This window comes from Bifidobacterium sp. LH_230 (assembly GCF_056357555.1).
Map to the genome: position 1 here is coordinate 1 of NZ_JBKEWJ010000024.1, position 46598 is coordinate 46598.

Annotated in this window: 31 protein-coding genes and 1 tRNA gene; 24 read left to right on the forward strand and 8 right to left on the reverse strand. The window is 63.6% G+C overall.

Annotation, left to right across the window (positions count from 1 at the left end):
* The first annotated feature begins 168 nt into the window (after positions 1-168).
* From AC1A0G_RS10325 to tsaD, 6 genes are all read left to right on the forward strand, one after another.
* Positions 169-2076 carry an ATP-binding cassette domain-containing protein gene (locus AC1A0G_RS10325; RefSeq protein ID WP_476529503.1) on the forward strand — a complete coding sequence of 636 codons (1908 nt, stop codon included), beginning with the start codon at positions 169-171 and terminating at the stop codon, positions 2074-2076.
* 426 nt (positions 2077-2502) lie between these two features.
* A complete protein-coding gene (holA, locus tag AC1A0G_RS10330) occupies positions 2503-3483 on the forward strand; it encodes a DNA polymerase III subunit delta (RefSeq protein ID WP_476529505.1) in 981 nt (326 codons plus the stop codon).
* Entirely contained in the window at positions 3480-4070 is a 591-nt protein-coding gene (tsaE, locus tag AC1A0G_RS10335; RefSeq protein ID WP_476529507.1) for a tRNA (adenosine(37)-N6)-threonylcarbamoyltransferase complex ATPase subunit type 1 TsaE, read from the forward strand. Before holA ends, tsaE begins: the two co-directional genes overlap by 4 nt.
* A gap of 95 nt (positions 4071-4165) precedes the next feature.
* Positions 4166-5059, forward strand: a complete 894-nt coding sequence (gene tsaB / locus AC1A0G_RS10340) for a tRNA (adenosine(37)-N6)-threonylcarbamoyltransferase complex dimerization subunit type 1 TsaB (RefSeq protein ID WP_476529508.1) — start codon at positions 4166-4168, stop codon at positions 5057-5059.
* The gene (gene rimI, locus AC1A0G_RS10345) at positions 5059-5628 is read left to right on the forward strand and encodes a ribosomal protein S18-alanine N-acetyltransferase (protein ID WP_476529509.1); all 570 of its coding nucleotides are present in this window, start codon (positions 5059-5061) and stop codon (positions 5626-5628) included. The genes tsaB and rimI overlap by 1 nt, the downstream gene beginning before the upstream one ends.
* Positions 5625-6668 carry a tRNA (adenosine(37)-N6)-threonylcarbamoyltransferase complex transferase subunit TsaD gene (gene tsaD, locus AC1A0G_RS10350; protein WP_476529511.1) on the forward strand — a complete coding sequence of 348 codons (1044 nt, stop codon included), beginning with the start codon at positions 5625-5627 and terminating at the stop codon, positions 6666-6668. Before rimI ends, tsaD begins: the two co-directional genes overlap by 4 nt.
* Before the next feature lie 260 nt (positions 6669-6928).
* Here tsaD and AC1A0G_RS10355 read toward each other — a convergent pair.
* A tRNA-Asn gene (locus AC1A0G_RS10355) sits at positions 6929-7004 on the reverse strand.
* 341 nt (positions 7005-7345) lie between these two features.
* Between AC1A0G_RS10355 and AC1A0G_RS10360 the strand changes: the two genes are divergently transcribed.
* The 5 genes from AC1A0G_RS10360 to AC1A0G_RS10380 all read left to right on the forward strand — a co-directional run bounded on the left by AC1A0G_RS10360 (position 7346) and on the right by AC1A0G_RS10380 (position 13617).
* Positions 7346-8968 carry an isopeptide-forming domain-containing fimbrial protein gene (locus AC1A0G_RS10360; RefSeq protein WP_476529513.1) on the forward strand — a complete coding sequence of 541 codons (1623 nt, stop codon included), beginning with the start codon at positions 7346-7348 and terminating at the stop codon, positions 8966-8968.
* A 1-nt stretch (position 8969) separates the two neighbouring features.
* On the forward strand, positions 8970-10076 hold the full coding sequence (locus AC1A0G_RS10365) for a hypothetical protein (protein WP_476529515.1): 1107 nt from the start codon (positions 8970-8972) through the stop codon (positions 10074-10076).
* Positions 10066-11082: a class C sortase gene (locus tag AC1A0G_RS10370; protein WP_476529517.1), complete on the forward strand. Its 1017-nt coding sequence runs from the start codon at positions 10066-10068 to the stop codon at positions 11080-11082. Before AC1A0G_RS10365 ends, AC1A0G_RS10370 begins: the two co-directional genes overlap by 11 nt.
* Entirely contained in the window at positions 11075-11689 is a 615-nt protein-coding gene (locus tag AC1A0G_RS10375; protein ID WP_476529519.1) for a peptidoglycan DD-metalloendopeptidase family protein, read from the forward strand. The genes AC1A0G_RS10370 and AC1A0G_RS10375 overlap by 8 nt, the downstream gene beginning before the upstream one ends.
* A 116-nt stretch (positions 11690-11805) precedes the next feature.
* Complete coding sequence (locus AC1A0G_RS10380) at positions 11806-13617, forward strand: AMP-dependent synthetase/ligase (protein ID WP_476529521.1); 1812 nt, start codon at positions 11806-11808, stop codon at positions 13615-13617.
* 91 nt (positions 13618-13708) lie between these two features.
* On the opposite strand, the gene AC1A0G_RS10385 is transcribed toward AC1A0G_RS10380, so the two are convergent.
* Positions 13709-14587, reverse strand: a complete 879-nt coding sequence (locus AC1A0G_RS10385; RefSeq protein WP_476529522.1) for a PfkB family carbohydrate kinase — start codon at positions 14585-14587, stop codon at positions 13709-13711.
* 364 nt (positions 14588-14951) lie between these two features.
* Here AC1A0G_RS10385 and AC1A0G_RS10390 point away from each other — a divergent pair, with 364 nt between their 5' ends.
* From AC1A0G_RS10390 to AC1A0G_RS10405, 4 genes are all read left to right on the forward strand, one after another.
* Positions 14952-16268, forward strand: coding sequence for an O-acetylhomoserine aminocarboxypropyltransferase/cysteine synthase family protein (locus AC1A0G_RS10390; RefSeq protein ID WP_476529524.1), 1317 nt, complete (start codon positions 14952-14954; stop codon positions 16266-16268).
* Positions 16269-16420: 152 nt separating this feature from the next.
* Entirely contained in the window at positions 16421-16960 is a 540-nt protein-coding gene (locus AC1A0G_RS10395) for an ECF transporter S component (protein ID WP_214373115.1), read from the forward strand.
* Positions 16961-17112: 152 nt separating this feature from the next.
* Positions 17113-18663 carry an ABC transporter ATP-binding protein gene (locus AC1A0G_RS10400; protein WP_476529525.1) on the forward strand — a complete coding sequence of 517 codons (1551 nt, stop codon included), beginning with the start codon at positions 17113-17115 and terminating at the stop codon, positions 18661-18663.
* Positions 18653-19462, forward strand: a complete 810-nt coding sequence (locus AC1A0G_RS10405) for an energy-coupling factor transporter transmembrane component T family protein (protein WP_476529527.1) — start codon at positions 18653-18655, stop codon at positions 19460-19462. Before AC1A0G_RS10400 ends, AC1A0G_RS10405 begins: the two co-directional genes overlap by 11 nt.
* Here the strand turns inward: AC1A0G_RS10405 and AC1A0G_RS10410 are convergent.
* Positions 19459-21210, reverse strand: a complete 1752-nt coding sequence (locus AC1A0G_RS10410) for an acetolactate synthase large subunit (RefSeq protein WP_476529554.1) — start codon at positions 21208-21210, stop codon at positions 19459-19461. The two genes, AC1A0G_RS10405 and AC1A0G_RS10410, sit on opposite strands and share 4 nt — an antisense overlap.
* Positions 21211-21681: 471 nt before the next feature.
* Between AC1A0G_RS10410 and AC1A0G_RS10415 the strand changes: the two genes are divergently transcribed.
* Positions 21682-22458: an ABC transporter ATP-binding protein gene (locus AC1A0G_RS10415; protein ID WP_476529529.1), complete on the forward strand. Its 777-nt coding sequence runs from the start codon at positions 21682-21684 to the stop codon at positions 22456-22458.
* A 153-nt stretch (positions 22459-22611) separates the two neighbouring features.
* Positions 22612-25380, forward strand: a complete 2769-nt coding sequence (locus tag AC1A0G_RS10420) for an ABC transporter permease (RefSeq protein ID WP_476529531.1) — start codon at positions 22612-22614, stop codon at positions 25378-25380.
* A 419-nt stretch (positions 25381-25799) separates the two neighbouring features.
* Here the strand turns inward: AC1A0G_RS10420 and AC1A0G_RS10425 are convergent, their stop codons facing one another.
* Together AC1A0G_RS10425 and AC1A0G_RS10430 are read right to left on the reverse strand one after the other, a co-directional pair.
* The gene (locus AC1A0G_RS10425; RefSeq protein ID WP_476529532.1) at positions 25800-26534 is read right to left on the reverse strand and encodes a response regulator; all 735 of its coding nucleotides are present in this window, start codon (positions 26532-26534) and stop codon (positions 25800-25802) included.
* A 263-nt stretch (positions 26535-26797) separates the two neighbouring features.
* Positions 26798-29536, reverse strand: a complete 2739-nt coding sequence (locus tag AC1A0G_RS10430; protein WP_476529534.1) for a sensor histidine kinase — start codon at positions 29534-29536, stop codon at positions 26798-26800.
* A 122-nt stretch (positions 29537-29658) separates the two neighbouring features.
* On the opposite strand from AC1A0G_RS10430, the gene AC1A0G_RS10435 reads away from it, so the two are divergent.
* A complete protein-coding gene (locus tag AC1A0G_RS10435) occupies positions 29659-31005 on the forward strand; it encodes an alpha/beta fold hydrolase (RefSeq protein WP_476529536.1) in 1347 nt (448 codons plus the stop codon).
* 43 nt (positions 31006-31048) lie between these two features.
* The gene (gene proC / locus AC1A0G_RS10440) at positions 31049-31852 is read left to right on the forward strand and encodes a pyrroline-5-carboxylate reductase (RefSeq protein WP_476529538.1); all 804 of its coding nucleotides are present in this window, start codon (positions 31049-31051) and stop codon (positions 31850-31852) included.
* A gap of 115 nt (positions 31853-31967) precedes the next feature.
* Here the strand turns inward: proC and AC1A0G_RS10445 are convergent, their stop codons facing one another.
* Entirely contained in the window at positions 31968-34319 is a 2352-nt protein-coding gene (locus AC1A0G_RS10445) for a beta-L-arabinofuranosidase domain-containing protein (RefSeq protein ID WP_476529540.1), read from the reverse strand.
* Positions 34320-34624: 305 nt separating this feature from the next.
* Here AC1A0G_RS10445 and AC1A0G_RS10450 point away from each other — a divergent pair, with 305 nt between their 5' ends.
* The 5 genes from AC1A0G_RS10450 to ychF all read left to right on the forward strand — a co-directional run bounded on the left by AC1A0G_RS10450 (position 34625) and on the right by ychF (position 43363).
* Complete coding sequence (locus tag AC1A0G_RS10450) at positions 34625-36268, forward strand: peptide ABC transporter substrate-binding protein (RefSeq protein WP_476529542.1); 1644 nt, start codon at positions 34625-34627, stop codon at positions 36266-36268.
* Between the two features lie 330 nt (positions 36269-36598).
* A complete protein-coding gene (locus AC1A0G_RS10455) occupies positions 36599-38248 on the forward strand; it encodes a peptide ABC transporter substrate-binding protein (protein ID WP_476529544.1) in 1650 nt (549 codons plus the stop codon).
* Positions 38249-38408: 160 nt separating this feature from the next.
* On the forward strand, positions 38409-40028 hold the full coding sequence (locus AC1A0G_RS10460) for an aminopeptidase P family protein (protein WP_476529546.1): 1620 nt from the start codon (positions 38409-38411) through the stop codon (positions 40026-40028).
* Positions 40029-40319: 291 nt separating this feature from the next.
* Positions 40320-42116, forward strand: a complete 1797-nt coding sequence (locus AC1A0G_RS10465; protein ID WP_476529548.1) for a CocE/NonD family hydrolase — start codon at positions 40320-40322, stop codon at positions 42114-42116.
* Positions 42117-42262: 146 nt separating this feature from the next.
* Complete coding sequence (gene ychF / locus AC1A0G_RS10470) at positions 42263-43363, forward strand: redox-regulated ATPase YchF (RefSeq protein ID WP_476529550.1); 1101 nt, start codon at positions 42263-42265, stop codon at positions 43361-43363.
* A 151-nt stretch (positions 43364-43514) separates the two neighbouring features.
* Here ychF and AC1A0G_RS10475 read toward each other — a convergent pair whose 3' ends face one another.
* Both AC1A0G_RS10475 and AC1A0G_RS10480 read right to left on the reverse strand, forming a co-directional pair.
* Entirely contained in the window at positions 43515-45068 is a 1554-nt protein-coding gene (locus tag AC1A0G_RS10475) for a 3'-5' exonuclease (RefSeq protein WP_476529552.1), read from the reverse strand.
* A 261-nt stretch (positions 45069-45329) separates the two neighbouring features.
* Positions 45330-46181, reverse strand: a complete 852-nt coding sequence (locus tag AC1A0G_RS10480) for an Abi family protein (protein WP_476529553.1) — start codon at positions 46179-46181, stop codon at positions 45330-45332.
* Positions 46182-46598 lie beyond the last annotated feature (417 nt).

Genomic DNA, 46598 nt, shown 5'->3' on the forward strand with positions numbered 1-46598 from the left:
AGGTCACCATCCGCATGGCCTACGGCTTCCACCACGTCACCAACCTCATCAGCCTCGTCATGCTCCGATGCGGCGGACTCAACATCCAACTACCAACACCAACAAACTAACCCACGAAAACAGCAGAAGCCTCTTTTTTTTAACATTGACTTTCTATGCTGGCCGATTGTGTCTGAGAACAATGGTGAGAAGAAGGATGACGGTTCGCGGTTGCGGCCGTTTGCTGATGCGGTGGTGACGTCGTGGCGTACGAGTGTGTATGCGTTGCGTCGGCGTCCGGCGCGTGTGGTGGCGATGTGGCTGTCGATGCTGGTGATGATGGCGATGCCGTCGTTGCAGGTGTGGCTGATCGGTTGGGCGTGTGGGCCGGACGGGCTTGGTTCCGACAGCGGGCTTGGCGCGGGCCGGTTCGCGTTGATCCTGGTGGTGCTGACGGTGGGCGCGGTGCTGATGTCGGTATCGTCGTCGTTGGCGCAGAACATGCGTGATCTGTTGCAGGAGCCGCTGATGGCCGAGTACCAGTCCGATCTGACCGATGCGCTGGCCAATTTGACGCCCGGGCAGACGTTGGACGACGAGGTGACGACGCAGGTGCGTGCGGCGCGTGACGCGATCCCGTATAACGTGGCCTCGCAGGCCGCGGACGCGACCTCGGTGGTCGGCGCGTTGGTGTCGATGATCATGCTGGCGGGTTCCCTGTGGCATATGCATCCGTTGGCCGCGGTCATGATCGCGTTGGCGATGATCCCGGAGCTGTTGGCGCAGTTCGGCGTGGAGAGGCTGACGAACGAGTTGTGGCCCAAGCGCGGCAGGGAGTCGCGTCGCGCGAACTATTTCGAACGACTGTTGGATTATCCGCCGTCGAGCACGGAGATCGCGGCCACGGCCGGCTCGTTCGGCATTCCCGAACAGGCGCGTGTCCGGTATTTCAACATGGCGGGCATGTGGGAGCGGATCTCGTGGCGCACGGTGCAGTTGACCGGCGTCAGCTCGCTCGTGTTCGCGGTGCTGACGGGCGGCGCGTTCTGGCTGATCCTAACGGGCGGCCATGCGTCCGTGGCGAGTATCCCGGCCGCGCTGGTGGGCATCATGACGGGGTTGTCGGTGACGCGTACCACGGGCGAGGCGTTCGGCAACCTCATGGCGTCCACGCCGATGATCCTCGCCTACGAGAGGCTCATGGACCTGCTGCACGCGAACCCCGCGATCCCCGCGATTCCCGCGTCGGCCGGCCCGGTCGGCGTGCACGTTGAACACCTGACCTACGCGTATCCGATTGCAGCGAAGGACGACGACGAGTCGGATGGTAACGGCAAGGATGGTGACGGCGATGCCGCGGAGGATGGCGGCAAGCCGGTGCCGGCCGTCCAGTCTCCGGCGTTGGACGACGTGTCGCTGGACATCATACCGGGGTCGATCGTCGCGCTGGTGGGCGAGAACGGATCGGGCAAGACCACGCTCGTCAAGCTTGTCGCCGGCATCCTCGACACGCCGGACGGTGCTGTGAGCCTGACCTTGGGCGGGGAATCGTCCGATGACGGTCGCCGTTCCCTGGATTCGTGGGCTGAACGGTTGGGCGCGTCGAGCATGGTGTTCCAGGACTTCACGCACATCGAGGTGACCGTGCGCGAGTTCATCGACCCCGCATCCCGTCACACGGACGACGAACTGCGCGACGGACTGCAACGCGCCCGTGCGCTCGACATCGTGGACGGCCTGCCGGGTGGCCTTGACGCGCAGCTTGGCCAGGAATGGGGCGGTGTCGGCCTGTCGGGAGGCCAGTGGCAGCGGCTCGCGCTGGCGCGCACGTTCCTGTCCGGCAAACCGTTGTGGATGCTCGACGAGCCGACCGCCGCGGTGGACGCGACCGCCGAGGCCGCGATCTACCACGACCTGATCGCCAACCGGCCGTCCGGCGTCACCGTGATCGTCATCAGCCATCGGCCACGCGTCCTGACCAACATGGACCGGATCATCGTCCTCGACCACGGCCGCATCGGCGAAACCGGCACCTACCAGCAGCTGATCGACCGCAACGGCACCTTCGCTCGACTCGCACAAGACAGCCTCGAATAGTCTTCGGACCGGATATCGTCGTCCAATAGGATGGTCGTGTTCCCTCTATGTCCGACTTTGCCTACTTTCCGTGTGTTGGTGGGCGGATGCGGACGCGGAAATTCACAAGTGGGTGTTTGCCTACCACGAAAAACGGTAAATCACGGTTTTCGTGGTAGGCAAACACCCACTTATCGATTCCCGTGTCCGGTTTCACCCACTTTCGATCGTCCCGAAAACCGGCATATGGTAGGCAAACGCCCACTTGCGGAATCCGCGTCCGTAAACACACACTTTTGATAGCTCATTCTGGTCGCGCGTATGCCCGCTGACATCGCCGACCGGGGCATCGACGCCAACAACGGCGCGTATTTGGGCTATCCCGCGCTAGTGACCTGTTGCCTCTGTATCCCGGCGTTGTCCAACGTTGCGGCGAGATTGGGGAGCATGGCAAACAAGGCAGGCAAGAACGCGCCGTTCACCATCGTGTTCGGCGGCGACCCGTATCTCAACGGGCAGACGGTTCGCGATCTGCGGCAGCGCGCTCAGCAGCGCCGTCCCGATGCGGAACTGGTCGAACTCGACGCGGGCGACACCGATCGCTACGAGTTCGACGAGGCGGTCGGCCCGTCGCTGCTCTCGGACACGTCGATCGTCACCGTGACCAACCTGCAGAACGCCGACGACAAGCTCGCCGACGCGATGATCGCCTACTGCAAGGAGGCGTGCGCCGACCCGAAGAACGCCAGCATCGTCATCTGCCAGCATGAGGGCGGCATGAAAGGCAAGCGCGTCGTCGACCAGTTCGAGAAGGCCGGCGCCCGCAAGGAGGCCGTGGCCGATCTCAAGAAGGCGGACGCGAAGCTCAACTTCACGATCGGCCGGTTCGAACGCAACCATCGCCGCGTCGACCCGGCCGCGGCCCAGCAGCTCGTCGCCGTGCTCGGCGAGAAGACCGGCGAACTGGCCGCCATGTGCGACCAATTGTGCTTCGACTTCGACGACGACCCGATCGGCCTGAACCGCGTGAACCAGTATCTGACCGCCAACCCGCAGGTCACCGGCTTCGCGGTCGCCGACACGGCCGTCGCCGGACGCACCGCCGAGGCGATCGTCCAGATGCGGTCCGCGGTCGAACAAGGCACCGACCCGATCGCGCTCATCGGCGCGCTCGCGATGAAACTGCGGTCGATGGCCAAGGCCTCGGCCGTGCGTTCGGGCGTGATCTCGCAGGCCGAGGCAAAGATGAACCCGTGGGTGCTCAAGAACGCGCAACGACAGCTGTCCGGATGGACGTCGGACGGCATGAGCCGGTGCATCCAGCTGCTCGCATGGGCGGACGAGCAGAGCAAGACGAACGGCGGCGACCCTGTGTACGCGATCGAACGCTGCCTGACCGCGATCGGCAGGAAGGGAAGGGAATCATGAACGACGTGAGTCGAAGCATCACCATCGACGTGCCGACCGACGACGACATGCGCGCTCTGGGGGAGCGGGTCGCGCGGCAGGTTCGCGGCGGCGACGTGCTGCTGCTGTCCGGGCCGCTCGGCGCCGGCAAGACCACGTTCGCGCAAGGATTCGGCCGGGGCTTGGGCATCGGAGAGCCGATCGTCTCCCCGACGTTCACCATCGCCCGCGAACTGGACGGTCGGTTCGCCGACGGGAGCCCCGCGCATCTCGTGCATGTCGACGCATACCGGCTCGGCGGCAACGCGTATGCGCCCGGGCAGGACGCGGTCGGCCGACTGCTCGACGAACTCGAATCGCTTGGATTGGATGAGGAACTCGAGGACCCGAGCGCGAACACGGTGATTCTCATGGAGTGGGGCGAGCAGATGGCCGCCGCGCTCGCGCCGCAACGGTTGGAAGTCCACATCGACCGGCCGTTGCGGTCGTCCGACGGCGATCCGGCTGGAAACGGCGATGCGAACGACGGCGAGCTGACCAGCGACGGCACGCGTGTGGTCACGCTGGTGCCGGTCGGCGCACGATGGGATTCGTGGACGATCGACTGACAGGATAAGGGGGATGTGGGACTCCTTGTTGTAGACTCGCTACAGGTTTTTCGGACGCATCGTTCGGGATCAGTCACGATCAAGGAGAGACACGCATGGGTTGCACGCTGGTGATCGACACGTCGTACGGTTCGACCGTAGGCATCGTGGGACGCGAGCCGATCGTCGAAACCGACTCGCGCACCCACGTCGAACGGCTGCAAGTCAACATCGCGCGTGCGGTGTCCGAGGCCGGACTCGCACCGTCCGACATCGATACGATCGTCGTCGGACTCGGTCCCGCGCCGTTCACTGGACTGCGCGCCGGCATCGTCACAGCCAAGGCCCTCGCGTTCGCGACCGGAGCGAAACTCGTCGGACAGAACGTGCTCGAGCCGCAACATGAGATGCTGGCGGCTGTCATGGACGGTGGCGACATGTTCGCCGGCGTCGACTTTCTGTCCGAACTGCCACGACTCGTGCCGGCCGACGCATCAAAGAATTGCGACGATGCGGCCGTACGGGAAGGACATGCCGAGCTTGACCGTCACGTCACCCTGTGCGTGAACGACGCACGACGCAAGCAGCTGTATTTCACGCTCATCCACGGCACCATCAACATGCCTGATGACGAGGCCGACGGCAACCGCTGGATCGGCATGGACATCGACTATCCCGAACGGATCGTCGAACGCGTGCGCGACGTGATCGACGAACGTTCCGCACACGACGGCGTGCGTTATGTCGTGGATGTGGCCGGTCACGGCGCCGCCAAGTATGCGGGCGCGTGGACGGTATTCGGCGACGCGCTTGGCCACGTGATCGACGGTTCCGTACTGGACGCAGGTGCGGAAGGCGTCGCGTTGTTCGCGGCGACCGCGTTGTCGCGCGGATTGCGGGGCGATCGGGAAATGCCAGTCGAACCGCTGTACCTGCGCCGGCCGGACGCGGAGATTCCCGCGCCGCTCAAGCACGTGCTCAACCACGCCGGCGCGGAAAGGACCGCCTGATGCTCGTACCATTGGACGGACTCGACCGCGAAACGGCCGTCGCCGCCGTGCGCGCGTTGGAAGTCGAACTGTTCGGCAACCACGCGTGGAGCGAGGCGTCGATACGACAGGAACTCGACGCGCCGGCACGCACGTACGTGTTCGATGTCGCGGACGAACGAGACGATGACGCGATCCGGCCGGCCGACGTGCGCGGATTCGCCGGCTACTGGTACGACGGCGACGACGCGGAAATCATGGACGTCGGAGTCGGCAAGACATACCAGCGGCAGGGCATCGCGGCCGCTATGATGACCTGGCTGGTCGATCGCGCGCGCGAACAGGGCGCACGACGCATCCTGCTGGAAGTCAGCGTCGTCAACGAGCCGGCCATCGCGCTGTACCGCCGGTTCGGCTTCGAAAACATCGGACTGCGCAAACGGTACTACCAGCCCGAAGGCATCGACGCGCACGTCATGGCGCTGGATTTGGAGCCACACATCGTCGGCTTCCAAAACGCAAACGATGCGAACGCAAGCCATCCTGATACGGAGCATACGGAACGCAGCAACCACGAGGAGACGAAATGAGCGAACCGATCGTACTGGGCATCGAATCGACCTGCGACGAAACCGCCGCGGCCATCGTACAGGGCCGCACCCTGCGCTCCAACGTCGTCGCCTCATCCATGAACGAACACGCGCGATACGGCGGCGTCATCCCCGAAATCGCGTCCCGCGCCCATGCCGAGGCGTTCGTGCCATGCGTCTCGAAGGCGCTCGCCGACGCCGGACTGGAACTCGCGGACGTGGACGCGATCGCGGTATCCGCCGGGCCTGGCCTTGCCGGATGCCTTGCGGTTGGCGTGTCGGGCGCGAAGGCGCTCGCATGGGCGGCCGGCAAGCCGATCTACGGCATCAACCATGTGATCGGGCATATCGCGGTCACCCAGCTGCAGTTCGGCGCGTTCCCGCCGGACACGCTCGCGCTCATCGTCTCGGGCGGCCACACGTCGCTGCTGCACGTCGAGGATGTGGCTCGGCACATCGACGTGGTCGGCACCACGTTGGACGACGCGGCGGGGGAGTGCTTCGACAAGGTGGCGCGACTGCTCGGCTTCCCGTACCCGGGCGGCCCGCACATCGACCGGCATGCGCAAAAGGGCGATCCGAAGGCCATTCGCGTGCCGCAGGGACTCACGCAAGGCAAGGCTGGCGCGGCGCATCCGTACGATTTCAGCTTCTCGGGCGTCAAGACCGCCGTGGCCCGTTGGATCGAGGAACAGCAGGCGGCCGGGCGCGAGATTCCGGTGGATGACGTATGCGCGTCGCTCGCCGATTCGGTGGCGACCGTGCTGGCGAAGAAGGCCATGCGCGGATGCGAGCAGTACGGGTCGAAGTCGCTGATCGTGGGCGGCGGGTTCTCCGCGAACTCGCAGCTGCGCGCCAAGCTGCTCGAATACGGCGAACGGTGCGGCGTCGAGGTGCGCATCCCGCAGATCAAGCTGTGCACCGACAACGGCGCGATGGTCGCCATGCTCGGCGTGAACCTGGTCGAGGCCGGCGTGACCCTGTCCGCGCCCGATTTCGCGATCGACTCGGCCATGCCGCTGACCAAGATCAGCATGTGATCTGCGCCGGGGCGTGATGGTTTTCCTTCAACCGATTCGATTCGTTCTGATATCAGGCGGCTCAGCGCAACTTTTCTCGGAAATCATCCCACTGTTCCGGAATTTGTTGCGCTCAGCCGACGTCAGTGCAACTATTTTCGGGACGATGGAGTGATTCCCGAGAATAGTTGCGCTGAGTAAAGGAGTGGAGGATCGCGGTCTCTGGGACTAGTGGACGATAACGAGAAGGGCCTCGAAACATTAGTTTCGAAGCCCTTTGATGGCTCCTGCGGCTGGGCTTGAACCAGCGACCGTCCGATTAACAGTCGGATGCTCTGCCAACTGAGCTACGCAGGAATACGTGCTGCGACGTAGCGCCGTGCACAAGATGTAAATAATATTCAAGAATTGCGATGATGCAACTTCGGCGGTGTCTTCGGCGTGTCGCGCTGTGGATGGCGGTCTCGGACAGGAACTGTCCGCGACACGGATGAAATGTGGATTGATGTGGATCGGCGAAAAATTATCCACAAAAAATGTGGAACGACACGCCGAGTGTGGATAAGTCCGACCTTTCGACCACATACCCCTGTTTGGCTGGACATCGACTTCGCGATCCGGCATCGTGTAGATCACCTCGTCGGCAACAGCGCCGGCGAGCGCAATCCATAGTCGGATTTTCCAAGGAAGGAACGATGATGACAGCGCACAATACCCAGACGAAGGACGTCGGAGGCACATTCTTCAGGATCGCCGTTGCCGTGATCTGCTTCGTGACGATGATGCTCAGCGGCGCCGTGCACTCCGTACGCGCACAGGCCGCGAACGGGACGCTGACGATCAAGGCGGGCAGCGGCAGCTCCCTGGCCGGGCACACGTTCAATGCGTATCTTCTCGCCACGTATACGGACGTGGTGATGAAGGATGCGACGACCGTGCAATCGGTAAGCGCCAAACCGTCCAGCGACGCGACATCCAAGTGGATCACCACCGCATTGAAGGCCGCCGGCATCACCGTCGATACGGCCAAAGGCCAGAATCCCGCGGAACGCATGCTCAAGCAGACCACAGGATCGAAGGCGACGCGCGTGATCGCGGCCACACTGGCGGCCAACATCTCCGGCCATACCGCGGCGAAGGCGAACCAGACCTCCACGGCGTCGTCGTTGGCGCTGACGCTGACGGAAGGCTACTATCTCATCACCGATTCCGCAGGTCTGCCAATCATCGCGTCGACCACCATCCGGGGAGCGGTGAAAACCGCGACGAATTCGACTCTGGGTTCCGTATACATGAAGGACAAGGTCGCCACTCCGAAAAAGGAGATCAAACGGGCGGACGGCACCTGGCATGACAGCGCCGGCGTGACGAACGGCGAAACCAGGCAGTTCCGCGTCCGGGTCACGCTGCCGAACAAGCTGGCCGCCACGACGATCACCCTCACCGATGCCATGACCGGCATGCAGTATGTCAGCGGAACGTTCAAGGCAAAGATCTCGGCGGGCGCCAACGTCGGCAAGGACGTGACGTCGGCGTTCGGCACGGTGGGCAAACTCTCCTCGGGAGAGGGCTTCACGGTGACGTCCAAGGAGACGCTCATCGCCAGCTACGCCACCGAACAGGTGGAGATCACCTACTCGTCGAAGATCACCGACGTCGCCAAGGCCAAAAAGGGTTCGAACACGGTCAAGGTGTCGATCGGCTGGCAGCCCGGCATCGATCCGCCGGGAGAGAACCCTCCGGGAGACACGGTGGACGTGCTCACCTTCGACGTCAACCTGAAGAAGATCAGCGCCGCCAGCACCGGCCAGAGCGTGATTCCGGTCGCCGGGGCGAAGTTCATCATCAAGAGCGAGACGCTCAAGAAGTGGATGAACTGGGACGACAAGACCAAGCAGTGGACGTATGTGGATTCCGCCGACAAGGCGCAGCGCAGGTCCACCGATTCCAGTGGTCTGATCGGCTATGCGAGGCTTGGCGCTGGCAGCTATCTCATTTCGGAAGTCGAAGTGCCGCAAGGGTATTTCAGTCTGGTGAAACCGAGCTTCCGCGTGACGATCACGGACGATGGCGTGATCTCGATCGTGGGCGTCGACCAGGCGGGCCTGACCACATCGGTCAGCAAGGCTGATGGCAAGACCTCGACACCTGTCGCCACCGTCAAGAACGTCAACAACATGAGCCAACTGCCGATGACGGGTGGTACCACCATCGGCGCGATGAGCGCGTGTGGACTGTTCGTGCTGGGGGTCGCTCTGTTTGGTGGCCTGCAGGCCGGCAAGACGCGTCGAGACGGTATGGATACGGTATGGAGGTCATGACATGGCTATCAGATGTCGGGCGAGCGCCCTCGCGCCCATGCTCTCGGCGCTCGCATGCACGGTGCTTGTCTGCCTGTCGACGGCGGTCGCGCCCGTCGCCGTCGCACAGGATGAGGGAGGAGACCTCGAACTTCAGCGCGAACAGGTCGCGACCACCGGCCTGATCGAGCAGACCGACGACGACGGAATACTGCTTCAAGACGATCCTGACCTGGATTTCAGGGGTATGGACGACCGGATATCGCTGTTCTCCCTGCCGCTCCTGTCCGATTCGGCTCCGACCCATGGGTGGATGAAGTTCTTCGACAACGAGGATACCGAGTATCCGGGGAAACGAATCGACGTCAACAGTCAGCCGTCATATGTCATGCCGTCCATGAGCGGGCTGCCGAGCGTGGAATACCATCCGAACCAAGGGCTGAGCGGCAACGCCGACTGGTCGCCTGTCGTGTGGGAATCACAGTGGTTCGACGTGGGCGGGCGATGCGACGACAAGTGGGGCGCCGACGTGTGCACGATCACCGGCAACGGCGGATTCGAGCCGCCCTTCATTAACGGGAAGAAGCGGTTCCGCCTGTTCAGACCCGGCGATCGCATCACCGCCCCGACCGCTACGGGTTCGTCGACATGGTGGGCGATCTACCATCGCAGCTGGGCCGTATACATGGGGCTGATCAGATACGCTCCGAACGGCGGCACGGGAACGATGCAATCGACGTCCGCCAACATATCCGCATACGATCTCAACACCGAGACCTACTACACTCGGGTCCCGGCCACGCTGGCCGCCAACCAGTTCACACGCGCGGGGTATCGATTCACCGGTTGGAAGTCCCGCGGGTCGGGCGGCATCAGCCAACCTGGCGATACCCAGTGGGTGACGCTGAGCGAGTATCCGTCGTCGGAGTACAGCGAATACCTGATCTTCGACGCCCAATGGGAAAAACTGCCGGAAACCACGGCCATGCCTTCCACCGGCGGCAAAGGACTGGGAACGGCGTATGCCGCAGGGGCCGGGCTGTGCGGTGTCGGATTCGGCGGGGTCGTCGGCCTCACCCGCAGACGGGATACGGGCGAGCCGCCCACCGGAGCCGACGATGAACGCTGACGGATTCGTGCCGTTACGGTGGCGCGAGGCATTGCACGGCACCCCCGTGGTGATGTCCCGCGCCACCCGCACCGCGTTGCGCCGTCGCATCGGCGCGGCGCGGCTCAGATTCCGTCTGCTGATCGCCATGACGGTCGTCGCGTCGTTGCTCGGCATCGCCCTGTTCACATGGATAGGCGTTGCTCGGGCAATGGCCCAAGCCGATGCCGAGCGTGCGATGTCGCAGGCCAGCCGGGATGCCACGCAGGTGGATGACGGCACGAGGGCGATGCTCGACGCGGCCCGCGCCTACAACACACGGCTGGCGGCAACGCCACAGGTCATCGGCGAGGCAGTGCTGGCCGATGGCATGATCGTCGGGGATTTCACGTTCGACGGAGACGAGGAATATCAACGCACACTTGATATGGGAGATGCCATCATGGCGGCGTTGCGCATTCCGAAGATCGGATTGAGACTGCCGATTCGTCATGGCGCAGGGGAGTACGCGCTGGCCAACGGTCTGGGACATCTGCACGGCACCAGTCTGCCGGTGGGCGGCACCTCCACGCATGCGGTCATTACCGGGCATCGTGGCCTGGCGGACAAGGAACTGTTCACCAGACTCGATGAGCTGGAGGCCGGCGACCCGTTCTACATCGAACTCGGCGATGGGGCAACGCTGAGCTATCAGGTCGAGCGCATCCTCGAAACCGATCCCGACCAGACCGACCGGCTGCGCATCGAGCGAGGACGGGATTTGGTCACCTTGGTGACCTGCACGCCGATCATGCTCAACACGCGGCGTCTGCTGGTCACCGGGGTTCGCGCCCGTATGCCGGATATCGTGCCGCCTCCCGAATCCGCGCCTGGCGACGGCCATCCCAAAGAGGTAAGCGCCGCCGCGACGCTCGCCTGTCTGATGACGGGATGGTCGGCTACCGGAATGATGGGCCGCCGCGCACGATGGCGGGAGATGATGCGGCCCCGACATGCGGCCGTGGCGGAAAGGAGACGTGATGAATGACGAGAGATACCGGCGTCGCCGTCGTCGCCTGGCTATGTGCGACCGTTCGCTGCGTGAACGGAATCGGGCGCATGGGAGGCGGGCGGCCGCGGCCTGCGCGTTATGCGCGACATTGACGGTTGCGATGGTATTGCTGCCGGTGACATACGGGCGCGAGCGTCGCATCGCCTTAGCGGATGACGATGCGCTGGTGGGATGCGCCGTCGACATGCTTTGGCCGGTACGCGAGCCGACCGTGTTGCAGACATTCGACGGTCCGGCGCAACCGTGGCTGCCCGGGCACCGTGGCGTGGATCTCGCCGCGGAACCTGGAGACGATCTACGGTCGCCGGTGTCGGGCGTCATCGCCTTCGCCGGCATGGTGGCCGGCAAATCGGTGGTGAGCATCGCCTATGGCGATCTGACGTTGACCTTCGAACCGGCGGTCACCGATCTCGCCGTCGGTGCGACCGTCCGACAGGGACTGCCGTTCGCGACAGTGGAAGGAGCGTCGGACCATTGCGGCGAATCCTGCGTGCACTGGGGCATACGGGCGGGCGACAGGCGGTACCTCGATCCCGCCTCACAGGCTGGGAAGCGAAGAATCACGCTCAAGCCGACGGTGTAGACGGCATGACGGGTCGAACAGAGGATGGAGGAGACGGACAATATACGCGAATATGCCGGTTTTGTTACCAAAGCGCACTACACTGAAGGCGACGCAGACACTACGGTAGGAGAGCCATGCATAAGGAATACACGCGACCGCTGGAACGGCCGATCGACGACGACAAGAACCTGTTCGAAGTGCTCGCCGAACGTGCCGAACGCACCCCGGACGACGCGCTGGTCGAATACAAGGACGGTGACGGAGTCTGGCGTTCGTTCAGCGCATCGGAATTCCGCGACAAGGTCATCGCCATCGCCAAGGGTCTGATCGCCCGCGGCATCATGCCCGGCGACAGCGTGTCGGTGATCGCGCACACCTGCTGGCAGTGGACTGCCCTCGACATGGCGATCATGTCGATCGGCGCGCTCACCGTGCCGGTCTACGAGACGAACTCTCCGGCACAGGTGAGCATGATCTTCAACGACTCCCGCGTGCGTATGGCGTTCGCCGAGGATGACGCGCAGCGAGACAAGGTCGAATCCGTGCGTGACGACTGCCCGGAGCTGCGCGACGTGTACGTCATCGGCATGGGCGCCATCGACACCATGATCGAATACGGCCACGCCGTCTCCGACGCCGAGTTCTGGGAGCGCGAGCGCGCCGTGCGCGGCGACGACCTCGCGACGATCGTCTACACGTCCGGCTCCACCGGCACGCCGAAAGGCATCGAGCTGAGCCATCGCAACTTCGTGTTCATCACCTATTCGGGCGTGCAGTCCATGCCCGACATCGCGATGAAACCGAACCGCCGCCTGCTCCTGTTCCTGCCGCTCGCCCATGTGTTCGCACGCTACATGCAGTTCTTCTGCTTCGCCGGCAACGTCACGCTCGGCCTATCCAGCAACCTGAAGACCATCCTCGCGGACTTCAGCGCGTTCAAGCCGACGTTCATCCTCGCCGTGCCGCGCATCTTCGAGAAGATCTACAACGCGGCCTCCCAAAAGGCCGGCTCCGGTCTTAAGGGTCGCATTTTCGCGGGGGCGACGCAGGCCGCCCGCGACTGGTCGAAGGCGCAGCAGTCCGGCGAGCCGATCCCGTTCATGCTCAACGTCAGGCATGCGCTGTACGACAAGCTGGTTTACCGTTCGATCATGGCCGTCTTCGGCGGACACGTCGAATACGCCGTGTCCGGCGGCGCGCCGCTCGACCCGTCCATCGCGCACTTCTTCAACGGCGTGGGTCTGCCGCTGCTCGAAGGCTACGGCATGACCGAAACCTGCGCCCCGTCCAGCGTCAACCCGACCGCCGGCTACAAGATCGGCACCATCGGTCTGCCGATGCAGGGCGTCACGATGGGCGTGGACGAGGATGGCGAACTGTGCATCAAATCGCCGGCCGTCTGCGTCGGCTACCACAACCATCCCGAGATCACCCGCCAGCAGATCGTCGACGGATGGCTGCACACCGGCGATCTCGGCGCGATCGACGACGACGGGTTCGTCTCGATCACCGGCCGCAAGAAGGACCTCATCATCACCGCCGGCGGCAAGAACGTCTCGCCCGGCATCCTCGAAGCGTCCGTGATGACCTCGCCGGTGGTCGACCAGTGCGTCGTCGTCGGCGACCGCAAGCCGTTCGTCGCCGCGATCATCTCGCTCGACCTCGCGGAAACGAACACATGGCTGCGATCGCAGGGCGCGGAACCGGTGTCCGACCTGGCCGAGGCGGCGAAGAACCCGATCGTCTACGCGGAGGTCGAACGCGCGGTCAACAAGGCCGACGACCTCGTCTCCCGCGCCGAATCGATCCGCAAGTTCGAGATCGTGCCCGACACGTTCACCGAGGCCAACGGCATGCTCACGCCGAGCCTGAAGGCCAAACGGCAGGTCATCACCGACCATTACCGCGATCTGATCGACAACGTCATCTACGCCGGCAAACGCTGACGTATCGTATCCGCGACGCAGGCCAGACAAGCATCATACGGCTCGCTGACTGTCGGACCCGTCATGTCCGACAGCCAACGAGCCGTTCTCGTCAACGCCGCACGAGATGCGTCAGCTCGCCGAGATTGAGCTCGACGCTGACGCCGCGCTCCGCGTAATGCGGCTGGTCGAGCGTCGACACCATCGCGTGCCGGACGAACTCGCCCGCGATATGCGCCGATTCGGCCAATCCGCGGCCGGCCAGCACCGCGCCGCACAATGCCGAGGCGAACGCGTCGCCCGTACCGTGCGTCATATACGGCAGCTTCTCGTGAACCAGCTCGTGCTTGGCCGTGACGCCGGCCGCTGCGCTCGCCACATAGTTGCGGATCGTGCCGTCGTTGCGGTCGATGCCCTTGAGCACGACGTTGCGCACCCCCATGTCGAGCAGGGCGCTAAGCAGATCATTCACGGCCGCATCGTCAAGATCAAGCCCCGCATACGTGCGTCCGGTCAGAATCGACGCCTCCGTCAGATTCGGCATCAGCACGTCGGCCCCATTGGCGAGCGCGCCCATCGCCTCGCACAGTTCGGGCGTGTATGTCGGGTACAGTTCGCCGCCGTCGCCCATCACCGGGTCGACCAGCCGCAGCGCATGCGGGTATTCGCGGTAGAGCCGCTGGATGATCGCCACCTGGTCGGGGGAGCCGAGGAATCCGGAATATACGCCGTCCAGATCGACGTTCTCCTTGCGCCACGCATCCAGATAGCCGTCCAGGATATCGGTCGTGTCGTGGAACGTGAACACCGGGTAGCGCGTGTGCGCGGAGAACAGCGCGGTCGGCACAGGGCATACGTTGCAGCCGGCGGCTGACAGGATCGGGATCGCGGCGGTCAGCGAGCACGTGCCGTAGCCGCACATGTCGTGCACCGCGGCGACGCGGGGGATGTAATGGGGATCGCGTTCGTAGAGGATAACGTCGTCGGTCATGGCCGTCCTTTCCTTCTTGCCTGTGCATGACTCTAGCCGTCGGCATGACTTATGGATGATGGTTGTCGGTTTAAGCTGTGCGATACGACCGGCGCCGACGTTCGGCGCGACGATCCGGGCGCGGCGTGTCGCGGAGAAAACGGATGATTTTCAGCCGGGTCGGACAAGACGATATCCCAATGATTCCAAGGGTTGATAAAGGGGTATAGGCAACCGTGATAGCGTCCGGCTTGCATCGGCCGGCCTCCTGCTCGTAAGGTCTAAACCAACACCTCGCCACGACAGCCGGACACCAACCGGAAACGGCCGGCAGGGTGGCGACACAAGACAACAGCCAATGGATACCCCACCGAAGGAGCACATCATGACCGACCCGAACAAGAAGTACCATTTCGAAACCCTGCAGCTGCACGTTGGCCAGGAGGAGGCCGATCCGGCTACCGACGCCCGCGCCGTCCCGATCTACGCGACCACCTCCTATGTCTTCCACAACTTCGACCACGCCGAGGCCCGCTTCGGTCTGGCGGACCCGGGCAACATCTACGGCCGTCTGACCAACTCCACCCAGGGCGTGTTCGAGAACCGCATCGCGGCCCTCGAAGGCGGCACCGCGGGCCTGGCGGTCGCGTCCGGCGCTGCGGCCGTCGAATACGCGGTGCGCAACATCACCCAGTCCGGCGACCACATCGTCTCCTCCAAGAACATCTACGGCGGCACCTTCAACCTGCTCAAGCACACGCTGCCGCGCGATGGCATCACCACCACCTTCGTCGACCCGGAGGTTCCGCAGAACTTCGAGGACGCCATCCAGGAGAACACCAAGCTCGTCTATTTCGAGACCTTCGGCAACCCGAACGCCGACCTGCCGGACTTCGAGGCCATCTCCGAGATCGCCCACAAGCACCACCTGCCGGTGATCGTCGACAACACGTTCGCCACCCCGTACCTGTTCCGCCCGCTCGAGCACGGCGCCGACGTTGTGGTCGAATCCGCGACCAAGTTCATCGGCGGCCACGGCACCACCCTCGGCGGCGTGATCGTCGAAGGCGGCAAGTTCAACTGGGCCGAGGTGCCGGGCAAGTTCCCGACCCTGACGGAAGCCGACCCGTCCTACCACGGCCTGAACTTCTACGAGGCCCTCGGCGGCACCGCGTTCGTGACCCGCATCCGCGCCATCCTGCTGCGCGACACCGGCGCCACCCTGTCCCCGTTCGCCGCGTTCCTGCTGCTGCAGGGCACCGAGACCCTGTCGCTGCGCGTCGAACGCCACGTCGAGAACGCGCTCAAGGTCGTCGAATACCTGCAGACCGTGCCCGAGGTCGAGTCCGTCTCCCACCCGTCCATCGAGGGTCGCCGCGACCACGAGCTGTACAAGAAGTACTTCCCGAACGGCGCCGGCTCCATCTTCACCTTCGACATCAAGGGCGGCAAGGACGCGGCGCGCGTCTTCATCGACAACCTGCACCTGTTCAGCCTGCTCGCCAACGTGGCCGACGTGAAGTCCCTCGTCATCCACCCGGCCTCCACCACGCACTCGCAGGAGACCCCGGAGGAGCTCGAGGACCAGGGCATCCACCCGGGCACCATCCGCCTGTCCATCGGCACCGAGAACATCGAGGACATCCTCGACGACCTGAAGGGCGGCTTCGAGGCGGTCCGTGCCTCCGGCCTCGCCAAGTAAGCGTCGGACAAACCGGTCGACCGGTTTGCGGACCGTGTGATCCGCGAGCCGCGGACACGTAACATGCGACCGGGAAAGAACCGAGTATCCTAAGCCATGACCTCGCCCGAACCGGCGGGTCATGGCTTAGTTTTCGTGAAGAGAGGAACCATATGACTGCACGCACGAAGCAGACGTTCAACGCCGCCACCATCCCGCTTATCGCCGTCATGACGGCCGTCACCACCGTCGTGACCATGTTCGTCCAGATCCCCACGCCCACACGCGGCTACCTGAACCTGTCCGACACGATGATCTTCTTCTCGGCCTACGCGTTCGGCCCGTGGATCGGCGGCATCATCGGCGGCCTCGGCCCGGCCCTGTCCGACCTGATCAACGGCTACCCGCAGTGGGCGATCTTCACGTTCGTCATCGACGGCGTGCAGGCCCTAATCGTCGGCCTGCTGCTCAAGGAGTTCAAGCCGCTCAACGTGATCGGCGTCTCCGTGCTGGCCGGCGTGTGGAAGGTGTTCGGCTACTTCATCGCCGGCGGCATCCTCTCCGGCTGGGGTCCGGCCCTCGGCGAGGTGCTCGGCAACAGCTTCCAGATGGGCGTCGGCCTGATCGTCGGCCTCGCCCTGTTCTCCGCCGTGCGCAAGGCGTACCCGCCGCTGGTGCGCCTTGGCAACCTCGGCGTCAAGGCCGCGGCCTGATCGTGCCGCGTTCGCAAAAGACACGCATCGGCTCCCCCTCGGTTGTGCGAGGGGGAGCCGATTTCGTTATGCCGGGCATGATGACCGATCACGGCGGCACCCGTCGCAGATGGTCGCAACCGTCCGCCACGACACGCGATAGGATAGATCGAATGAGCTTGGACACCCTGATCGAGACGCATGATCTCGGCTGGCGATACGCGCCGATCGTCGACGGAGGCCATCCCATAACGGGCCTCGAATCCGTCACCGTCGCCATTCGCCCCGGCGAATTCGTCGGCGTCGTCGGCCCGACCGGCGCAGGAAAATCGACGCTGTGCATGGCCCTGGCCGGCATCATCCCGAACCTTGCGGACGGTCAGATGACCGGCACCGTCACCGTGGCCGGCATGAACGTGCGCGAGACCACCGTCGCCGAACTGTCCACCCGCGTCGGCTACGTGCAGCAGGACCCCGAATCCCAGTTGTTCTGCGCATCCGTCGAGGACGAGATCGCGTTCCCGCTCGAAAACCGCGGCATGGGCCCCTCGCTCATGGACGACCGCATCGACGAGGTGCTGCGGCTGGTCGGCATGGAGGACTACCGCACCCGCATCCCCACCAGCCTGTCCGGCGGACAGATGCAGCGCGTCGCGATCGCGGCTGCGCTCGCCGCCGAACCCGACATCCTGATCCTCGACGAGCCGACCGCCGCGCTCGACCCGGACGGCCGGCGCGAAGTGTTCGCTGCGCTCGATGCGATCCGTTCGCAACGCGACCTGACCGTCGTCATGGCCGAACAGGACACGTCGCATTTTCCCGGCCATGCCGACCGCATCCTCGTCCTCAACCGCGGCCGTCTGATCGAACAGGGCGACGTCGGCCTGTTCTCCGCACAGCCGGAACTGTTCGAACGACTGGGCGTCGCGCTGCCCGACGGCCACGAACCGGTCCTGCGCATCATCGACGGCGACATGAGCGCGCCGTCCGCATCCGGCGACGATCCGATCATCGTATTGGACCACGTCACCTACCGGTACGCGTCCGGCGGCCGTGCCGACGCCGCGAGCCGTCCGCCGGCACTGGACGACGTGACCTGCACGATTCCGCGCGGCGCATTCGTCGGCCTGATCGGCCACAACGGCTCCGGCAAAACCACGCTCGCCCGGCACCTCAACGCGCTCCTGACCCCCGGCGGCGGACGGGTGATCGTCGACGGACTCGACACCCGTACACACAGCGTCGGCCAGATGGCCGCGCATGTCGGCTTCGTCTTCCAGAACCCCGACCACCAGATCTTCTGCGCCACGACCTGCGAGGAGATCGGCTTCGGTCCGAAGGCGCTCGGCAGGACACCGCAACAGGTCAAGGACGCGGTCGACAAGGCGATGCGCCTGTTCGGTCTCGAACGGTTCGCCGACGTCTCGCCCGCCACGCTCGGCTACGGCGACCGGCGAGCCGTGGCCCTCGCCTCGGTATTGGCGATGGGCACGCCGATCCTCGTGCTCGACGAGCCGACCGCAGGACTCGATCGCAATCTGTCCGCCCGGTTCCTCGACGCGGTCGCCGCACTGAACCGGAATGGCACGACCGTCATCATGATCAGTCACGACATGGCCGCCGTCGCACGGTACTGCACGCACGTCATGCGCATGGACGACGGCCGGCTCGCCGCATACGGCAGACTGGAAAGCAGATCGGAAAGGAGCGACGATGGACGCTGACCTGTATGTGCCCGGCGACGGCTGGTTGCACCGCGCCGACCCCCGCGTCAAATTCGCGTTGTCCCTCGCGCTGCTCGTCATGTGCCTCATCTGGCGCAACTGGGCGTTCATGCTCGCGATGCTCATACTCGAGCATGTGATGCTCGCCGCCGACCATGTGCCGGCCGAACGCGTCGCATGGGTCTGGCACACCCTCGCCCTGCTCATCGTGCTCATCGTCGTGCTCTGGCCGATCTTCGACCCGAGCGGCACGCATGAGATCTGGCGGTGGGGCGTCCTGCGGTTCACGCGTGAAAACCTCGTCATGGCGGCCGTAATGGGACTGCGCATCCCCGCGCTCGGCTTCGCATGCTTCCTCACCCTGTTCACCACCAGCCAGCCGCGCCTCATTCGCGGGCTGGTCGCCCTCGGCATGCCGTACCGCGCCGGACTCACGCTCGCCACGTCGCTGCGCTACATTCCGGTGTTCTTTCAGATCTTCCAATCCGTTTCGGCCGCGCAACGAGCACGCGGCCTCGACCTGAACGGCGGTGCCGCCGGCAGGGGAGCAGGCAACCCGATCGCCGTGCTGGTCGCCCGCTTCAAGTCGTATCTGCCGATCATCGTGGCCGTGCTCATCCGCGCCTACCGCATGAGCCAGGGCGTCGGCTGGGCGATGGAATCGCGAGGACTTGGCATGCCCGGCGTCACCCGCACCTACCGGGTGAACCTGCGCATGCGTCCGGCCGACTGGCTGCTGCTCGCCGTGACCGCCGCCGGCACCGTGACCGCGGTCACGACGATGATCATGATCGGTTAGCTGTTGAGCTCCAGCTCGCCCAATTTGTCGGTGAGCTTGATGTTCTCGCTGTAGTCGACCGGACAGGCGATCACATGCACGCCGCCGTCGGCCATCATCGCCGCCTCGATCGAGGGCTTCAAATCATCGGCGGACGAGACGAGATGGCCGTGCGCGCCGAAGCTTTCGGCCAGCTTCACGAAATCGGGATTGCCGAAATCCACGTCGTCGTGATGCCCGTTGTGCAGGTCCATCTTCCATTTGATCAGGCCGTACGCCTTGTCCACCCACACGAGGATCACGATATGGCAGCCGAGGCGCACCGCCGTCTCGATCTCCTGCATGTTCATCATGAAGCTGCCGTCGCCCATCACCGCGAGCACCGGCCGTCCATGCCGCGCCAGCGACGCGCCGACCGCGCCCGGCAGCGTCCATCCCATCGTCGACAGGCTGTTGTCGATGATGCACGTGTTCGGCAGATACGTCGGATACAGGCGTGCCATCCACATTTTGAGCGCGCCCGTGTCCACGAGCGCCACGTCGCTGTCGTTGAGCGCCTTGCGCGTGTCGTAGACGACGCGCTGCGGCTTCATCGGGAACGATTCGTCGTCCTTGCAGGATTCGAACTCGTGCATGAGCAGCCCGCGGATGTCCGATTCGGCGTTCGCGAACGTGACGTCGCGTTCGCGCAGCGCGTCGATCAGCTGCGTGAGCGTGGCGTCGATGTCGGCCATGATGTTCAGCGTCGTCGTGTAATGCGCGTCCGTGTCCTCCACGAACGTGTTGATGTGGATGATCTTCTTGTCGTTCTTCGGGTTGATCTTGACCGGATCGAACTGCTGGATCGAAAACCCGACCGCGATGATGAGGTCGGCGTCGTCGAACGCGAAGTTCTCGTAGTCGTGGCGCATGAAGCCGACCACGCCGAGCGCGTTGCGATGCCGGTCGGAGAACACGCCCTTGCCTTCGAACGTGGTGGCCACCGGCGCGTTGAGCTGCTCCGAGAGGACGCGCAGCTGGTAGTCGGCGTGCGCGCGGCTCACGCCGTTGCCTGCGAGGATGATCGGGTGCTTCGCCTTGGCGATGATGTCGGCCGCGGCCTCGATGTCGGCGGGCGTCGGCACGGTGTGCACCTGCAGCGCGCGGCTGAGCGGTTCGGCGTCGGCCGGCGCGGGCTGTTCGGCGATGTCCTCGGGCAGGATGATGCAGGTCGCGGCCGGACGCTTGCGCTGGGCGAGCGCGAAGCCTTTGCGCACGGTTTCGGTGACCGCCTGGGGGCTGAGGATCATGTTCGTCCAGCGGGTGATCGGGCGGAACACCGACACGAGGTCGATGATCTGATGTGACTCCTTGTGGATGCGGTTGATGTTGCCCTGCGCGCACAAGGCGACGAGCGGCGTGTTGCTCGCGTTCGCGCACGCCACCGGCAGCGTGAGGTTCAACGCGCCCGGGCCGAGCGTGGCGAGGCACACGCCGGGCTTGCCGGTCAGATGCGCGTAGGTGAGCGCCATGAAGCCGGCGCCCTGTTCGTGGCGCGTGACGACGAACCGGATGTGCCCGTCGCGCTCGAGTGCCTCGATGAACGGGATGTTCTCCTCGCCGGGGATGCCGAAGATCACCTCGACGCCCTCCTGCACAAGGCATTGCACCATGAGGTCGGCGACGTTGCGCTGATGGTGGCGGTCGGTGCGCGGGCGGGCCGCGGCTGCGGTGTCGTGGGCTTGCGTGTCGCCGTTGTGGTCGAGACCGTCGCGAAGACGCGATTCGATGCGGGCGAACAATGATTCGTTATGCTGTTCTGTCACGAGTGCACGAGTATAGCGGAGCGGATGATCGCGGCGATGTTACGGATGACATATGGGCGTAACAATGCGGTGATTGAGGGGCGACTTTCGGAAGACTTCGGCGATTCGCCCCGCTGACGGATGCGTTTGCGGGGCAAGATTTCGGGAACTTCCGTAATCCGCCCCGCTGGGACGCCGTTATCCGGGGCTTAGCGCCTACGATGTCCGGGATCTGCCCCGCTGAGACCATTGTCCGTGGGGCTTTCCGCTGACGGTATCTGGGATCTGCCCCGCAGAAGAGGCGTATGTCCGGGTGCGATGTGCGGATGATGGCGGTTCATCCTTGGGGATGATGCCGGGCGGCTGTGTTTCCTTCTGCCGCACGATGCCGCCGGCAGCCGATTCCTGCGAGGATGGGACCATCATCCGATATCCGTCACGAGGAAACGAGGAATCATGGAAGGTATGGTCACCACGGCCACCAACCCAACCGCCATCGAGGCGATCGACCTGGTCAAGGACTACGGGCAGGGCGACACCGCCGTGCACGCGCTGCGCGGCGTCAACGTGCGCTTCGAACAGGGCCGGTTCACGGCCATCATGGGCCCGTCCGGCTCCGGCAAGTCCACGCTCATGCACACGCTCGCCGGACTCGACTCGGCCACCTCCGGCCGGATCATCTTCGACGGCGCGGACATCACGAAGATGAACGACAACCAGCTCACCCTGCTGCGCCGGCACAAGATCGGCTTCATCTTCCAAAGCTTCAACCTGCTGCCCATGTTCAGCGCCGAACAGAACATCCTCATGCCGTTGACGCTCGCCAACGAGAAGCCCGACCGTCGCTGGTTCCGTCAGCTCGTCGAGACGCTGGGCCTGAGCGAACGGCTGAACCATCGCCCGAACGAACTGTCCGGCGGCCAGCAGCAGCGTGTCGCCATCGCTCGTGCGCTCATCACCAAGCCGTCGCTCGTGTTCGCCGACGAGCCGACCGGCAACCTCGACTCCGTTTCCAGCGCGGAGGTATTGAGCTTCCTCAAGCGTTCGGTCAAGGAACTCGGCCAGACGATCATCATGGTCACGCACGACGCGGTGGCCGCATCCTACGCCGACCGCGCGATCGTGTTCGCGGACGGCCGCATCGTCACCGACGTGCCGCAACCCACCGCCGAACAGATGAACGAACTGCTCATGGCCGAACGCGAACGCGCCACCCGCGCCGCCATTCGATAACCATCGTCTCTTGGCTCCCTCTGATGAGGGAGCTGGCACGCGGAGCGTGACTGAGGGAGAGAAGAAGGCCAAACCTTCTGACTACCCCTCAGTCGGCTGCGCCGACAGCTCCCCTGACAAGGGGGAACCAAGTATGTGCAAAAGGAATTTCCCATGTTTTCCATCACGCTCAAACTCATGAAGAAAAGCGCGCGGATGCTCATCCCCGCGGGCATCGCGATCCTCATCGGTACCGCGTTCATCTGCGCCACGTTCCTGTTCTCCAACACCATGACCGACGCGCTCGGCCGTCAGCAGACCGGCAGCTACGGCGGTGCGAACTATATCGTCACCATCGACTACGACGCGTTGGAATCCGCGACGAAAGAGGAGAGGGACGCCGCATACTCGATCACCGTCAACGACTTCCATCTCGATCAGCTGGCCGCGACCGACGGCGTCGACGGCGTGCGCGCCGACACGATGACCGACGTCACCGTCGTCAACGGCGACAAGAACGTCAGCGGCATCGCGCTCGGCACCGCCAAGGACGCACGGCTGCTGCCGGTTGGCCTTGCGGACGGTGATCTGCCGGCCGACAACGGCGAGATCGCCCTGCCGAAGTCCGTCGCAAAGCAACTCGGCGTGACGATCGGCGACACGGTGACGCTCGGCTCGCGCAGCCTGCAGGAAGAAGCGTCGATCGCTGACTCGACTGCGACTGCCGCTGACAAGTCCGGCAACGTCAGTGTGCGCGTCGTCGGTCTGACCGACGATCCGAACGGCGTATACGGCTCCTACGGCGGCGCGTCCGTGATCTCGAACGACGTCATGGCCACGTTGCAGGCCGTCGATGATTTCTCGCAGGTACGCACCAGCCAGTTGTTCCTCGACCTCGCCGGCGGCGGCAACGGCACCGACGGCAGCGCCACCGACCCCGCCAAGGCGCAGGCCACGGCCGATCGACTCGCCAAGCTCATGCCGAAGCACTACCGCATGCTTTCGCGCGAAGCCGCCAACCGTGAGGCCATTAAGGCGCTCAGCGTGGACGGCGGCACCGACATCACCACCACGTTCCTGCTGAGTTTCGGCGTGCTCGCCATGTTCGTCGCCGCGCTCGTCATCGCCAACACGTTCCAGGTGCTCGTCGCCCAGCGTCGCCGCACGCTCGCCTTGCTGCGCACGATCGGCGCGAAGAAAAGCCAGTTGTACGGCTCCGTCCTGTTTGAGGCCGGCGTGCTCGGTCTTGTCGCGTCCATACTCGGCGTGGCGCTCGGCTGCGCGCTGATCGGCGGCTTGTGCGCGTCCGGAGTGATGGCGTCGACCGGCATGGATGCGCGGTTCGTCGTCAGCTGGCAGGCGTTCGTCGTGCCGGTCGCGTTCGGCATCGTCATGACCGTGCTCGCCTCGCTCGGCTCCGCGCGCTCCGCGACGGCCGTCACGCCGCTCGAGGCGCTGCGGCCGATCGAACTGACCGACACGCGCCGCGCGGGACTCGTGCGCGGCATCATCTCCGTACTGTTCATCGCGGCCGGCCTCGCGATGGCCGTGTTCGCCGCATGGCAGATGAGCCAGTCGATCGCCGGCCATTCGTCCATGATCACCGACGCATATTCCACCGTGCTGCTCATGGCCATCGCCGGCTGCGCGTTCATCTTCTTGGGACTCGTGCTGTCCGCCGTGTTCTGGCTGCCCGTGCTCATGCGCGGCGTGGGCGCGCTCGTCGCGCTCGCAGGACCGTCCGCCAAGGTCGCGCACGCGAACATCCAGAAGAACCCGCGCCGCGTGGCCGCGACCGGTGCCGCGTTGCTGATCGGCGTCACGCTCGTGGCGACCATCGCGACCGGTGCGACCAGCGCCAAGCAGACGATGGGGGAGGCGCTCGACAAGCGGTTCAGCGTCGACATGATCGCCGACGGCGCCGATATGACCGACGCGCAGGCCGCCAAAGCGGCCAAGATCAAGGGCGTTGCGGCCTCCGTGTACGCGCCGACCGTCATGAAGTACACGACCGACAAGGATGGCAACGACCTGTCCGTGCTGTTGGTCGGCGTGAACGATGCGGACGCGCTGCGCTCGGTGATGAAGGCCGATCTCAGGAACGTCTCAATCGGCGACGACACGGTGCTCATGCCGAAGTACGACGTGTTCACCGGCAAGAAGCTGACGTTCGATGGCGGCACGGCGACGTTCACGGACATGACGGGCGACTCCGATAGCTCCGGCGACGGTACGGCAACGACTGACGGCAATGCATCGGCCGAATCGGCCGGCAAGACGATCACGCTCAAGCCGGCGTACGTCGACTATCGCCGCGTGTCCGAAAACTACAATGCGGTCGCGTTCGTCAGTGCCAAGCATTTCGAGAACGGCGACCTGACGGCCAGCGGCCATATGATGCTCATGAAGATCGACGCGGACGCCTCCGGCGTCTCCCTGAACGACGTGCTCACCGACGTGCAGCAGACGTTCACCGCCAGCACCGGCGTGCAGGTGACCGGACCGGTCGCCGAACGCTCGCTGTGGGAGACGATGGTCAACGGCCTGATGGCGCTGCTCGTCGGCCTGATCGCGGTCGCTGTGCTTATCGCGCTCGTCGGCGTGGCGAACACCTTGTCGCTGTCGGTCATCGAACGCACCCGCGAATCCGCGACCCTGCGCGCCATCGGCATGACGCGCGGCCAGCTGCGCCGCTCGCTCGCGGTCGAGGCGCTGCTGCTCTCGCTCGTCTCCGGCGTGGTCGGCGTGCTGCTCGGCACCGCGTTCGGCTGGCTCGGCTCCTACATGGTGTTCAGCCTGTACGGCGACGTGGTCTTCCCGTTCGATTGGATGGGCAATGGCATCATGCTCGGCGTTGCGGCCGTGGCCGCGCTCATCGCCAGCATCGCCCCCGCCCGCCGCGCCGTGAGCACGCCGCCCGTCGAGGCTCTCGCCGAAGCCTGACGGCTCGGCTCGAGCCTCTAGGGCGGCCTTCGCGGCAAAGCCGCTCACTTCGCCTACAAACGGTCCACTGGACCGTTTGCTTAACGGCTCAGCCCGTCGAGGCTCTCCCGAAGCCTAAATAGCTGGCGGAGCCTCGGCTTCCTCGGCTGAGGGAGCTGTCGAGCACCAGCGAGACTGAGGGAGCGTACACTCCTGGACATACAGAAGTTCATGTATGCCTAGGGTGTACGCTCCCTCAGTCAGCCTTCGGCTGCCAGCTCCCTCAGCCGAGGAAGCCGAGGTTTTTCCTCCTCTCGGCTCCCCTTGTCGGGGGAGCTGTCGGCGAAGCTGACTGAGGGGTAGTCAGAAGGTTCAACCTCGTGACTACCCCTCAGCCTTATCGCGTTTGCCAGCTCCCTCAGCCGCGGGAGCCAAGAAGCTCACACGAGCTTGTTGTCGTAGGCGAAGACGACGGCCTGCACCCGGTCGCGGGCGTTGATCTTGGCCAGAATATGCGCCACATGCGTTTTCACGGTCGGCAGGCTGATGAACAGCTTGCTCGCGATCTCCTGATTGCTCAGCCCGTGCGCGATCTCGACGAGGACCTCGCGCTCGCGGTCGGTGAGCAATGCCAACTCCGGATCAGTATACGTCGGCTGCTCAGGCTGCGACGATCCGGCAGTCGTTGCCGGCGATGTCTCGGCCGCGGCATCGCCCTTCGCATATCCGTCCTGCATCATCTTCTCGATCAGCCGCTTCGTGGCCGATGGCGCGATGATCGCATTCCCGTTGAACACCGTGCGGATCGAGCTCAGCAACGTCTCTGGCTCGGTGTCCTTGAGCAGGAACCCGGACGCGCCCGCGTTGATCGCGGCCATCACATATTCGTCCAGATCGAACGTGGTCAGAATGATCACGCGCGTCGGCCGATCGTCGTCCGCCGACTGCAACGAACTGATGCGCCGCGTCGCCTCGATGCCGTCCATGCCGGGCATGCGGATGTCCATCAGCACCACATCCGGGTGCGACGATTCCGCCAACGCCACGGCCTGCGAGCCATCGCCGGCCTGCCCTACCACCTGCATGTCCTGCTGGGAGCCGATCACCATCGCGAACCCGGCGCGCACCAGCTCCTGGTCGTCGGCGATCACCACTCGAATCCTGTTCTCACTCATGATTCACCACTGTATTCGTTATTCGGTAAGACGAAAGTAGACGACACCCTGATTCTTCCCTGAATCTGCTCAGCGACGGATCGCTTTCACCGGACATCTTCCAATCGTTCGGTGACATATGGGCGAGTGGCATGCTGCTGCTAGCCCAAATATCACGCAAACAGGTTGGATTGCGTGACATTCCGGCTACTAGCGGGCCGATACCGGACGTTACGGTATGGGGTGAGTGCGGCGGACAGGCAAGCCATGCCGCCGGGAACATCCTATGCGCGACGTCGCGCTCCGGCGAGCTGTTCGTCGAGCGAGGCGGCCGGGCGCAGTCGCATTTCGGGTTGCGCATGCTCGTGCGCCTCGTCGCTGAATCCGGTTTCGCGCAGCACGCTCAGCAACTGGCGCATGTGCTTGAGCGCCGTACGCCCCTGCTGCCCGATCGCAGCGAACGCCGCCGCGATCGACTCGGCGGACGGCTCTTCGCCACGCGCCTCGGCCTCGTCCAGCATACGGATGCCGGCCACGGCACGGTCGATCACCAACGTCAGTGTCTCGCTCACCTCGGCTTGGATGCTCGCGCTGATCCGGTCGCGCTCCATGTTCGCCGCCAGCACCTTCTGCTTCGCCTGCTCGGCTTGCAGCGCCTCTTCGCGCGCTTGGAGGACCAGCACGTTCGCGCCGCTCGAACGCTGCCATCGCGCCAGCAGGATCGTGCCCACGCACATCGCGCCGACCATGCCGGCCCACATCGCCGCCTCGACCAGCATCCTCAGCGGCGACCAGCCGTTCGCACTGTAATCCGCGGAACGCAGCATCCAATGCAGCACGCTCGCATACCCGTAATCGCTCACCAGCACCTTGAACCCGAACAGGGCCGCCACGCCGATCGAAGCCACACCGGTCCATCGCCATGCGGTCGGCCGCCCGTACAGCACCGCCGAATACAACGCGCACAATGCGAACAGGTTCGAGAACAGCACCGGCTCGAACGCCACCAGCTGGAACGCGGACACGATCACGACCGCAAGCGCCGCGCCCTCGGGGAACCGGCGGCGGAAGCACAACGGCAGCATCGTCGTGATAACGATGAACCGGCCTACCGCGAGTTCGCCGGTGGCGCCATCCAGATAGCCGTCGAACATCGAGATAGCATTGACGCACATGATCGCGGTGAGCAGCAGCGTGCCGACGATGTCGGTCGCCAGATAATGGCGTTCGGTCCACTGCGACAGCCGTTCCACCCAGTTGAACGGTTCGCCGTTCGCCAGCACGGCCTGTGCGATCGGCTTGGAACGCAACCGGTCGCGCAACTGCGCCCATGTGGGGATCTGGGGGAGCGCGGGATCAGGAAGATGTCTCCGCTCGCTGCGCTCGGTCGACATGACAGTAGGGTTGGTTTGTTCGGTCGACATGACAGGAGGGACGGTCTGTTCGGTCGGCACGACCGTAGGGTTGGTTTGCTCGGTCGGCATGACCGGGGAGTCGATCTGCTTGGTCGGAACCGCAAGGAAGGAAGATTGCCGGGGTGGTGCGACGGCGGGATCGGACTGCATGGCCGAATCGGGATCGTCGTATGATCTCGCGGCGGCACCCAGCGGTATGACGGCGTGCACGGCGAATCCGCCGCCGACCTGTGGCCCGGCCGTCACCGTGCCGCCGGCCGCTTCGACGCGTTCGCGCATGCCGAGCAGCCCATAGCCCGGCTGATGCCCGTCCAACGAGGATGATGCGCCGCGGCCGTCGTCAGTCACCGTGATCTCCAACGACCGGTCGGTCCAATGTTCGTCGATGACGACGCGCACGTTCGGCCCGGCGTACTTGCGCACGTTGGTCAAGGATTCCTGCACGAGATGGTAGACGGCGACGCTGGCGGCCGCGGACAGCAGGTCCGGTCGCGCGGTGCCGTCGATGCGTCGCGTGACCGTGCTGCCGGCGGATGATGCGGATGGCATGGATGCGGACTCGGACGAGTATGCCGATGCTGCCGAAGTGGTATTCGATGACGGCGATGATGCCGGCGACGTCGCGGCGGCTGCCCGCGCCTGATCGACCAGCGCGTCGATGTCCGCGTAATCCGCATGCGCGGACCCGCCGAATACGCCGAACAGCCGTTTCATATCATGCAATGCGCGTTCCGACTCGTGCCGGATCGTCTCCATCGTGCGTCGCGCCACGGCCGGATCATGCGCGCCCGCGTATCGTCCGCCGTCCGACTGCACGATGATGATCGACAGCGTGTGCGCCACCACGTCGTGCATGTCGCGGGCGATGCGTGCCCGTTCCGCCAACGCCGCGATGCGACGTTCCTCGGCCTCGCTCGCCTGCAACGCGTCGTTGCGCTCCTGCATCATATGGATCGTGATAAGCCTCGCCCGCTGCCAGAACGCGGCGATGGCGGTCGCGACGATGCACGACAGGATCGAAACGGCGTAGATCGCCGTCTGCTGCATCAGGTTCTGCGCGCACTGGCCGGTGAACTGGCCGTCGGCATAGACGAGCCAACATTCCGGCATGCCGTTCAGATCGACGCTGCTGATATCGGCCGGCTTCATATACGGCTCGAAATACGGTCCGACGAGCGTCGACCACGAGATAACCGCGCTCGCCAGCACGCCGAGCGCCGAAGCGAGCACAATGAACGCCTTCGTATTGCGCGGGTCCCCATAGACGATCACCGAATACAGCAACAGCAGCGACAGGAAATCCGAGAACACCATCGACGGGCCGGCGACCAACTGGAGCACGGCCAACGCCGCGAACGCGAGCGCCGAAACCTGCGGCCAGAACCGTCGGGTCGCCGCCGGCATCGTCATCACCGTCGACCAGAACACCTGCCAGCCCATGCCGTACGAGAACAGCGGTCCGGGAAACCCGCTGCCGGACGAACCGAACAGCAGTCCGAACGCCAACGCCAGCAAAGCCGCGGTGATCGAATCCATGACCAGCATGCGGACGCGACGGTTGCGCGTCAGCCGATCCCATGATGCCTGTACACGTTGCCCGATACCCATAATCGACCAGCCTATCGCGGTACGGGACCGCACGTCCATCATGCGCGGGGATGAGCCGGTTTTGTCCCCGCGTGCGGCTGATATGGAGAACAGCCGTATCCTTCAAGGAAAGGGGAGAGCGCATGACGCTGCTTGCTGAATACTACGTGCCCGGACTGCATGTGGAAGACCGTTCGATCAAGGTGCCGCTCGACTGGGCCGGCCACGAGCCGGGCAAGGGCTTCGACGGGGAGCCGATCAGCCTGTTCTACCGCGTGGTCACCGCGCCCGAGCACGTGCACGACGAACTGCCGTTGCTCGTCTACCTGCAGGGCGGCCCCGGCGGCGAAAGCCCGCGACCGCTCAACCCGACCTCCGACGGCTGGATCGCCGAGGCGATCAAGCACTTCCGCGTCATCCTGCCCGACCAGCGCGGCACCGGACGCTCCAACCGCGTCGACACGCAGGTCATGGCGCGCCTCGCCCCGGCGGGCGCCCGCGCGCAGGCCGATTACCTGAAACTGTTCCTCGCCGATTCGATCGTGCGCGACTTCGAACACCTGCGCCGCACCGAATTCGGCGGCGCGAAGTGGGTGACGCTCGGCCAGAGCTACGGCGGCTTCCTTACGCTCACCTACCTGTCGCTCTACCCGCAGGGTGTGGCTGCGAGCTTCACCTGCGGCGGCATCCCGCACGTGCCGGCCGACGCAGCCGAGGTCTACGAGCACACGTTCCCGCGCATGGCGCGCAAGACCGCGCAGTTCTACGAGCGCTACCCGCAGGACGTCGAACGCGTGGCGGCCGTGGCCGATCGGCTGACGGCCGGCGACGTGAGCCTGCCGAACGGTGACCCGTTCACCGTGGAGCGGTTGCAGTGCCTCGGCTCCGACTTCGGCATGAAGCCCAGCTTCGAGCGCGTGCACTGGATACTCGACTCCGCGTTCCTCGACGGCGACGGCTCCGCAAGCGCCGATTCGCCGCTGTCGGACGAATTCCTGTCCAAGGTGGAGATCGCCACGTCATCGCGACCGCTGTACTGGCCGTTGCAGGAGTTCATCTACGCGAACGGCGAGATGGATGAGCCGATCCGCTGGGCCGCGCAGCGCGTGCGCGACACGAAACCCGAGTTCGGTCCCGACGTGCGCCCGCTCAACTTCACCGGCGAGGCGATGTTCCCGTGGATGTTCGAACAGGAGCGCGCCCTGCGCCCGTTCAAGCCGGCGATGGACCTGCTCATGGAAGACACCAGCTTCGGCGTGATCTACGACGAGGCCCAGCTCAAGCGCAACGAAGTGCCGCTGCAGGCCGCCGTGTACTTCGACGACATGTACGTCGACTCCGGCATGCAGCTCGACACGCTGAGCCGTGTCGGCAACTCGCACTACTGGACCACCAACGAGTTCGAACACGACGGCAACCACGGCGACCGCGTGTTCAGGCACCTCTACGCCGAGGCGCTGAACCGCGGCGACCTCGAAGAGCTGTTCTGACCGCACGGCCACGTCAGCGAAGCCAGCGAACGAAAGGACACACATGAGCATGGATCTCACCATCGGATTCATCGGCTACGGCAACATGGCCCAGGCCATCGCACAGGGGCTGGTCGACGCCGGCGTCGTCACGGGCGGCCGCATCGTCGCCTGCGCCGCGCACTGGGACAAGCTCGAACGCACCACGGCCGAGATCGGCGCGCGCCCGCTGCACAGCGCGACCGAGGTCGCCGTCGCGGCAGACGTGGTGATCGTCGCGATCAAGCCGTACCAGATCGCATCGGTCGTCGGCCCGATCGCCGACGAACTGGCCAAGCCGGACAAGATCGTCGTGTCGATCGCCGCCGGATGGGATCTCGCCAAGTACCGCGACTTGTTCGGCGACAAGGCCGACGGCATGCACATCCAGTGCACGATCCCGAACACGCCGATGGCCGTCGGCAAGGGTGTGCTCGTCACCGAAGCCGACAACACGCTCACCGATGCGCAGACACGGACGTTCGAGGAACTGTTCGAGCCGATCAGCCTCATCGAACGCGTCGACACCGCGCATATGAACATCGCCATGTGCATCGCCGGCTGCGCACCCGCCTTCACCGACATGTATCTCGAGGCGCTGGCCGACGCCGGCGTCAAATACGGGCTGCAGCGCGCCACCGCCTACCGGTTGGCCGCGAAGATGGTCGAAGGCGTGGGCGCCTTGTACATGGCCACCGAAACGCATCCTGGCGCGATGAAGGACGCGGTCTGCTCGCCCGGCGGCACCACGATCCGCGGCGTCGCGCAGCTCGAGAAGGACGGTTTCCGCGGCGCGGTCATCAACGCCGTCGACGCGATTGAAGCCTGACGTTTATCCAACCGCTCACGACGGTTCCCCGATCTTCCGCACGGAAATAGAGGAGCCATCGTGAGCGATTATTGCATCTGAACGATAGCCGCAGATTCCGGCTCGCTTTGGTTCGCTACTTCGTGCGCACGTACAGGTGATACGGTTCGTCGTCGATCATGAACAACGGCACGAACCGCAACCCGGTGGGCCGATGCGTGAAGACGAGTCCGTCCTCCGAACGATCGAACGCGGCGTCGACATCCGCATCATCGACCGGCACGTCAAGCATGTCGGTGCGTTCGCTCAACGCGGCCAGCACATACGGTCCCCACGCCACGGCCGCGACCTCAGGCCGGTCGGGCGTCGGCAACAGCCGCATATGCGGCGCGAACGTCAGCTCGATAGCCGCGCCATCCCATGAATCCAACCCCAACGCGTCGGCCGTGAACGCCAGCTCGCCATCGCCGGTGCGCGACAATTCAACCACGCCGAACGGCACGTCGCGACCATCCGCCCGCACAGCGACGCGACCGTCAACGCTCCACCCCGGCACACGCACGCACAGCACGTCGCGATCCAACCGGTCGATGCGCATCGCCGCATGCTCGGGCGTCGCATCATCCACGGCCACGGCCAGACGCGCCGCATCGTCATCCAGCGTGCCGTTGAGATACCGGCACACATACAACGTGTCGGCATCCACGTAATACGCGCCATGCGCCGTATAGCAATGCGATTCCAAGCCGGTGCCGTGACAGCAGCTGTTCTCGCCCAGATCGAACTCCTTGCGCCCGCCCGGCTGCGTCGGCATGAAATAGATACTGCCGCCGTCATCGGCGTGCTCGGGCCGGCGGTCGATCGTCGCGGCGATATGGTTGACCGTCGCCGACTCGGCGTAATCGGCGTACGCGGCGCACGGCACGTAGCGTTCCAGCTCGGCGACAAGCTTGAGCATGTTATACGTCGCGCAGCTTTCCGCCGTATCGTCGGCCAACAGCGAACCGATCTCGTCCGGCTGATGAAACATCTCGCCCTGACCGGTCCCGCCCATCGCATACAGGTGATGGGCAAGCACCGCATCCGTGAAGAAGCGCGCCTGATCGAGATAATGCAGCGAGCCGGTCGCCGCGAACAGCTTCACCATGCCGATGACCTGCGGAATATGCTGGTTCGCATGCATGCCGCCCAACGCATCCACATGCTGACGCAACGGCTCCATCAGACGGTCGTTGTCGAACAGGCGGGCGGCCGCAAGATGCCGCTCGTCGCCGTCCAACGCATACAGGTCGGCCAGCGCATCGTTCATGCCGCCGAACTCGCCGGCGATATACAGGCTCCACATGCGCTGCAGCCGGTCATGCGGCAGCCGGTGCAGCCGCTCGTACGTCCAGTCGCCGATGCCGCGGGCCACGTCGAGCGCCTGACGGTTGCCCGCGTGACGATACGCGTCGAGCAGCCCGGCGAGGATCTTGTGCAGCGTATAGTACGGCGCCCAGATCGTCGGATACGGCGCCAGATCCTCCAGACGGTCGAACTGCGTCTCGTCATACGCCGACAGGAACCCGGGATGCGCGTCCGGCCGCGTGCCGAACGCCCGCTGCACCTCGGCCAGCGAAGCCACCACATAATCGAGTTTCGCCTTGATCGTCGCATCCTCGCTGGCCGCATACGCCAGCGCATAGGCCGACAGCGTATGGCCGGTGGTATGCCCGCGCAACAGCGAATCCGGCGCATCCCATCCGGTCATCGGCCGCGCGCCGCGCGTATCCAGCCCGGCCGCACGGCGGAACTCCAACAACAGCCGATCGTCATCGACCCCACGCAGATACGCGATACGATGCCGCAGATTGCGCGCAAGCACGCCGTCGCCCGTCAGCCGCACATGATCGAGCGGGAGCGGAACGCGCCGCGCCGACGCATCCACCGTCACCCGCGGATCATGATCGACGACATGCACGACGGCGGTCACCGGCACGTCGGTGCCGTCGATCACGTCATGCCAACGCACGTCGTGACCGCGCCCGTCATCGTGCGGCAGACGCGGGGCCGTATGCTCCACGCCGTCACGCCAGTCGATACGCTGCGCGATCGTCATCCCGTCCTCGGTGCGCACCGCCGTATACGTCGGCAACGCGTACGCCGCGCCGGTCCGCACGGTCAGCGTGATCGGCACCACGTCGCGCACGGCGACCCGGTTATGTTGTTCGAGCACACGCACCGTGAACGTGCGCGTCGCGCTCGCCGCGCCATGCGTCAGCGTCGCGGTCAGCGTCACGTCGCGATAGCCGCGGCCATACTCCGGCTGATGCACGGAGCCATCCGGCCTGACCCAGCGTTCGTCGTCGCTCGACCAAGTGATCTCGGAACCGTTCGCGCCGCTCACCGGCAGATCGAGATCGAATTCGACGGTGCCGGTATTGCCCAGATACAGCAGCGCCGCATCCTCGTTGACGATCCGCTGATCGGTTGCGCTGATATCCGCCATGATGGTGCCTTCCGACGTTGCCTGACGCCGGTCGCCGGAATCGATGCGGCCGGATGCGGTGCCCGTTATCCAATCGTTTCTCAATCTAGAAAACGCGGCCGACCGAACGTCATGAGGCCCGCGTCGATCGTAACGATAGACCCGCGTGCCGCCGGTCCGTAACATTGCCGTGAACTGCCCGTTACCTGTTAGGCGACGATGCGTAAACGGATGGCAACACATGCGGTCTTTACTCGAGCATACCCAAGGCGGCAAGGGTTCCGGATCACGGGACGCGGCGCGGGGCATCATGAGGGAGGAAACCCATGCACATCAACAAGAAGCAGATCATCGCGGCGACCGCGGCGGCACTGTCAGCGGGATTGCTGCTCTCCGGTTGCGGCTCGAGCACCGGCAATGGCGGCACGGCGTCCAAGGACTCCGGCGGCATGGTCATCACGATCGCGAACGGCGAACCGCAGAACCCGTTGGTTCCGGGCAACACGAACGAAACGACCGGCGGCAACGTGATCGACATGCTGTTCTCCGGACTCGTCGGCTTCAAGCCGGACGGCACCTCCGTCAACGAAGTGGCCGACAAGATCACGCCGAACGCGGACAACACGAAGTTCGACATCACGTTGAAGTCCGGCTGGAAGTTCACCGACGGCACGCCGGTGACGTCCGAATCGTTCACCAAGGCGTGGAGCTACACGGCGAACGCGAAGAACGGCCAGCTCAACTCCAGCTTCTTCTCGGTCATCAAGGGCTATGACGACCTGCAGAAGGACGGATTGAAGGGCGATGAGCAGTTGAGCGGCCTCAAGGTGACCGACGACACGCATTTCAGCGTCGAGCTCAACGAGCCGAACGCCGTGTTCCCGGTCATCCTCGGCTACTCCGGCTACTATCCGCTGCCCGAATCGTTCTACAAGGACCCGAAGGCGTTCGGCGAAAGCCCGGTCGGCAACGGCCCGTACAAGTTCAAGTCGTGGAAGCACAACGCCGACATCGTCGTCGAGAAGAACGACGACTACCCGGGCAACTTCAAGGCGAAGAACGACGGCCTCGACTTCAAGGTGTACACGTCGAACGACTCCTCGTACGCCGACATCCAGTCCGGCAACCTCGACGTCTCCTCGAACGTGCCGGCCACCGCGCTGAAGACGTTCCAGAAGAACTCCAAGCTCAACTCCTACTCCAAGGCCGGTTCCGGCACCGCGACGTTCACCATCCCGCAGTCGCTCGAGCACTTCAGCGGCGAGGAGGGCGTGCTGCGCCGCCAGGCCATCTCGTTGGCCATCGACCGCGAGCAGATCACCGAGAAGGTGCTGTCCGGCACCGCCACCCCGTCCAAGGAATTCTCCTCGCCGATGACCTCCGGCTACTCCGACAGCCTCAAGGGCAACGAGAACCTGACCTACAACCCGACCAAGGCCAAGAAGCTGTGGGCCAAGGCCGACAAGATCTCCAAGTTCACCGGCACGTTCACCATCGCCTACAACACCGACGGCGGCACCAAGCCGATCTACGACGCGGTCGTCAACCAGCTCAAGAACAACCTCGGCATCGACGCGGCCACGAACCCGGTGGCGACCTTCCAGGAGTTCCGCGCCGCGATCACCGACCGCACCATGAAGAGCGCGTTCCGCACCGGCTGGCAGGCCGACTATCCGTCGATCGAGAACTACTTGAAGCCGATCTTCTCGTCGTCCGCGGCTGACGGCAAGGGTTCGAACGACGGCGACTACAAGAACCCCGCGTTTGACAACCTGCTCAACGAGGCCGCCAAGGCGTCGAGCGTCGACGCGGCGAACAAGCTCTACCAGCAGGCCGAGGAGATCCTGCTCAACGATCTGCCCGCCATCCCGCTGTACAACTCCAACGCGACCGGCGTGTACGCGAAGGGCGTGAAGAACGTGGAGCCGAACTGGAAGGGCGTTCCGGTGTTCTACGAGATCACCAAGTGACGGTCTTATCCACGATAATGTCCAGTATGTGAACCGCGAATATCGGTTCGCGTGGTTTGCAAGGGGATGCCCTCGGCGGGCATCCCCTTTCGCGTTGTATAAGGCCGATATTCCAGTGTATGAGATGCGATGGTGCGCATGGTGGAAAGTGTCTGTGTCTCTGACGGTCGGGCATGATCGGGCGGATGAATTACATACCGTGCGACGACTCGTAAAGTATCGTTAACTTTTCGGGTCTTCACTCATACACAACGAAACGGACGGACCTGGTCCAACGCAATCCGCGGACTTCGCGCCGACCGTGTCGTCCATCATGAGGGAGGAACTCATATGCGCACGAACAAACGATTCATCGCACTTGCGGCAAGCATCCTGTCCGTCGGCCTGCTGCTGTCCGGCTGCGGCAACGGCAACGGCGGCAGCGGCTCCAACACGGCGGCGACCGGCGCGGACGGCGTGATCTCCATCGCGTCCACCGAACCGCAGAACCCGCTGATCCCGGGCAACACGAACGAAACCGGCGGCGGCAACGTGATCGATATGCTCTTCTCCGGCCTGGTCGGCTTCAAGGCCGACGGCACGCCGGTCAACGAGGTCGCGGACAAGATCACGCCGAACGCGGGCAACACGAAGTTCGACATCACGTTGAAGTCCGGCTGGAAGTTCTCGGACGGCACCCCGGTCACCTCGGAAAGCTTCACCAAGGCATGGAGCTACACGGCGAACGCGAAGAACGCACAGCTCAATGCCAACTTCTTCTCCGTCATCAAAGGCTACGACGACCTGCAGAAGGATGGCCTCAAGGGTGACGAGCAGTTGAGCGGTCTGCACGTGACCGACGACACGCACTTCAGCGTCGAACTAAACGAATCCAACTCGGTGTTCCCGGTCATCCTCGGCTACTCCGGCTACTATCCGCTGCCCGAATCCTTCTTCAAGGACCCGAAGGCGTTCGGCGAGAAGCCGGTGGGCGACGGCCCGTACAAGTTCAAGTCTTGGGACCACAACAAGGACATCGTGCTTGAGAAGAACGCCGACTACCAGGGCGCGTTCAAGGCGAAGAACGCCGGACTCGACTTCAAGATCTACACGTCGAACGATTCCGCCTACGCCGACATCCAGTCCGGCAACCTCGACGTGATGGAGACCGTGCCGACCACCGCCATCAAGACTTTCCAGAAGAACACCAAGATCCAGTCCTACAACAAGGCCGGCTCCGTGACCGCCACGTTCACGATCCCCTCCACGCTCGAGCATTTCAAGACCGACGAGGAAGGCCGTCTGCGCCGTCAGGCCATTTCGATGGCCATCGACCGCAAGCAGATCACCGACAAGGTGCTCTCCGGCACCGCCACCCCGTCCACCGAATTCTCCTCGCCGATGACCGCCGGCTACTCCGACAGCCTCAAGGGCGCCGACAATCTCAAGCTCAACGTCGCCAAGGCGAAGGAACTGTGGGCCAAGGCCGACAAGATCTCCAAGTTCGACGGGCCGCTCACCTTCACCTACAACGCCGACGGCAGCGCCAAGTACACCACCGAGGCGGTCGTCAACCAGCTCAAGAACAACCTCGGCATTAACGTGACCACCGCCACCGTGCCGACCTTCTCCGAGTTCCGCGACGAGATCACCAACCGTCAGATCAAGGGCGCGTTCCGCACCGGCTGGCAGCCCGACTACCCGTCGATCGAGAACTACTTGAAGCCCCTGTACGCCTCGAGCGCGGCTGACGGCAAGGGGTCGAACGACGGCGACTACAAGAACCCCGCGTTCGACGCCAAGCTCGCCGAGGCCGCGAAGGCCCCGAACGTAGACGAGGCGAACAAGCTCTACCAGTCGGCCGAGGAGATCCTGCTGACGGATCTGCCCGCCATCCCGCTGTACAACCAGAACTCCACCGGCGCCTACGCCAAGGGCGTGAAGAACGTGGAGCCGAACTGGAAGGGCGTCCCGATCTTCTACGAGATCACCAAGGGCTGATCTTCGCCCGACAACCATGAATGAATAATGCGCACGATGCTCGGTTCCGCCGTCCTGCCACGGCGAGACCGGGCATCGTCGTATATGCGCGAGTCCGGCGATGCCGCAGGACGTTGAGGCAACGCTCGAACAGCTACTGAACAGAAGCCAAGGAGACATGATGAGCGAACCATGTGAATACGATCGCGACGTGCTGCGCACACTGCATGCGACCGCAGCCGGCAACGACACCGAACCCGAGCCGAACAAACGCGCGGGCGGCCTCAAACTGCAAGGCAAGGGATTCGAAGACATCATCTACAGCCACTGGGGCGACAATCCCAACAAGCGGACGGCCGAACGCAGCCCGTTCGCCGACGACGCGGCGAAACACCGCGACGAACTCGCCGCCAAGCTGCCCGGCGAACGGCTCGTGATCCCGGCCGGAGCGGTACGGCACCGCACCTGGGACACCGACTTCCTGTTTCGCACCGGCAGCGCGTTCGCGCACATGACCGGACTCGGACGCGATCTGGAAGCCGGCGCCGCACTCGTCTTCGACCCGACCGTCGACGAGAACGGCACGGTCGGCTACCGGGCGACGATCTATCTGGAACCAACCATCGACCGCACGAACCCGCGGTTCTTCTCCGATTCCAAACACGGCGAATTCTGGATCGGACCTCGCCCGCTGCCCGAGGACTTCCACATCATGACCGGACTCGACATCCGCGACATGACCGGATTCGAGGACGCGCTGCGCGCCGGAGCCGGCCCGGACGGCATCCACATCCGCGTGCTGCGCGGCTACGATCCGGCTATCGATGCGACCGTCGACCGCATCCGCGAGGAAACCGGACTGGGCGACGCGGCGGCGAACCGAGGCGCGGACGCGGTGCTCGAGGAACGGTCCGACGAATGCCGCATCATCAAAACGCCGCGCGAAGTGGCCGAAATCGTCAAGGCGGTGGAGGCGACCAAACGCGGCTTCGAACGCGTGGCCGACATTCTGCCCATCGCGCGGCAGGTCAAGCGCGGCGAACGTCTGCTGGAAGCCACGTTCACCCACTCGTGCCGCTACGAAGGCAACGGCATCGCCTTCGGCACCAACGCCGCATCCGGCCCGCGCGCCACCATCCTCGACTATCATGCCAACGATCACGCGCTCAAGGACGGAGAACTGTTCCTGCTCGATGCCGGCATCGAACTCGATTCGCTGTATACGGCTGACATCACCCGAACCTTCCCAATCAACGGAAGATTCACCGAACCGCAACGCGAGATCTACCAGGCCGTGCTCGACGCGTCCAATGCGGCCATCGACGCGGCCAACAAGCCCGGAGCCGTCTACCATGACATGCTCGACGCGGCGCTCGCCTCGGTCGCACGTTCGCTGCATCGGCTCGGCATCCTGCCGGTCAGCGTCGAAGAGGCATTGCGGCCCGACGGCCACCAGCATTACCGCTGGCTCTACCATGGCACTGGGCATCACATGGGTATCGACGTGCATGACGCCTACCGGTCGTGCAACGAATACTATCCGGATGCGCCGCTGGAACCCGGCATGGTGTTCACGCTCGAACCCGGCCTCTACTTCGATGCGGCCGACGAACTCGTGCCCGAACGCTATCGTGGCATCGGCGTGCGCATCGAAGACGACCTCATGGTCGATACGGATGGGCGGACCAAGCTCATCAGCGACTTCGCCCGCACGCCCGACGAGGTCGAGGCGTGGCTCGCATCCCACGGACCGGAACAGTACCTCGACAGTTTCCTTACGCAGGAGGCCGCCTGCGCATGACCTGGTGCCTTGCAGGGTGTTTTCTTGGCTCCCTCGGCTGAGGGAGCTGTCGGCAAAGCCGACTGAGGGAGCGTCAGACCCATCACATTAAGTCCGACAAGGCACTAAGTGCGGTTCGCACGTAACTTGTGCGCAGTATGCATATAACCGCAATCGCTATCGTCGTAGGCGTCGGCCCGTGCTGGGTACGGCCGCGGGTAGCGTTGCGCACGGCGGACGATGCGGTGACTGTCCGCCGTGCGCAACGTCATATCAGACAGAACATCAGACAGACACAAGGAGACGGCCGGCATGAGCGAAGCCCGGTATTCATACGAGAACGCGATCCGCGAATTCGTGTACATCGAACTGCCGTTCGACGGCGACGCGGACGGCCGCAACGACCTGGTGCGCGCCGACATCATCCGCCCGCGCGAACTCGACAGCACCGAAAAGATCCCCGTCATCATGGACCCCAGCCCGTACTACGAGCTGTACGACCGCCACGGCGAGAAATTCGAGTACATGCACCCGGAAGACAAGTGGAACAGTCCGCTCAAACAGTTCCCGTTCTTCTACGACAACTACTTCGTGCCGCGCGGCTACGCGGTCATCATGCTCGCCACATCCGGCACCGCGCTGTCCGAAGGATTCTGCGACATCGGCGGGCCGAAGGACATCGCCTCCGCCAACGCGGTCGTCGACTGGCTCAACGGCCGCGCAACCGGCTACATGACCCGCGACCGGCGTGAGCCCGACAACGAGATGACCGCCTACTGGGCATCCGGACTCGTCGGCGCGATCGGCAAATCCTACGACGGCTCCGTACCCAACGGCATGGCCGCCACCGGCATCGAAGGCCTCAAGACCATCGTGCCGATCTCCGCGATCTCCAGCCAATACGACTGGTACCATCCGCACGGCGCGCTGCTCAACGGCGACGACGCCGACGGCGGCTGGTTCGAACCCGACAACTTCGCCGTCACCCTGCAGTCCACCGCCGACGGCAAACTCCAGCGGTTCAACACCAAGGGCGGCTGGCAGCGGCTGCACGACGGCGCCGACAAGGAGCATCGCAGCTACAACGAGTTCTGGGCCGAACGCAACTACCGCGCGCACGTCGACCGGTTCAAGGCCAGCGTGTTCCTCGTGCACGGCGTCAACGACCTCAACGTGATGATGAACCAGGTCGATACATACTGGAAGGCGCTGGGGGAGTGCGGCGTGCCGCGCAAGATCTGGCTGCACCAGTACGCGCACGACGACCCGTTCGACGTGAGGCACGACATGTGGCTCGCGACCTTGGAACGGTGGTTCGACTACTGGCTCAAGAACATCGATAACGGCATCATGGACGAGCCGGAGGCTGCGATCGAAGACCCGGACGGCAACTGGCATGAATACGCGAGCTGGCCGGTGCCGGGAACAACGGCGCGCACGTTCGGCGTGCGCGGGGGAGCGGACGCGCGACTGGGCGAGCTGCGCGAGTTTGCGGCGGATGATGACGAATCCGATCAGGGCGATCATGTCGCCACGATCAAGGGCGCGCGCATCCGCGAACTCATCCCGTTCAGCGAATCCGGTCACGCGAGCGACGAACGGCTGCTGTACGTGAGCGAACCGCTCGCCGCCGACCGGCACATCTCCGGCACGCCGCACATCAGCCTGCGCGTCAAGGCATCCGCACCCGACACGAACCTGTGCGTCTCGCTCATCGAATACGGCGAAGGCAACTACGTGCAGGTGAGCGAAGACATCCACGCGCTCGTCGAATTGAAGGAGAAACGGCCCGCGGTCGGCGGCTCGTCCGACGACGACAAGGCCGTCTACCCGGTGTGCGTGCCGCGCAAATCGCATGAGATACAGAACATGGTGACGCGCGGCTGGATCGCCACCGCCCACAAGGACTCGTTCGACACGTTCGCGCCCACGGCGACCGGCGAATGGATGGACGTCGCGTTCGACCTGCTCGCCACCGACTGGACCGTGCGCGCCGGGCATCGGATTGCGCTCGCGGTCTACAACAACTCGAAACGGCTTGCGGCCGTGCCGCTGTCCGATTTCGAGGTAGATCTCGATTCGGTGCGGCTGACGGTGCCGATGGCCTGATCGTACGCACGTGCGGGCGAGGTGGATGCTTTCCGTGGTCCTATGCCGATATGTTGCCGTCCGTTGCCCCTCCGATCAGTGGACGACGACATACCGCATCACGGGTCTGCCCGGCAACGTCCACCTTGCCGCCAATACTGGGACTCATGTCTCTTACTATCGGAATCGTCGGTCTGCCGAACGTCGGCAAGTCCACCATGTTCAACGCGCTGACGCGCAACAATGTCCTCGCGGAAAACTATCCGTTCGCCACCATCGAGCCGAACACTGGCATCGTGCCGCTGCCCGACAAGCGCCTGCCCGTGCTCGCCAAGCTCGTGCACACCGAGAAGGTCGTGCCCGCCACCGTCACGTTCGTCGACATCGCCGGCATCGTCAAGGGCGCGTCCGAAGGCGAAGGCCTGGGCAACAAGTTCCTCGCCAACATCCGCGAGGCGGACGCGATCTGCGAGGTCGTGCGCGCGTTCAAGGACGACGACATCGTCCACGTCAACGGCAAGGTCGACCCGGCCGACGACATCGACACGATCAATACCGAGCTGATCCTCGCCGACATGCAGACCATCGAGAACGCGTTGCCGAAGCTCGAGAAGGACCTGCGCGGCAAGAAGATCGAGCCGGCGTACCTCGACGCGGTCAAGAAGGCGAAGGCCATCCTCGAGGACGGCGAGACCATCGACCATGCGGCCGCCGCTGGCAAGATCGACAAGTCCGACATCTACGACCTGCACCTGATGACCGCGAAGCCGTTCATCTACGTGTTCAACGTGGACGACGACGAACTCGCCAACGACGAGCTCAAGACGAAGCTCGCAGCGTCCGTGGCTCCCGCTCCGGCCGTGTTCCTCAACGCCCAGTTCGAGGCCGACCTGACGGACCTCGACGAGGACGACGCGCGCGAGATGCTCGCCGATGCAGGCCTTACCGAGTCGGGCCTCGACCAGCTGGCCCGCGTCGGTTTCGACATCCTCGGCCTGCAGACCTTCCTGACCGCCGGCGAGAAGGAGGTGCGCGCCTGGCAGATCCACAAGGGCTGGACCGCCCCGCAGGCCGCCGGTGTGATCCACACCGACTTCGAAAAGGGCTTCATCAAGGCCGACATCGTCTCCTACGACGACTTCGTCGCCGCCGACGGCTCGATGGTCAAGATTAAGGAGGAAGGCAAGCTCCGCCAGGAAGGCCGCGACTACGTCATGCAGGACGGCGACATCGTCGAGTTCAAGTTCTCGCCAACGTCTAAGAAGTGATTGTCGCATAGTGCCGAGGCCTTCGGAACCTTAGTAATTCCAAAGGCCTCGGCTTATATTTGCGTTCAGTTGTTGTGTGGGCTTGTGCTTGGGGCGTTTTGTCGTGTGTCTGGGTGTCTGCGGGAAGGTGCGGATAGTCAGCGAGAACTAGTCAGTCTTTCGGGAGCTCAATTTCTACATGAGTTTCTCCGCTGATTCTTCGGATAGTCGCTGCGGTCACTTTCGCCTCGTTCCCGAAAGGATCAAGGTTGTCGGGAAGCGGGACAGTCCCGATAAGAGTTCCGGTGAATCGTACCGCCAAGTATTGTGATGTCGGTCTCACCGTGACCCACATGCGTGTGTTGTCATCGAGGTCGGACAGCAGGATGTCTGTTCCCTGTGCTGGCGCAATATTCACTACCCGTTCGGTTGGCGATAGTACTTTTTTGTGAGGTTTGGCGTTGACGAACCCGCCGCGAGTTTCAGGACGGCGCAGGCTCTCCTTCGGAGTCTGCGAACTCCGAATCGGTTTAATCTCAGGTTCCGGCTTCGAAGGTAGAACAACCTGCGAAGATAAATCGACCGGCGCATGTTCGTCTGGCATTTGCAGACGAAGCTGCCATTGGTTTTTGTCTCGGTCCTTAGCGCGATCAGGGATGTGAGCCAGCATGACGGCACCATCGGCGGGAACCTGTCCACAATGGCGCTCCATCTGGTATTTGCTGATGTGACCAATCTCCTCGCCATCAAGGTAGACCCAATATGTCGGATAGCCGAGATATTTGCCAGAACGAATTCTGTCTTCGGTCACGTATACCCACAGCCATGCGTCGTATCCGTAACTGCGCAGGATGTCTTGATGATGTTCATCGCCGGAAATTTCTACACCGCAGTCCATGCTTTCGATGATGCGACCTTCTGGCTGGACGTTGATTGGCGTGGTACTAAGACCTTCAAGATAGGCGCTTTTGGCGAATATCTTGTCTTTACGGCGTCTCTCTGCGATGGCACGTTGCGCGGATTTCCGTTGTTCCTCCGTGGACAAAAACCTTGGCCTGTCCATGGTCCTCAATCGATGCCAGCACGCAAGTGTCTGTCTGGCGTCCTGAAGCGCGCGATGTGCTTCTTCATCGGCGACCCCCAACAGTTTTGAGAGCTCAAGAAGACTCATCGAAGGAGCATTTGGGAACATGTCGCTGCCAAGGCGCTGTGTATCGATGACATTGTTGACAAGATGCGGACAGTCCATTCGATCCGCTTCCCGGTTTATTGCGGCGATGTCATATGAGATATTGTGTCCGATGATTGTAAGGGACATCACCGATTCAATGAATACTGGTATGACCTGCGCGGCCTCGGGCTGTCCAGCGATGTCAGCTTCCGTGATTTTGGAAAACAGTTTCGCTGATACAGGTAAGTCTCCGACCGGCGTGATCAGCTGCTCATACTCGTGAATGGGAAAACCGTTGCGGAGAAGAATCGCTCCAATCTCCACCACCTGTGGGCCAATCTCTGAGCTGATTGTTTCCGTATCCAATACAACCGCGTCGGCCGCTATTGCGGCCGTGCGGAATTCCACCAATGCGTTTGGTGCCGATACGGGTCTGCTTACTGGATTATCCGGATGGTCCGATAGAGGTAGAAGCACCACTTGCCGTACTTCATCTTGAGATTGTGATGCATGGCGTCCTTTGCGGCCTCCGAACAGCCAGGAAAACAATCTCATGCATCCTCCTCGTTGCACTTGCATCCGAACCGGAATCGTTCGGCGTGATCTTTCATTTTGCTTCTGCTGACTCGTGTACCGATATTGGCTGAGCCGGATGAGTCTTTCATCCCGTCACAGGTACCAAGCGTCTTCGCGTACTGGCTAAAGCATATCAACATGGACATATCAGTGGACAGCACCTACGCAATCCATGACGAATAGTGCTGATTGCTTGGCCTAGCAAAGTAAACGTGTTGCGCTCTCAAACACCGATCTTGCTTATTCCCAATGCAATGGATGATGTATGCCGTCGTCGTAGTGATGATGTTCAGAAAGAAAGTTAATGAGCTCATTGGAACACGAATCGTCGCCGTTGATCTCATCCGCAAAGTAGAATAACGCGATTAACGCCTGTGCGACTGATCGTTGCTCGTAGCCGAAGTTCGGGTATCGGCGGCGCATGTCTCTGGTGACCGGCGGCACGATGATCATTTCGCGGTGCCATAGCCTGCTGTGATGCGAGCACAGGTTGCGCAGGTAGACCATCGCGTGGATAATCTCGGATGCGGTGCGCAGGTTGGTGCGTATGCCAAGCGACCGGTACAGCTCCTTGAGCGCCTCCGTGTCCTTATGCAGGCTGAGCATGCGTGACACGGTATCGAACGGCATGGTCTCCACCGCCGCCCATATCGGCACCGGTTCGCCCGCCTTCCGATAGTGTCGGATGCATATCTCGTTCGACATGTCCATCCATTTGCGGATGTTCGCAACCAGCGAAGTGCGAAGCTCGACGCCTTTGCGGTTGGTGATCGGCTCGTACGAGTCAATGTCCGCGTACGAGTATGCGCCGCCATTCCGGGTGATGAGATACGCGAAACGAGACCGTACCGTCAACTCGATAAGAGCCGTGCCCCGCAGAATCATGGAACGTAGTTCACCGTCCAGCCGATACGGTTCGAGGAATTCCGAAACAGTGACGTTCGGTTTGAAGTCGTTGTCCCCGTGCGCCGGATCAATCTGAAACGCGCGGAAATAACCGGACAGCCGATAGTAGTTGGAATCAAACAGAATCCGGCACATCTCGTCGTGATCCGGCACGCTCAAGCCTCGTGACTCCATGAGCTCGATCATCTCATCCAAGTTCTTCGCGGGCTTCACCGACACCTCCGGAAATGAAAAGAGCCTCCCGGGTTGCGCACTGTAAGGAGGCGTGGAAGGCTGCTGTTGATATTTAATTTAACATCCGGACTCGACCATCAGTGATTCGCAGTCTCATCATGCTGCCACAGTGCGGGACAATCGCGATGCCGTGCGACCATTCCAGGCAAAAATGCGACGCAGTCCGGTGATGGCGTCGAGTTCAAATTTAATGTGAGCAAGAAGTGATTGCCGCATAGTCGCATAGCACTGAGGGCCTTGGAATTGTAGTGATTCCAAGTGATGTGACCTGGTTTTTGTTCCGTGTTTTATCTCATTGATGGGAGACTAGGAACATGACCGGAAAGACTCGTTATACGAAGGAGTTCCAGGCGAGGGCGCTCAGGCTTC

Excerpts from the sequence above, each read along its gene's own strand:
- holA (WP_476529505.1), top strand. The coding sequence starts at position 2,503 with ATGGCAAACAAGGCAGGCAAGAACGCGCCGTTCACCATCGTGTTCGGC.
- tsaE (WP_476529507.1), top strand. The coding sequence starts at position 3,480 with ATGAACGACGTGAGTCGAAGCATCACCATCGACGTGCCGACCGACGAC.
- tsaB (WP_476529508.1), top strand. The coding sequence starts at position 4,166 with ATGGGTTGCACGCTGGTGATCGACACGTCGTACGGTTCGACCGTAGGC.
- rimI (WP_476529509.1), top strand. The coding sequence starts at position 5,059 with ATGCTCGTACCATTGGACGGACTCGACCGCGAAACGGCCGTCGCCGCC.
- tsaD (WP_476529511.1), top strand. The coding sequence starts at position 5,625 with ATGAGCGAACCGATCGTACTGGGCATCGAATCGACCTGCGACGAAACC.
- AC1A0G_RS10360 (WP_476529513.1), top strand. The coding sequence starts at position 7,346 with ATGACAGCGCACAATACCCAGACGAAGGACGTCGGAGGCACATTCTTC.
- AC1A0G_RS10365 (WP_476529515.1), top strand. The coding sequence starts at position 8,970 with ATGGCTATCAGATGTCGGGCGAGCGCCCTCGCGCCCATGCTCTCGGCG.
- AC1A0G_RS10370 (WP_476529517.1), top strand. The coding sequence starts at position 10,066 with ATGAACGCTGACGGATTCGTGCCGTTACGGTGGCGCGAGGCATTGCAC.
- AC1A0G_RS10375 (WP_476529519.1), top strand. The coding sequence starts at position 11,075 with ATGAATGACGAGAGATACCGGCGTCGCCGTCGTCGCCTGGCTATGTGC.
- AC1A0G_RS10380 (WP_476529521.1), top strand. The coding sequence starts at position 11,806 with ATGCATAAGGAATACACGCGACCGCTGGAACGGCCGATCGACGACGAC.
- AC1A0G_RS10385 (WP_476529522.1), bottom strand. The coding sequence starts at position 14,587 with ATGACCGACGACGTTATCCTCTACGAACGCGATCCCCATTACATCCCC.
- AC1A0G_RS10390 (WP_476529524.1), top strand. The coding sequence starts at position 14,952 with ATGACCGACCCGAACAAGAAGTACCATTTCGAAACCCTGCAGCTGCAC.
- AC1A0G_RS10395 (WP_214373115.1), top strand. The coding sequence starts at position 16,421 with ATGACTGCACGCACGAAGCAGACGTTCAACGCCGCCACCATCCCGCTT.
- AC1A0G_RS10400 (WP_476529525.1), top strand. The coding sequence starts at position 17,113 with ATGAGCTTGGACACCCTGATCGAGACGCATGATCTCGGCTGGCGATAC.
- AC1A0G_RS10405 (WP_476529527.1), top strand. The coding sequence starts at position 18,653 with ATGGACGCTGACCTGTATGTGCCCGGCGACGGCTGGTTGCACCGCGCC.
- AC1A0G_RS10415 (WP_476529529.1), top strand. The coding sequence starts at position 21,682 with ATGGAAGGTATGGTCACCACGGCCACCAACCCAACCGCCATCGAGGCG.
- AC1A0G_RS10420 (WP_476529531.1), top strand. The coding sequence starts at position 22,612 with ATGTTTTCCATCACGCTCAAACTCATGAAGAAAAGCGCGCGGATGCTC.
- AC1A0G_RS10425 (WP_476529532.1), bottom strand. The coding sequence starts at position 26,534 with ATGAGTGAGAACAGGATTCGAGTGGTGATCGCCGACGACCAGGAGCTG.
- AC1A0G_RS10430 (WP_476529534.1), bottom strand. The coding sequence starts at position 29,536 with ATGGGTATCGGGCAACGTGTACAGGCATCATGGGATCGGCTGACGCGC.
- AC1A0G_RS10435 (WP_476529536.1), top strand. The coding sequence starts at position 29,659 with ATGACGCTGCTTGCTGAATACTACGTGCCCGGACTGCATGTGGAAGAC.
- proC (WP_476529538.1), top strand. The coding sequence starts at position 31,049 with ATGAGCATGGATCTCACCATCGGATTCATCGGCTACGGCAACATGGCC.
- AC1A0G_RS10445 (WP_476529540.1), bottom strand. The coding sequence starts at position 34,319 with ATGGCGGATATCAGCGCAACCGATCAGCGGATCGTCAACGAGGATGCG.
- AC1A0G_RS10450 (WP_476529542.1), top strand. The coding sequence starts at position 34,625 with ATGCACATCAACAAGAAGCAGATCATCGCGGCGACCGCGGCGGCACTG.
- AC1A0G_RS10455 (WP_476529544.1), top strand. The coding sequence starts at position 36,599 with ATGCGCACGAACAAACGATTCATCGCACTTGCGGCAAGCATCCTGTCC.
- AC1A0G_RS10460 (WP_476529546.1), top strand. The coding sequence starts at position 38,409 with ATGAGCGAACCATGTGAATACGATCGCGACGTGCTGCGCACACTGCAT.
- AC1A0G_RS10465 (WP_476529548.1), top strand. The coding sequence starts at position 40,320 with ATGAGCGAAGCCCGGTATTCATACGAGAACGCGATCCGCGAATTCGTG.
- ychF (WP_476529550.1), top strand. The coding sequence starts at position 42,263 with ATGTCTCTTACTATCGGAATCGTCGGTCTGCCGAACGTCGGCAAGTCC.
- AC1A0G_RS10475 (WP_476529552.1), bottom strand. The coding sequence starts at position 45,068 with ATGAGATTGTTTTCCTGGCTGTTCGGAGGCCGCAAAGGACGCCATGCA.
- AC1A0G_RS10480 (WP_476529553.1), bottom strand. The coding sequence starts at position 46,181 with ATGATCGAGCTCATGGAGTCACGAGGCTTGAGCGTGCCGGATCACGAC.